General features: G+C 46.7%; 45 protein-coding genes and 1 pseudogene (1 of these 46 running past the window's edge). 16 read left to right on the plus strand and 30 right to left on the minus strand.

The genetic code is table 11. The features are described 5' to 3' along the window. Positions 1-818, plus strand: partial view of a sigma-54-dependent transcriptional regulator gene (locus tag FG11_RS12920; RefSeq protein ID WP_020183522.1) — the 3' portion only. Its footprint begins 445 nt before the window's first position; 818 of the gene's 1,263 nt are visible here — the last part of the coding sequence; the start codon falls outside the window, past its left edge; its stop codon occupies positions 816-818. A gap of 4 nt (positions 819-822) precedes the next feature. Here the strand turns inward: FG11_RS12920 and xth are convergent, their stop codons facing one another. Further along, on the minus strand, positions 823-1,590 hold the full coding sequence (xth, locus tag FG11_RS12925) for an exodeoxyribonuclease III (protein WP_025223583.1): 768 nt from the start codon (positions 1,588-1,590) through the stop codon (positions 823-825). Between the two features lie 135 nt (positions 1,591-1,725). Continuing rightward, positions 1,726-2,040: a hypothetical protein gene (locus FG11_RS12930; RefSeq protein WP_047535536.1), complete on the minus strand. Its 315-nt coding sequence runs from the start codon at positions 2,038-2,040 to the stop codon at positions 1,726-1,728. Positions 2,041-2,223: 183 nt separating this feature from the next. On the opposite strand from FG11_RS12930, the gene FG11_RS13340 reads away from it, so the two are divergent. After that, entirely contained in the window at positions 2,224-2,943 is a 720-nt protein-coding gene (locus FG11_RS13340; RefSeq protein ID WP_052185052.1) for a phosphatase PAP2 family protein, read from the plus strand. 82 nt (positions 2,944-3,025) lie between these two features. After that, positions 3,026-3,682, plus strand: a complete 657-nt coding sequence (locus FG11_RS12940; RefSeq protein WP_047535538.1) for an HAD family hydrolase — start codon at positions 3,026-3,028, stop codon at positions 3,680-3,682. Here FG11_RS12940 and tmpT read toward each other — a convergent pair. From tmpT to FG11_RS13015, 15 genes are all read right to left on the minus strand, one after another. After that, positions 3,679-4,323 carry a thiopurine S-methyltransferase gene (tmpT, locus tag FG11_RS12945; protein ID WP_047535540.1) on the minus strand — a complete coding sequence of 215 codons (645 nt, stop codon included), beginning with the start codon at positions 4,321-4,323 and terminating at the stop codon, positions 3,679-3,681. The genes FG11_RS12940 and tmpT overlap by 4 nt on opposite strands. A 94-nt stretch (positions 4,324-4,417) precedes the next feature. Further along, positions 4,418-6,451 (minus strand): M3 family metallopeptidase, encoded by a 2,034-nt coding sequence (locus FG11_RS12950; protein ID WP_047535543.1) that lies wholly within the window; start codon positions 6,449-6,451, stop codon positions 4,418-4,420. A 135-nt stretch (positions 6,452-6,586) separates the two neighbouring features. Then, a complete protein-coding gene (locus tag FG11_RS12955) occupies positions 6,587-6,925 on the minus strand; it encodes a DUF4870 domain-containing protein (protein WP_020183531.1) in 339 nt (112 codons plus the stop codon). Positions 6,926-6,973: 48 nt separating this feature from the next. Beyond that, positions 6,974-8,722, minus strand: a complete 1,749-nt coding sequence (ptsP, locus tag FG11_RS12960) for a phosphoenolpyruvate--protein phosphotransferase (RefSeq protein WP_047535545.1) — start codon at positions 8,720-8,722, stop codon at positions 6,974-6,976. Continuing rightward, the gene (locus tag FG11_RS12965) at positions 8,723-8,992 is read right to left on the minus strand and encodes an HPr family phosphocarrier protein (RefSeq protein ID WP_020183533.1); all 270 of its coding nucleotides are present in this window, start codon (positions 8,990-8,992) and stop codon (positions 8,723-8,725) included. An 18-nt stretch (positions 8,993-9,010) separates the two neighbouring features. Beyond that, positions 9,011-9,430: a PTS sugar transporter subunit IIA gene (locus FG11_RS12970; protein WP_047535547.1), complete on the minus strand. Its 420-nt coding sequence runs from the start codon at positions 9,428-9,430 to the stop codon at positions 9,011-9,013. A gap of 27 nt (positions 9,431-9,457) precedes the next feature. Beyond that, positions 9,458-10,321 carry an RNase adapter RapZ gene (gene rapZ, locus FG11_RS12975; protein WP_020183535.1) on the minus strand — a complete coding sequence of 288 codons (864 nt, stop codon included), beginning with the start codon at positions 10,319-10,321 and terminating at the stop codon, positions 9,458-9,460. Continuing rightward, entirely contained in the window at positions 10,322-11,272 is a 951-nt protein-coding gene (gene hprK / locus FG11_RS12980) for an HPr(Ser) kinase/phosphatase (protein ID WP_020183536.1), read from the minus strand. It lies immediately after the preceding gene. A gap of 14 nt (positions 11,273-11,286) precedes the next feature. Continuing rightward, the gene (gene hpf, locus FG11_RS12985) at positions 11,287-11,631 is read right to left on the minus strand and encodes a ribosome hibernation-promoting factor, HPF/YfiA family (protein ID WP_020183537.1); all 345 of its coding nucleotides are present in this window, start codon (positions 11,629-11,631) and stop codon (positions 11,287-11,289) included. Between the two features lie 172 nt (positions 11,632-11,803). Further along, entirely contained in the window at positions 11,804-13,348 is a 1,545-nt protein-coding gene (locus tag FG11_RS12990) for an RNA polymerase factor sigma-54 (RefSeq protein WP_047535549.1), read from the minus strand. Between the two features lie 14 nt (positions 13,349-13,362). Beyond that, positions 13,363-14,085, minus strand: coding sequence for an LPS export ABC transporter ATP-binding protein (lptB, locus tag FG11_RS12995; protein WP_020183539.1), 723 nt, complete (start codon positions 14,083-14,085; stop codon positions 13,363-13,365). Between the two features lie 12 nt (positions 14,086-14,097). Beyond that, positions 14,098-14,727 carry a lipopolysaccharide transport periplasmic protein LptA gene (gene lptA, locus FG11_RS13000; RefSeq protein ID WP_047535551.1) on the minus strand — a complete coding sequence of 210 codons (630 nt, stop codon included), beginning with the start codon at positions 14,725-14,727 and terminating at the stop codon, positions 14,098-14,100. 9 nt (positions 14,728-14,736) lie between these two features. Then, positions 14,737-15,441, minus strand: a complete 705-nt coding sequence (gene lptC, locus FG11_RS13005; protein ID WP_047535553.1) for an LPS export ABC transporter periplasmic protein LptC — start codon at positions 15,439-15,441, stop codon at positions 14,737-14,739. A 12-nt stretch (positions 15,442-15,453) separates the two neighbouring features. Further along, positions 15,454-15,984, minus strand: coding sequence for a 3-deoxy-manno-octulosonate-8-phosphatase KdsC (gene kdsC, locus FG11_RS13010; RefSeq protein WP_025223592.1), 531 nt, complete (start codon positions 15,982-15,984; stop codon positions 15,454-15,456). Beyond that, the gene (locus tag FG11_RS13015; protein WP_020183543.1) at positions 15,984-16,991 is read right to left on the minus strand and encodes a KpsF/GutQ family sugar-phosphate isomerase; all 1,008 of its coding nucleotides are present in this window, start codon (positions 16,989-16,991) and stop codon (positions 15,984-15,986) included. Before FG11_RS13015 ends, kdsC begins: the two co-directional genes overlap by 1 nt. A 185-nt stretch (positions 16,992-17,176) precedes the next feature. Between FG11_RS13015 and FG11_RS13020 the strand changes: the two genes are divergently transcribed. After that, complete coding sequence (locus tag FG11_RS13020) at positions 17,177-19,153, plus strand: monovalent cation:proton antiporter family protein (protein ID WP_047535554.1); 1,977 nt, start codon at positions 17,177-17,179, stop codon at positions 19,151-19,153. Between the two features lie 12 nt (positions 19,154-19,165). Beyond that, the gene (locus FG11_RS13025) at positions 19,166-20,188 is read left to right on the plus strand and encodes an NAD(P)/FAD-dependent oxidoreductase (RefSeq protein WP_047535556.1); all 1,023 of its coding nucleotides are present in this window, start codon (positions 19,166-19,168) and stop codon (positions 20,186-20,188) included. Positions 20,189-20,257: 69 nt separating this feature from the next. Here FG11_RS13025 and FG11_RS13030 read toward each other — a convergent pair whose 3' ends face one another. The 4 genes from FG11_RS13030 to moaC all read right to left on the minus strand — a co-directional run bounded on the left by FG11_RS13030 (position 20,258) and on the right by moaC (position 22,549). Further along, positions 20,258-20,668, minus strand: a complete 411-nt coding sequence (locus FG11_RS13030; RefSeq protein ID WP_025223596.1) for an iron chaperone — start codon at positions 20,666-20,668, stop codon at positions 20,258-20,260. Positions 20,669-20,777: 109 nt separating this feature from the next. Next, a complete protein-coding gene (locus FG11_RS13035; protein WP_047535558.1) occupies positions 20,778-21,161 on the minus strand; it encodes a hypothetical protein in 384 nt (127 codons plus the stop codon). Between the two features lie 65 nt (positions 21,162-21,226). Then, positions 21,227-21,547 carry a hypothetical protein gene (locus FG11_RS13040; RefSeq protein WP_047535560.1) on the minus strand — a complete coding sequence of 107 codons (321 nt, stop codon included), beginning with the start codon at positions 21,545-21,547 and terminating at the stop codon, positions 21,227-21,229. Positions 21,548-22,072: 525 nt separating this feature from the next. After that, positions 22,073-22,549, minus strand: a complete 477-nt coding sequence (moaC, locus tag FG11_RS13050) for a cyclic pyranopterin monophosphate synthase MoaC (protein ID WP_047535564.1) — start codon at positions 22,547-22,549, stop codon at positions 22,073-22,075. A 113-nt stretch (positions 22,550-22,662) separates the two neighbouring features. Here moaC and FG11_RS13055 point away from each other — a divergent pair, with 113 nt between their 5' ends. The 4 genes from FG11_RS13055 to ahpF all read left to right on the plus strand — a co-directional run bounded on the left by FG11_RS13055 (position 22,663) and on the right by ahpF (position 27,404). Continuing rightward, positions 22,663-24,162 carry a M48 family metalloprotease gene (locus tag FG11_RS13055; protein WP_020183563.1) on the plus strand — a complete coding sequence of 500 codons (1,500 nt, stop codon included), beginning with the start codon at positions 22,663-22,665 and terminating at the stop codon, positions 24,160-24,162. 2 nt (positions 24,163-24,164) lie between these two features. Next, positions 24,165-24,929, plus strand: coding sequence for a thiosulfate oxidation carrier complex protein SoxZ (soxZ, locus tag FG11_RS13790; RefSeq protein WP_047535566.1), 765 nt, complete (start codon positions 24,165-24,167; stop codon positions 24,927-24,929). Positions 24,930-25,114: 185 nt separating this feature from the next. After that, on the plus strand, positions 25,115-25,678 hold the full coding sequence (ahpC, locus tag FG11_RS13065; protein ID WP_020183565.1) for an alkyl hydroperoxide reductase subunit C: 564 nt from the start codon (positions 25,115-25,117) through the stop codon (positions 25,676-25,678). A 142-nt stretch (positions 25,679-25,820) separates the two neighbouring features. Continuing rightward, the gene (gene ahpF, locus FG11_RS13070; protein WP_020183566.1) at positions 25,821-27,404 is read left to right on the plus strand and encodes an alkyl hydroperoxide reductase subunit F; all 1,584 of its coding nucleotides are present in this window, start codon (positions 25,821-25,823) and stop codon (positions 27,402-27,404) included. A gap of 145 nt (positions 27,405-27,549) precedes the next feature. Here ahpF and FG11_RS13075 read toward each other — a convergent pair whose 3' ends face one another. From FG11_RS13075 to FG11_RS13085, 3 genes are all read right to left on the minus strand, one after another. After that, entirely contained in the window at positions 27,550-29,202 is a 1,653-nt protein-coding gene (locus tag FG11_RS13075) for an NAD(P)/FAD-dependent oxidoreductase (RefSeq protein WP_047535568.1), read from the minus strand. 63 nt (positions 29,203-29,265) lie between these two features. Further along, entirely contained in the window at positions 29,266-29,871 is a 606-nt protein-coding gene (locus FG11_RS13080) for an HdaA/DnaA family protein (protein ID WP_025223609.1), read from the minus strand. A 12-nt stretch (positions 29,872-29,883) separates the two neighbouring features. After that, positions 29,884-30,990: an AI-2E family transporter gene (locus tag FG11_RS13085; protein WP_025223610.1), complete on the minus strand. Its 1,107-nt coding sequence runs from the start codon at positions 30,988-30,990 to the stop codon at positions 29,884-29,886. 88 nt (positions 30,991-31,078) lie between these two features. On the opposite strand from FG11_RS13085, the gene purM reads away from it, so the two are divergent. The 6 genes from purM to FG11_RS13115 all read left to right on the plus strand — a co-directional run bounded on the left by purM (position 31,079) and on the right by FG11_RS13115 (position 37,180). Next, positions 31,079-32,128: a phosphoribosylformylglycinamidine cyclo-ligase gene (gene purM, locus FG11_RS13090; protein WP_025223611.1), complete on the plus strand. Its 1,050-nt coding sequence runs from the start codon at positions 31,079-31,081 to the stop codon at positions 32,126-32,128. Positions 32,129-32,210: 82 nt separating this feature from the next. After that, positions 32,211-32,927, plus strand: a complete 717-nt coding sequence (locus FG11_RS13095; protein ID WP_047535569.1) for a DUF3108 domain-containing protein — start codon at positions 32,211-32,213, stop codon at positions 32,925-32,927. After that, entirely contained in the window at positions 32,920-34,065 is a 1,146-nt protein-coding gene (locus tag FG11_RS13350) for a DUF3108 domain-containing protein (protein WP_152604075.1), read from the plus strand. Before FG11_RS13095 ends, FG11_RS13350 begins: the two co-directional genes overlap by 8 nt. Then, on the plus strand, positions 34,062-35,387 hold the full coding sequence (locus FG11_RS13105) for an RsmB/NOP family class I SAM-dependent RNA methyltransferase (protein WP_025223614.1): 1,326 nt from the start codon (positions 34,062-34,064) through the stop codon (positions 35,385-35,387). The genes FG11_RS13350 and FG11_RS13105 overlap by 4 nt, the downstream gene beginning before the upstream one ends. 3 nt (positions 35,388-35,390) lie before the next feature. Beyond that, positions 35,391-36,632 carry a dicarboxylate/amino acid:cation symporter gene (locus FG11_RS13110; protein ID WP_047535572.1) on the plus strand — a complete coding sequence of 414 codons (1,242 nt, stop codon included), beginning with the start codon at positions 35,391-35,393 and terminating at the stop codon, positions 36,630-36,632. Between the two features lie 11 nt (positions 36,633-36,643). Then, positions 36,644-37,180 carry a GNAT family N-acetyltransferase gene (locus FG11_RS13115; protein WP_020183576.1) on the plus strand — a complete coding sequence of 179 codons (537 nt, stop codon included), beginning with the start codon at positions 36,644-36,646 and terminating at the stop codon, positions 37,178-37,180. 19 nt (positions 37,181-37,199) lie between these two features. Here FG11_RS13115 and FG11_RS13120 read toward each other — a convergent pair whose 3' ends face one another. The 3 genes from FG11_RS13120 to ampD all read right to left on the minus strand — a co-directional run bounded on the left by FG11_RS13120 (position 37,200) and on the right by ampD (position 42,117). Next, the gene (locus tag FG11_RS13120; RefSeq protein WP_047535574.1) at positions 37,200-40,307 is read right to left on the minus strand and encodes an efflux RND transporter permease subunit; all 3,108 of its coding nucleotides are present in this window, start codon (positions 40,305-40,307) and stop codon (positions 37,200-37,202) included. Between the two features lie 151 nt (positions 40,308-40,458). After that, the gene (locus FG11_RS13125) at positions 40,459-41,544 is read right to left on the minus strand and encodes an efflux RND transporter periplasmic adaptor subunit (RefSeq protein WP_047535576.1); all 1,086 of its coding nucleotides are present in this window, start codon (positions 41,542-41,544) and stop codon (positions 40,459-40,461) included. Positions 41,545-41,553: 9 nt separating this feature from the next. Next, positions 41,554-42,117 carry a 1,6-anhydro-N-acetylmuramyl-L-alanine amidase AmpD gene (gene ampD, locus FG11_RS13130; protein ID WP_020183579.1) on the minus strand — a complete coding sequence of 188 codons (564 nt, stop codon included), beginning with the start codon at positions 42,115-42,117 and terminating at the stop codon, positions 41,554-41,556. A gap of 81 nt (positions 42,118-42,198) precedes the next feature. Here ampD and FG11_RS13135 point away from each other — a divergent pair, with 81 nt between their 5' ends. Next, positions 42,199-43,203, plus strand: coding sequence for a sodium:calcium antiporter (locus tag FG11_RS13135; protein WP_047535577.1), 1,005 nt, complete (start codon positions 42,199-42,201; stop codon positions 43,201-43,203). Positions 43,204-43,225: 22 nt separating this feature from the next. Here the strand turns inward: FG11_RS13135 and FG11_RS13140 are convergent, their stop codons facing one another. From FG11_RS13140 to FG11_RS13730, 3 genes and pseudogenes are all read right to left on the minus strand, one after another. Beyond that, a complete protein-coding gene (locus tag FG11_RS13140; RefSeq protein WP_020183581.1) occupies positions 43,226-44,623 on the minus strand; it encodes a sigma-54-dependent transcriptional regulator in 1,398 nt (465 codons plus the stop codon). Positions 44,624-44,631: 8 nt separating this feature from the next. Continuing rightward, positions 44,632-45,717, minus strand: coding sequence for a two-component system sensor histidine kinase NtrB (locus tag FG11_RS13145; RefSeq protein ID WP_052185054.1), 1,086 nt, complete (start codon positions 45,715-45,717; stop codon positions 44,632-44,634). Continuing rightward, positions 45,668-45,917, minus strand: a pseudogene (locus FG11_RS13730) (sensor histidine kinase); the annotation flags it as partial. The pseudogene FG11_RS13730 and the gene FG11_RS13145, both read right to left, overlap by 50 nt.

The raw sequence follows: 45,917 nt of genomic DNA on the forward strand, positions 1-45,917 counted from the left end.
TAGAGCAAATATCGCGCAGTAAAAACACTTTACTGTTGGTAGGCAAAAAAGGCGGTAGTGTTGAGCTATGTGCACAGTTTTTACGCGCACCTGGCACGCCGTGGATAGCGCTGAATGAATATGAAAAACTAGCCACCTCGCCACTGGAAGTGCTGGATCAAGTGCGTGATGGCGTATTGTTTATAGACGAGGTGACGGCGCTCAATAAGACAGAGCAAAAAGGGCTCAGTCTGATTATTGCCAAAGCCGAGAAATTGGGTACGCGCGTGGTCTGCGCCACCACGTTTGGTATTCCGCAACTGATTGAAAATGGTGCACTGGAGCAGGGCTTATTGCAAGTGCTCGCCAGCGGTGCCATTCGTGTGCCTTGCTTGAATGAGCATCGTGAAGACATTCCCGATTTGGTGAATGCCATGGCTACCCTGTTAGTCGAGACCATGAATCTAGGTTATAAATCGTTTGATATAGCCGCACTCAATGCACTGAGAAATGCCGAGTGGCATGGCGATTTATCTGAGTTGGAAGCCGTAGTGCAAAACCTGATGTTATCTACCTTGGGTGAGGTCATCACTTTGGAAGATGTGCAACGTGTGTTAGACCAGTTTAAGCAAGCGCCGCAACATGCAGCACTTGCACCGTTGCCGATAGACTTAACGCGTTCTTTGCGTGAGGCGCGGGATGATTTTGAGCGCTTTTATTTTCAGCATCATATGAAGCTGATTCACAACAATATGAGTAAACTCGCTGAGATTTCTGGCTTGGAACGTACGCACCTTTACCGTAAGCTGAAGCAGCTAGGTATTAAAATCAAGGGCTAGCAGTTTAGACGTTTAGCTCAAGCACGACTGGTGTATGGTCGCTTGGGCGCTCCAGTTTTCTCGGTGCTTTATCAATCACACATGTGGTGCACGCAGATGTTAACGGTGTGCTCACCAAAATATGATCTATCCGCATACCTAAGTTGCGCCTAAACCCGGCCATGCGGTAATCCCACCAAGTAAACTGTCCATCTTCATTATTCAATAACCTAAAGCTGTCGTGCAGGCCTAGCGAGAGCAATTGGTTAAATGCCTCTCGCTCGGGCGGGCTGACTAGTACTTGCCCTAGCCAAGCTGCCGGATCATGGCAATCCCGATCTTGCGGGGCAATGTTGTAGTCCCCCAGCACAGCTAGGTTAGCATGCTGTTTTAACTCATCGATCAACCATGCATGAAACGCTTGTAGCCAGCGTAGCTTGTATTGATATTTATCAGAATCTACGGCTTGCCCGTTGACCACATACGCACAAATCACGCGTACCCCTTGAATCGTGGCAGCAATCACACGTCTTTGTTCGTCTGCAAAGTTTGGCATATCACGCTGCACATTTTCCAACGCATGGGGGCTTAGAATCGCCACGCCGTTATAGGTTTTTTGCCCATTATGGATTGCGTTATAGCCGATTTCTTTTAAAGCCTCGTATGGAAATTTGCTGTCCTCTTGTTTGGTTTCTTGCAAACACAACGCATCTGGTTGGTTGGTATTAAGCCAATCCAGCACATGAGGCAACCGTACGTTTAAAGAGTTAACATTCCAAGTGGCGAGTTTCAAGGTGCGGTCTCGTAAAAAAATAAGGTTGATTTTAGCATGGTTGACTTCGTCAACCAGCCTGAGCCAAGCAGTGATGGGGTAGTAGAAGCTTTGTGTGATTAGGTCTTGTGCTGCTAAGTAAATGATTGCTATCGCTTACCAGCCTTTGCCACCACGCGAGCCGTGTTTGAGTGCCGGGTCATCGTTAGCAATGCAGCGGCCTATACCAAAAAAGCTTGCACGTGTGCCACGTGGGCAGCCTTCTTCACGTGCGATTTTCTCTACCTGGGTTTTGGCCACAGCTGCTTTTTGCGCATCTACAAATTCCCAATAGCCATTTGGATGCAAAATGACCTCATCACCGTTGGCCGTTTTGGCCACAATATCCTCCGCGCTGGTTTCCTCCGCCTGCGCAACGGCGCTGAAACTAATGCAAGTGAAGCAGAAAAGTAAGATGAAATATTGTCGCATGGCGGCCTCAAAAAATGGTTGCTAGAGAATACGTTTAGATTAAGCGAATGCATATAAAAAGTATAGGCTTAAGCGCGTGAATCGAACGGTTGCACGCTATGTATGCGGCAGATTGTCGGTGTGTGCACTATGTGCTTATAATGCCGATACTTAGAATGATATTATTTAATATGATAATGATATATGCGTAACTTTGTTGATAACCAGATTGCTTATTTCTTCAACCAATTTGTGCACCGCACGCCAGTGGTGGATGCCTTGGTTTTTCAAGTGTCGCACAACCATTTGTTTAAAGGGGCAGTGTTACTCAGCATCATTTGTTATGCTTGGTTCAAAAGCAATATTGAAGATTTAATCAGTAAGAAAAAAGGCTTTCTGCTGATTTTTATTGTGGCAGTATTTGCAGAGTTTATCGCGCGCGCGATTGCGCTACTGTCTCCCTTTAGGTACAGGCCGATTTATGACCCTGAGCTCCATTTACAAGCGCCGTATAGCGTCAATGAATGGATACTGAATGGGTGGAGTTCTTTTCCGAGTGATCACGCCTCTCTGTTTTTCGCAATTTCATTGTCCATCTACTTTTTACACAAACGCTCTGGAATGGCTGCGCTGGCATACACTATTCTGTTTATTGCTCTGCCTAGGTTATGGCTGGGCTTTCACTTTCTGACTGATGAGTTGGCGGGTGCGGCCATTGGCTGTTTCTCTGCTTGGGTGGGTTATACCTATCTCATTCATACGCAAGCCGTTGATAAATTGGTGGCTTTCTCTGAACGAAAACCAGAGTATTTTTACCCGCTATTGATGTTGTTTGCTGGTCAACTATATGAGATGTTTGAGAGTGCGCGCGACTTTTTCCCAATTTTCCGCTGGGCCATCAAAGTACTGCTATTTCAATCCTAGTTTCTAATGACATTAGCGTAGGCATATTGTAGATAAGCGCTCGCTACACCAAACACCTGCCTTTGCGAAAAAGATAATCAACGTGATAAAAGCTGCAATATTTGATATGGATGGCCTGCTGATTGATTCAGAGCGCATCATCATGCAAGCCTGCATCCAGGCTGCAGCGCAAGTGGGGATTACTTATACGCAAGCCGAATATGTGGAACTGATTGGCCGCGCAGGGCCTGATTCCAAACGCATTATGGTGGAGCAGTTAAATGGGGTGGAAAATTTTAACCTTGTGATGCAGGGGTTAGATGCGCTGTTGGCACAACGCAATCATATGTTTCCGCTCAAGCCAGGCGCACAGGCTTTGCTGGAGTACTATCAAGCCAATCAGATCATCTGCAGCGTAGCCTCTTCCTCACCCATGCATCACATTACACACCGTTTAAATCATGCGGGCGTGCTCAATCATTTTAGCCATCTTACCAGCGGGCAAGAGGTTGAACGCGGCAAGCCCAATCCTGATATTTACTTGTTGGCGCTAGAAAAACTGGGGCTAAGTCCACAAGCATGTATTGCGTTTGAGGATAGTGAGATGGGTGCGCGCGCTGCTATTGCAGCTGGGTTAAAGGTAGTGGTGGTGCCAGATTTATTGCAACCGAGCGATTACGTACGTGCACATTGCCATCAAGTGGTAGAGAGTCTGCAAGATTGGCTCAATGTGATTGCGCCGCTTAACACAATGGCCTAATGGCGCAGCGGTTTAAGCAGCCACACTTGTTCGGTGGCCGGGCATACGCCTTTTAAGCCACCATCCACTTGCTCGGTGGCTAAGAGCATTAAGTCGTAAAGGTTGTGGTAATGCAGCTTTGTTTCTTCAGTACTTACAGAAAACGGCGGGCCAGCTTGTAGGCTTTGATCATACACAAAGCAAATCAGCAACTGCGGTGCATGTTGCGTAATCGCGCCTATATGCGTGGTGTAATTGCCGCGTAGCTCATTCGGTAGCGCTACCAAAGCAGCCCGGTCATACACAGCATCTACTTTACCCAGCATCGCAGCGGTGACTTTAAATATATCGCCTACAAATACATCTATATTCGGCGCACTGTAATGTGTGATTTCACCGTGGGTGGTGATGGTGGGTGTCAAATGGAGATTGTTAAATAAATCCTCAATCGCAATTTGGCTTAGTTCTGCACCTGCTACGCAGTAACCTTGTGTTAGCAGCCAAGCAATATCCACGGTTTTGCCGCACAGCGGTATAAATACACGCGCACCTTGCTGCAAATTCAGGCTAGAGAAATATTTAACCAGTAGCGGATTAGCTTCGGCTAAGTGAAAGCCAATTTGGTTGTTTTGCCAACGTTCGTGCCAAAAGTCGTGTTGCATATTTTTTCATCTTAAGTAGCGTTTATGGATAGTGCAGTAAAAAAGCCAAGCTACAGCAACTTGGCTTTCCTCGTCAAATTAAAGTAACGATTCTTTATGAGGCCATGCCATTATGCCTCAGCAACGCATCCATACTTGGTTCTCTACCACGGAAAGCCACAAAAGATTCCATGGCTGGGCGACTACCACCTCTGGCTAACACTTCGTTTTTAAAGCGAGTGCCAGCTTCGGCAGATAACGTACCCATTTCTTCAAACAAGCTATAGGCATCAGCAGACAGTACTTCTGCCCATTTGTAGCTGTAATAACCCGCAGCGTAACCACCGGCAAAAATATGGCTAAAGCTATTGGGGAAGCGATTCCATTTAGGTGGGCGTACCACCGCGACTTCATCACGCACTTGTTCGATTAAATCGAGCGCTGTTTGTTTACCATTGGGGTCAAAGTCGCCATGCAAGCGCATATCAAATAGTGAGAACTCAATTTGACGCACGGTTTGCATGCCGGCTTGGAAGTTTTTGGCAGCGACCATTTTGTCGAATAACTCGCGTGGTAACTGCGCACCAATGTCTACGTGTGCAGTCATGTGGCGTAACACATCCCACTCCCAGCAGAAGTTTTCCATAAATTGGCTGGGCAACTCAACGGCATCCCATTCCACACCTTTAATGCCAGATACGCCATACTCGTCCACTTGCGTGAGCATATGATGCAAGCCATGACCAAACTCGTGGAACATGGTGATGACTTCATCGTGTGTGAACAGTGCTGGTTTGCCCCCAACTGGTGCGGAGAAGTTGCAGGTAAGGTAGGCCACTGGTAGTTCTACACCATTCGCTTTTTTGCGGCGGGTGATGCATTCGTCCATCCATGCCCCGCCACGTTTGTTATTGCGCGCATACAAGTCCAAATAAAAGTAGGCGATAGGTTTGTGTTGCTGATCGCTGATTTCATAAAAAGCAGCATCGGCATGCCAAAGTGGCGCTTCGGCTTTGCGTACTTGTACACCAAAAATAGTCTCCGTGACTTTAAACAAGCCAGCCAATACTTTGCTTTCGGGGAAGTATTGTTTCACCTCTTGGTCTGAGAACGCGTATTTTTCTTCACGTAATTTCTCGCTCACGTAAGCCACGTCCCAAGCTTGCATGTCATCAATGCCCAGCTTTTTAGCGTAGGCTAACAGTTCTTGCATGTCTTTTTCAGCATATGGCTTTGCGCGTTTAGCCAGCGTATCTAAAAAATCGGTGACTTGCTTGGGCGTATCTGCCATTTTTGTGGCAAGAGATAGCTCGGCATAATTGTTGAAGCCCAATGTCCGTGCTTCTTCTTGCTTGAGTTTTAAAATATCGCTAATCAGCTGTGTGTTATCCCACTCCGGCTTACTTAATTCCGATGCGCGCGTGGCATATGCACGGTACAAGGTCTCGCGTAAGGCGCGGTTGTTTGCGTATTGCAATACAGGCATATAGGATGGAAAGTGCAGGCTAAATTGAAAGCCTGTTTTACCGTCTGTTTTTGCAGCTTCAGCAGCAGCCTCAATCGCATCTTCCGGAATGCCCGCTAAATCAGCTACGTCTTCAACGATATGTTTGAAATCGTTGGTGTTGTCCATGATGTTTTCTTCAAACTTGCTGCCCAATCTAGACAACTCTTCGCTCACGATTTTAAAGCGTGCTTTTTGTTCTGCTGGGAGCTCGGCGCCGCCTAGTTTAAAGTCACGCACTTCGTGATTAATAATGGCCTGCTGAGTCGGGGTGAGTTTTGCAAAGTTTGCACCGGATTGGATGGTTTTAAATTTTGCATATAAGCGCTCATCTTGCGAGATATCGCTGCCATAATCGGTTAACTTCGCCAAATTGTCATTATACGCTTCGCGTAATTCAGGGCTGTTCACCACTGCATTCATGTGGCCTACTTGGCTCCAAGCACGGCCAAGCTTCTCGCTATGGTCTTCTAACTTTAGTGCAAAGTTTTCCCATGTTGGCGGTTCACTAGCAGTGGCGAGCTGCTCTACCAATGCACGACCTTCGGCAATCAGGCTTTCAATGGCCGGGCTAATGTGTTCAGGTTTCACTTCATTGAATTTAGGTAAACCAGAAAAATCGAGTAATGGGTTGGCAGTCGTCACGTTGTTTCCTTAAAACGCTATATGTATCAGTAGATGGTGATTATCGCCTAAACGTTCTGCGCGTTGGATTGAAGTTTTTAATCGCGCCAATCAATTTTTATTATCAGGGCGACTAAAAACGGATTGGGCTTGCGGCTAATTCATCAAACGTAAGCAGAATGGGTAGCGATAAGTTTCACCCTTACTACTAGAGATGGCGGCAACAATGCAAAAAACAATATTCAATAACCAGATAATGCCCATTAAGACAAAGCCAATCAGTATTATCGCCAATATGCCTGCTACAAACTGAGCAATCAAAACCGTAATTTGGAAATTCAGCGCTTCTTTGGCTTGATCTGCAATAAATGCGTTGTCATCTTTTTTGAGTGCCCATACCAGCAAGCCTGGGATAAACGAGAATACGGTGCCGCCTAGGTGCGTGATGGTGGCAATGTTTTTGTCGTCATTATTGGGGATAGTAATTTCTGCCATGGATGTCTCCTGTGCGATAAAAATAAAAGCGTGCTTAATTGACAGACGTTAGAACTCGGCGTGCAGTTCCATCACTTGTAACTCAATCTTTTCGATTTCTCTTAAATTCAGTAATTTTTTTACCTGCTTATTCAGGCGTTCAATTTGGCTATGCAGGATTTGCTGCTTCACACTCAAAATATTGGAAGGATGCATAGAAAGCTGGCGCATGCCCATGCCAATCAGTAGCCGAGTCAGTTTGATATCACCCGCCATTTCGCCACAAATTGAGAGGCCGATGTTGTATTTTTCGGCAGCTTGAATCGTCATTTGGATGAGTTTAAGCACAGCCGGATGCAATGGATTATATAAATGTGCCACGGCGTCATCGGTACGGTCGATGGCCAATGTGTACTGAATCAGGTCGTTGGTACCAATCGATAGAAAATCCAGTTCTCTGGCAAACGCATCGGCATTAATAGCAGCTGCAGGCACTTCAATCATGCCGCCGAGCGTGATTTTCTCATTAAACGGCGTGCCTTCTTTGCGCAGAGACTCTTTTGCACGTTCAAGCAATATTTTGCTTTGGCGTAGCTCAGTCAAGTTAGAGAGCATGGGAATCAGAATCTTAATATTGCCATAGTGCGAAGCGCGTAATAGCGCGCGGAACTGGGTATGAAACACTTGTGGCTCAGACAAACAGAAACGCACAGCACGCAAGCCAAGCGCAGGGTTTGCACAGTTGGAAACGGTGTCCGGGTTCATCTGTTTATCTGCACCCAGGTCCAGTGTACGGATCGTCACCGGCATGCCCTGCATGGCTTCTGCCACATGCTTGTAGGCGGTAAACTGCTCTTCCTCGTCCGGCATTTCGCGGCGGTTCATAAACAAAAACTCGGTACGGTATAAGCCAATGCCAGTAGCGCCAGATGCTTTGACTGTAATCACGTCCTCTGGTACTTCAATATTGGCATACAGATCAATACCAGTGCCGTCCATGGTCACCGCTTTGGTGGATTTGATGCGTTGTAATTTTTGTTGCTCAAGCTGCCACTGGTCTTGCTTGAGTTCGTATTCCGCCAGTATTTCTTTGCTCGGGCTGACGATGACAACACCTAAGGTGCCATCGACAATGATGATTTCACCATCGTTAATCAGATCACGTGCGCGTTGCAGCGCTACAATGGATGGGATATTCAGGCTACGTGCCAAAATGGCGGTATGCGAGGTAACGCCGCCTACATCGGTAATAAAAGCAGCAAATTGGTGTTGCTTAAATTGAATGGCATCTGCCGGTGAAATATCATGTGCTACTAAAATAGTCGCATTTTCCTGCTGTTGCTTTTCTTTGCTCTGGCTAGGTGATTGGCTAGGGTGACCCAACAATACCTTGATAATGCGCTCAACTACTTGCACCACATCGTGTTTGCGTTCGCGCAAGTACGCGTCTTCAATGGCATCAAATTGCTCAACAATGTCGTCCATCTGCTGTTTGATGGCCCATTCCGCGTTGCATTGCTCGTTACGGATAATGTCTTTGGGCGCTTCGGACAGGGATTTATCATTGAGCATGGCCAAGTGCGTGCTGATGAATGCGGCCAACTCTGCCGGTGCATTTTTGGGTAACTGCGCGCGCACCTGCTCTAAATCGTGCTTAACTGTTTGAATAGCTTCGCTAAAGCGTTTAATCTCATCGTCGATCAGATTGGGTGTGAGCTGATAGTGCACCACTTCCAGCAGTGCGTTGGAAACCAAATGAGCGCGACCAATCGCTATCCCACTGGAAACACCAACACCGTGTATGCTAAAGCTAGGCAATTACTCACCCTCTCCAAAGTAGTTGTTAATCAATGTTTTAATGGCGTTAATCGCTGCCACTTCATCCTCACCATTGGCTTCAATTTGAATAATAGTCCCTTTAGCCGCTGCAAGCATCATCACGCCCATGATGCTTTTTGCATTTACACGGCGGCCATTTTTTTCTACCCATACTTCGCTTTTAAATTGGCTGGCGGTTTGGGTAAATTTGGTAGAGGCGCGCGCATGCAGGCCAAGTTTGTTAATAATCTCTATGGATTCTTTGATCATAAATGCATATTTTCTTTGTTATGTTTTTGGTTGGGTAAGATGGTTACAGCCTTCTTTAGTAAAGTGCACAACGCCTTCTCGTCCGCCTGAAATGGCTTTGTCTATGCACACTTCTAAAGATTCTTGCCGGTAGTTCAGTACGCGCACCAGCATCGGTAGGTTAACCCCAGCTACGCCAGCCACGCCTTCTTGGTTGACCAATTTGGTGACCATATTGCAAGGTGTTGCGCCGTAAATATCAGACAATACCAATACGCCTTGGCCTTCATCCAGCTTGGTTACCATGGCTTGCGCCGTGAAAAATAATGAGGATGGGTCATCCTGTATGGAAACCGCAAGGTATTCAAGTTGTTGAGGGCGTTTGCCCATCACATGGCTTGCGCATTGAATCAAACTCTCACCCAGTGAGCCGTGCGCAATAATCAAAATTCCAATCATGTTGCAGCCTTCAAAAAAATATTTCCGTTAACTGAGCTCACGATGGCGCACGATGACTTTGTACTCTTGCTTAAAGTGTGCGCTGAGTTGCTCTACAAAATAGACCGAACGATGCTGACCACCGGTGCAACCAATACCAATCGTGAGATAGCTGCGATTGTCCTGATTAAAGCTAGGTAGCCATTTTTCTAAATATTGCTGAATATCGCCTAACATATCAACCACCATGCGTTCTTTTTCAAGAAATGCCTGAATTGGTTTATCTTTTCCAGTCAGTGGTCTTAATTCCGGATCGTAATGCGGATTGGGTAAGCTGCGTACATCAAACACAAAATCCGCATCCAGCGGAATGCCGTGCTTAAACCCAAATGAGACAAACAGCACCACCACACTATTGTTGATGTCGCTGTTGGGTTCGGCAATCCAATCACGGATATGGTTGCGTAGTGCATTGGCGCTTAAACTGCTGGTGTCGATATGGTGACCCAAGCTCGCGAGGCCCGCCAATAGCTCACGTTCTTCCAAAATGCTTTCTGCAAGCGTTGCTTTTTCATTGCTGAGAGGGTGTTTGCGTCTGGTTTCAGAAAAGCGCTTTACCAAGCTTTCTAAGGTGGAGTCTAAATACAAGACGCTGACGTCGATGCCCTCGGATTTCAACTGTGTAATGGCGTTGGGTAACGCTTTTAATGCGGCGCTGCGGCTATCAATGCTGATCGCCACTTTCACTTTCTTGTTGGCTTTGCGCAGGCTGTCAGTATCTAAATGTTGCGCGATTTGTGGCAGCAAGGTTGCAGGTAAATTATCAATGCAATAAAACCCGCTGTCTTCCAGTACGCGTAAAGCGATGGTTTTGCCGGAGCCAGATAGCCCAGTGACAATAATCAGTTGCATTTATGATTTCTTGCTTTCTTTTAGCATGATTTGCTTTTGACGCTTGGTAAATTGCTGCGTTGCATTAATACCGCGTAATAATAGCATGTGATTGCGCACGGCTACCTCCACCAAAACCGCAATGTTGCGGCCTGCCGCAATGGGAATCACCACTTTGCTGATATCTACTTCCAATACGCGCTCATACTGTGTTTTAGCATTTAGGCGGTCTAGCGCAAGTGGGTTAAGCGTATCAGCCAATTCCAATTGAATCATCAAATCTAAGGGCTTGGTAGGCTTGACCGCATTATCGCCAAATAATGCCCGAATATTGAGTATGCCTAAACCGCGCACTTCTAAAAAGTCTTGTAACAGTTCTGGGCAGCGACCTTCTACCCGCTCTGGGGAAATACGATAAAAATCTACAATGTCATCGGCCACTAAGCGATGCCCGCGCGAAATCAATTCGAGCGCTAACTCGCTCTTACCAATGGCAGCATTGCCTTTAATCAGTACACCAAAGCCTTGCACCTCCATAAACACGCCGTGCAAGCTGGTCGATTCTGCGGTCGCAATGGCCAAATAGTGGCCGAGCAATTCCATCAACTGTGGACTGGGCAGGGGGGAGGTGAACAGCGGAGTTTGTGAACGATCAGCCGCTTTTAATAATTCCTCTGGTGCTTTTTCGCCATTGGCCACTATCACGGCGGCAAGGTCAGTCGCAAATAAATTACTGACCGCCTGTTGCATGGCAATAATGCTGAGATTGTGTAAATAGTCCATCTCGGCACAGCCTAATACCTGTACCCGGTTAGGGTGCACAAAATTTAAGTGGCCAACAAGTGCTAGGGATGGTTTGGTAACAGTACCGGAGGTGAGTATTTTATTGCCGCCTTCAAGCCCTGCTACCCATTGTAGTTTGAGCTTGCGGCGGATTTGTGTGAATAGCTCGTCAACGTTAATTTGAGCCATAGATTAAAAAAAGATTAATTAGGAAGCTGGTGTTGGTCAACATTCTGATGTTTCACAGCACCATTGGTTTTGTGATGATCGCCATGTTTCTCTTTGTGTTTTACCACTTGACGGTCCAGTTTGTCCGTTAGCATATCAATGGCGCTATACATATTCTCATCGGCACAAGCAGCGTGTAGATCGTTGCCTGGCACATGCAGTGTAGCCTCAACCTTTTGGGCGAGCTTTTCTACAGACATCGTAACCTTTACATCAATCACATGATCGAAGTGATTGCTGATTCGCGTGAGTTTACTTTGCACGTACTCACGTAACGCAGGTGTAATTTCTAAGTGATGCCCAGTTAATTGTAAATTCATGACTTGCTCCTTTTTGAAATTGCTCCAAGAAGAAAAAGCATCTCGGAACAATTTCAGTTTACTACTTTGGCGTTGGCTTGCAACTATCCAATTGCACTATTCGGTAAGAAAATTTCCTGTATGGGAATTTAGTTGAGGGAAACTTGCGCTAAATCAAATCGTTAGCGTGACCCTACAGTGATTTCCTCAAATTTGCAGGCGGGATATTGAGCGATTCACGATATTTGGCAATGGTACGGCGTGCCACCACAATGCCTTGGTTGGCCAGCGTATCCGTAATTTGATTGTCGGAAAGCGGTTTTCTGGGGTTTTCTTCGGCCACCATTTGTTTAATCAACGCACGAATCGCAGTGGCAGAACACGTGCCGCCCACATCAGTCGCTACCGAGCTACCAAAGAAATATTTAAGCTCATATACACCACGTGGAGTGAGCATATACTTATGCGTAGTCACGCGTGAAATGGTGGATTCATGCAATTCTAACTCTTCTGCAATCTCGCGCAGCACCAATGGGCGCATGGCAATATCCCCATGCTCAAAAAAGTTACGTTGCCTATCTACAATGGCTTGCGAAACGCGCAAAATAGTAGAGAAGCGCTGCTGAATGTTTTTAATCATCCATTTGGCTTCTTGCATTTGGCTCTGTAAATATTGCCCGGAATTTTCGCGGTTGCGTTTTAAAATATCCGCATATAGTTGGTTAATACGTAATTTTGGAATAACGCCATCATTCAGTGTGGCGACCCAAATGCCTTTGATCTTCTTCACAATCACATCATGTTGAATGTAATGATCGTGCGACAAAGTGACAAATTGGCTACCCGGTTTTGGGTTTTGTTGTTTGATAAGCGTCTGCGCGCCTTTCAAGGTGGCTTCATCGCAGCTAAGCAGTTTGCGCAGCTTGCCAAAATCTTTGTTAGCCAATACCGGTAAATGGTCTTGAATAATGGCGATGGCTTGTTTCAGGTAGGGCGTGTCTGTATCTAGTGCATTGAGTTGCAAATACAGGCACTCTTGCAAGTTACGTGCGCCTACGCCAATTGGATCCAGATTTTGAATCAGCTTGAGTACAGTTTCAAGCTCAAGCATATCAATTTCAAGCTCGAGCGGCAGGCTATCTGCCAGCTCATCTAACGACTGCTCAAAGTAACCATCATCATTGATACAATCAATCATAATAGAGACCAGCGTTTGGTCACGTTCAGACAGCGGTACTAATTTCAGTTGACCCACAAGGTGATCGCGCAGGCTGATGCTAACGGTGTCTTGTCTGGTAAAGTCGCCGTCATCATCGTCCGAATTGTTTTGGCGTCCACCTTCATCCCAGTTGCTAGTGCTGCCGTACTCATCAAACTCATCTTCAAACTCAGGTGCTGAGAACTCTTCTGAAGTGGGCGCTAACTCATCGTCACGTTCAGCCGTGCTCTCAGCAGGCGCGCTAATTTCAGAGGTAGTGGCGTTATCAAATACATTGGCATCTGGCTCTTGCTCAGAAGCTTCGCTAGAGGCCTGGCTGTTATCAGTGCTGGGGGCTTCTGCACTGCCGCCACCATCGTCATCACCATCGACTAACTCCAACAATGGGTTGTCTTGTAAGATGGTTTCTAGCTCTTGGTTGAGCTCCAGTGTAGACAGCTGCAATAACCGGATGGATTGTTGCAACTGCGGGGTGAGCGCTAAGTTTTGAGAGATGCGGAGTTGTAAGTTTTGTTTCATAGCATTCAAAGTGGTTAAAGTCTAAAGTCCCGGCCTAAATACACTTCGCGTACGGCTTCATCTTTTACAATTTCATCTGGGCTACCTGAGGCAAATACAGTCCCATCGTTCACAATATAGGCACGATCACAAATGCCTAAAGTCTCACGCACATTGTGGTCTGTAATGAGAATGCCAATATTTTTACTGCTTAAAAAGCGGATAATTTTCTGAATATCCAGTACCGCAATCGGGTCAATCCCGGCAAATGGTTCATCTAACAAAATAAAGCTTGGGTTGGTGGCTAGGCAACGTGCAATTTCTACACGTCTGCGTTCACCGCCAGACAAGCTGACGGCCATACTGTTGCGAATATGCACAATATGCAGTTCTTGCAATAGAGATTCTAATTGTGCCTCGCGCTCTTCTTCCGTCAGGTCTTGCAACTCAAGCACCGCCATGATGTTCTCAGTGACGGTCATTTTTCTGAAAATAGAAGGTTCTTGCGGCAAATAAGACAGCCCCATGCGCGCACGGCTATGGATAGGTAGGCGGCTTAAATCTTTGTTGTTCAGCAAAATCCGGCCAGCATCCAATGGTACTAATCCTACCATCATATAAAAGCTGGTGGTTTTGCCGGCGCCATTGGGGCCAAGTAAGCCGATGATTTCACCGCTTTGGATGTTTAACGAAATATCTTGCACTACGGTACGCGTGCTATACGATTTTCTTAAATTTTCGACGATTAATTCACTCATAAATACTCAATACTATTGATTCTCTTCTTTAGGTTGCAACCCAAGCTGAAGTGTCTTGTTGAGTCTTAAGTTATTCACCGGTACTGTGTTCGTGCTATTTTTTGCAGGGGCCGTGGCCGCTGGTTGCTTGTTTTTGGGTTGAATAATGGCTTTAACACGTCCAGTATTGCCGCCTTCGGTGCTGGATTTTACCCCGCCAATCACTTCTGCATATTCGGCATTGGCGTCATAGCTAATAAAATCACCATGCACAATGTCTTCGCCACGCTTGACCCAGGCTTTGGTATAAAGCTGTACTTTGTCCATACGGCCATCGTACTCAATACGTTGCGCGCTGCCTTCCATGTATTCATCTTTGCCCTCACGTTTTTGTTTAAACGTGGTGGGGTTACCGGTGGATGTGCTGTGCTGAAAGCCCTCTTTGTCTTCGCGTACCACTAGTTTATCGGCATGGATGACTAATGTACCTTGGGTTAAAATCACATTGCCGGTATAGGTGCTGGTTTTTTTTGCATCATTCACAGTGACCGTGTCCGCTTCCAACTCAATGGGCTTATCGCGGTCTGCCGCCTCTGACCAAGCCTGTAAAGGCAGGCACAGTAAGCCAAGTAAATATGCGCTGGTGTAAATGCGTTTCAACATTGAATCTCCCTACGGTTTCTTATTCACACCCGCTGGTTTGGTACGTGCGGTGCTGGTTTTACTATTCGTTTTGCTGTTAATACGTTTGTCGATATTCGGCTTAACTGCTTGGTTTGGCTTTGCCAAGGGGTTGTTTTTTGGCACAGGCCGTTCATAGTGCACGCGTACTTTATTCAGTAAAGTCATGGTTTGGTTTTTTTTATCAAACACCATGCCTACTGCAGTGACTTTGGTTTTAGGCGCCTGCGTAATCACGACCGGACTTTGCGTGGTGGCTAAATCCTTGTCCGGTTCTATGGTTAATTTTTCTGTGGTGAGTTGCATTTCGCCTTTGTCTGCTGTGGCTTGGCGCACTACTTTTACATTGTCTACAAACTCTACAGTTTCACCGTTACTGGAGACATACCCGCGCAAGCCCTGAATTTGCGTGTAAGGCTTATTCACGGAAAATTGTGTAAAGCGCGGGCGCTGTAACACGGTGGTGTCGTCATCCGGAAAGTGGGACATCTCTGCCGCCGCCAATACATAGCGTAATTTACCGCCAACGTCGGTTTGCGTTGTAACAAAGTTATGTAGTTTATAGTCAGGATCATGTCGATTGCTGCCATCAATGCTCGGGCCTTGTTCTTGCACGGTCTGGTTAATCCAAAACGTAATCACCGCTAGCATGAATGCAAGCGTGAGAGGGAACAAAATAGCATGGCGGTTGTACATGAATCCGTGGCTTTAGCATTGAAAAAAAGGCGCCATTTGTGCCTCTAATGTATTTTGGGCCTGCATAATCAACTCACACACTTCGCGCACTGCGCCACGACCGCCTTCTTTTGTGGTGACATAGTGCGCGCGTGCCTGTACTGATTTTGGTGCGGCGGGGACGGTAATGCTGAGGCCACAACGCAACATAGGCGGCATGTCGACCACATCGTCACCCATAAAAGCAGTTTCCTCTGGGCGTAAGTTAAGTTTGGCAATCAGCTCGTTAAATGCCACTAATTTGTCTTCTACCCCTTGGTAGAAATGTGCAACGCCCGTGCTTTCTGCGCGCTGTGTCACCACTTTAGAAGTGCGCCCGGTAATGATGGCCATTTGCACGCCGCTGTTTTTGAGCAGTTTCATGCCCAAGCCATCTTGGGAGTTGAATGTTTTGTATTCTAGGCCATCGTCACCAATGGTAAGGCCGCCATCCGTCATGACGCCATCTACATCAAAAATCACCAATTTAATTTGCTTGGCACGTTGGAGTACGTCTTGATTCATTAAACAACTTTCGCTTTGAGTAAATCGTGCATATTAAATGCGCCGACTAGTTCGCCCTGACGATTTATGACCATCAGTGCATTGATTTTAAAATTTTCCATCAGCTCGACTGCTTCAACCGCCATCTGATCCAAGTAGATGGTTTTGGGTGCCGTGTGCATGACTTGTGCGATGGTGGTATCGCTAGGTGACACGTTATTGCAGAAGGCACGGCGCAAATCCCCATCGGTAAATATGCCAACAGGGTGTTGCTGCGCATTGGTAATTGCAGTAAACCCTAGGCCTTTTTTGGTGATTTCCAATAGCGCATCGGTCAACATGGCGTTGTCTTTTACACTGGGGATAGCATCGCCCGTGCGCATCACGTCTTTTACGCGTGTGAGTAGTTTTCTACCCAAATTACCGCCAGGGTGGGAGCGGGCAAAATCTTCTGCGGTAAATTCACGCAAATCTAATACGCATAGCGCAAGGGCGTCACCCAAAGCCAATGCCGCTGTGGTGCTGGCCGTAGGCGATAAGCCCAATGGGCAAGCCTCTTGAGATACTTTTGCGCTTAAATGCACATGAGATTCTTTGGCTAGCGTAGACGTATCGGTGCCGGTAATGCTGATGATTTTGGCGCCCAAACGTTTGATGGTGGGCAAAATGGTGAGGATTTCTTCGCTTTCACCAGAGTTAGAGAGTGTAATCACCACATCTTCACCGGTAATCATGCCTAAATCGCCATGGCTAGCCTCGGCCGGATGCATAAAAAAAGCGGGTGTGCCGGTACTGGCAAGTGTTGCCGCAATTTTTCGGCCGATGTGCCCGGATTTTCCCATGCCGCTCACCACAACACGACCATGGCATTGTAGAATGAGGCTAACAGCGCGCTCAAACTCTGCATCTAGGCGCCCTGCAAGCATTTCAATTTCATTCGCCTCGAGCAGCAGCACTTTTTTAGCCAAGGCTAAAGAAGGTAACTTCTCGCTGATGGCTGGCTGAATGTGTAGGTTGGGTGTTGACATAGAAGTTAGTATAACAAGGTAGTCTGCTCTGAATAAAGTAAAAAACGTAGATTCAGGGTAAAATTTTAAAAGTAGGCACATTTTTTGCCTTGCTTGCGTTTTAATCAAGGCAATTTCTAAAAATAAAAAGAAAGCGTTGTACCAGCAAAATTTGCTAGTACACCATATTGAATGTAGAGAGGCCAATGTTTAACTCACTTACCACCGTCTTGCTATTACTCATCGGCTCGGTGTTTGCCGTTGGTATCTTTCGTGCGTTGCGATTACCCGCAATGCTGGCCTATTTTTTTGTGGGTGTATTACTGGGGCCTTCTGCCTTTGGTTTGATTCAGAATACGGAGTCTAGCCGTCACTTTGCCGAGTTTGGTATTGTGTTTTTAATGTTTAGTATCGGCCTGGAATTTAGCTTGCCCAAGTTATACGGCATGCGTAAAACCTTGTTTGGCTTGGGCGGTTCACAAGTAGCCATTAGCATGGCTGCTGCAATGTTGATTGGGTGGCTATTTGGTTTATCGCCTGCCAGCGCATTTGTGATTGGTGGCGCACTGACCATGTCTTCTACTGCGATTGTGTCCAAAATTCTGATGGAGCGGGTGGATTTAAATTCCAGACATGGTCGGTTGAGTATCGGGATTTTGCTATTTCAAGATTTGGCGGTCATCCCTATTTTGGTGTTGATTCCTACGTTGGGCTCACATACCGAAAACTGGCAAACCGTACTTGGCTTGTCGTTAATCAAGTCTGCAGTGCTGCTGTTTATACTATTTAAGTTTGGCAAAAATTTGCTTAACCATTGGTTTGATTTAGTCGCCAAACAACGCTCTCGCGAGTTGTTTGTAATGAATGTGTTGATGGTGACATTGTTGTTGGCATACGCCACCAGCACTGCCGGGCTATCCTATGCGTTAGGTGCCTTTATTGCAGGCATGCTGATTTCCGAAACGCGCTACCGTTATCAGGTGGAATCTGACATTGCGCCGTTCCGTGACATTTTGCTGGGCTTGTTTTTTATCAGTATCGGCATGTTGCTCAATATTGCACAACTGTTCGACCGTATCTGGCTGGTGTTATTGTTGTTGGTTGGCTTTGTGTTATTTAAAGCGCTTGTCATTGCCGGGCTAACCCGTTATTTTAAATTTGAGACTGGCGTAGGTATTCGTACGGGCGTGATTCTGGCGCAAGCGGGTGAGTTTAGCTTTGTGATTTTAGCGTTGGGTTTAAAAAACGGCCTGATTAATAATGCTGATTTGCAGTTGGCACTCGGTGTGTCATTGCTATCGATGATTGTGGCACCGTTCATTATTCAATATAACGGCAAAATTGCACGCGGCTTGGTCAAAAGTTATACCCGTAACAGTAGCCAAGTGGTGGAGTCTATTGGCAATGTAGGTAAAGAGCTTTCAGAGCACGTGATCATTTGTGGTTACGGGCGTAGTGGCCAATATTTAGGCCGCTTTTTAAAAGAAGAAAGTATCCCGTTCATTGCGCTGGATAACGACTCCGCCCGTGTCAATGAAGCCGCAGTAGCAGGTGAGCATGTGATGTATGGCGATGCTGGTCGTAGTGTGGTGCTAGAAGCCGCTGGTGCAGCACGCGCAAAGGCACTGATTGTTAGTTATTCCGATACGCGTGCATCAATGAAAGTGCTACATATTGTGCATGAGCGCTACCCTAATTTGCCAGTGATTGTGCGCACCTATGACGATATCGATATGGATGCGTTTAGAGAAGCCGGCGCGACCGAAGTGGTGCCGGAAGTGCTGGAAGGCAGTTTAATGCTGGCCTCACATGCTTTGGTGTTGTTGGGCGTGCCGTTGAATCGGGTAGTTAAACGGATTCGTTTGTTCCGCGAAGAGCGCTATAAAATGTTTAAAGGTTTTTTCCGCGGTATTTCCGACTCGGATGCTGAAACCACCGTATCTCGTCAGCAACGTTTACATTCGATTGAAATCAGCTCTAATTCGTTTGCGCATGGCATGCGCTTGGATACGATTCCATTTGAAAAACTGAAGGTAGAACTGAAAAAAATACGTCGCCCGAATATGTTGGAAGCCATTACACCAAGGCCGGATATTGTGATTGGCGAAGGGGATGTACTGGTGTTGTTAGGCAATAACGAGAGCCTAGTAGCAACTGAAGTATTTTTGGTTTCTGGCAAATAGAAGGGCACACGTTTGTCTGGCAATCATGTCGTTGTTGTTGGCGGTGGCATTGTGGGCTGCACCACTGCCATGCTGCTTAGGCAACAGGGGTGGCAAGTCACAGTGGTGGAGCGTAACGTCATTGCCGCCCAAACCTCCGGTGAGGCTTCTTGGGCCGGTGCCGGTATTATCTTTCCGTTATTGCCTTGGTTTTATCAAGATGCTGTTAACGCACTTGCTATGGAAGGCGCCAGCCTGTATCCAGCATTGGCCGATCAGTTGCACCGTGAAACCGGCATAGACCCAGAATGTATACGTAGTGGCATGATGATTCAACCGCCGTTTGATTTAGAGGCCGCACTGGCATGGTGTAGCGCCAATCACGTGCAAGCTGATCTCAATGGCGAAAATCTATGGTTGCCAGAGGTGCTGCAAGTGCGCAACCCTAGATTGCTGCAAGCACTCAAAGCATGGCTAATACAGCATCAAGTTAGCCTTAAAGAACAAACGCAATTAATGCCGTTGCCAGAGCCCGAATTTGGCGAGCAGGGCGTGCTTAAACGTTGGCAAACCACAAGCGGGGAAACGCTAGAAGCCGATATTTTTATTGTCACCTCTGGCGCGTGGAGTTTCGATTTACTCAAACAGACTGCGCTGAGCCTAGAAATCAAACCCATGCGCGGACAAATGCTGCTCTATCAACTTAGCCAGCCTGTTTTAGATCATATTATTTACCGGGATGGTTTTTATATGGTGCCACGCAAAGATGGCTACTTGCTGGCGGGCAGTACGCTGGAAGATGTAGGCTTTGATACGGGCGTGACTGAAGCCATGCGTGTGGAAATGCAGGCCAAAGCAGAAGCGATATTGCCGCAACTCAAAGATGCGCCAGTGGTTAAACACTGGAGCGGCTTGCGGCCGGGTACACCGCACAATATCCCCACCATTGGGCAACACCCGCATATCAGTAATTTATATCTGAATACTGGCCATTTTCGTTATGGCGTCACCATGGCACCGGCAAGTGCGAAAAGGCTGGTAGCGTTAGTTTCTTAGTTCGTTCAATAGATCTTCCAGCGCCTGAATTAAGCCGCGCCGCGAAGCGGCGTCGGCTTGAATGAATTGTTATGCGGATTCATTTTTCTGTTTCATTGCCTTAATGCTTGCTTTCACCAGCTTCTTAACTAATATCTTTGGTATCGCCCTGTCCACTGGAAAGCTGACAATGGCTTTTGTAGAAGCGTAGCCTCCAAGGTCTTCCTTATTGTCCTCCAGCACTGGAGGTCGAACATGCAAGCGCACATGGGGTTTCTTAAAACTAAACCACGCGAACATTCCGTTGTAATCGTATCCTTCATAGAAATATCCAGGCATCTGAAAATAGCTGACTGTTTCAGTGGAACCAGGAGCCGCCGCCTGTATCGCAATCCGAATGTCCGTCAATCGGACCTGTACGTCCTTCGGGCATTTTTCTATGTATTCGTCAACACCACCGGGTAGGACGTCATTGGATTTGCTGTTCGCATTTCGTAGCATGTTCATCTCCAAAATCTAAGATTGGCTTCAAGCAGCATAACGTTTGAATTAAGAGGCGCACGTCAGCGCGTCCTGCTTGAATGATGGGTTAGAGCTTACAATGTAACATTTATTTTTTAAAGTTTTTATCATGCCACTCACGGTCTTTAATTGATTTTATCCGTTGAAATTCACTGTATTTTTTCCAACAACCACCATCTACCCATTTAACCGGTGGGCAAATACATGACTGCCCTTTTTTTGGTACAGCGCATTCAGACATCATTCCGTATGTGCATATAAGATTTTTAGAATTAAGATCAAAGAAAAGCCCTGTGCGGTCAAGTGCCATACCATTATCAATAAGATATATGCCTTCACATGTAAATGGATATTTGAGCTCAATATCTGTTTTTGATTTAGCGTCGATAGTATTTTCAGTCGCTAATGTTGAATCTCCGTATGCATACTGGATAAAGTTAAAAAACAAAAAATAAATAAAAAGACTCTTCATTTTATTCTTAGCTCTAACGTTTGAGTTAAGGGGCCAGCTTTAGCTGGTCCCGCTTGAATGATGGGTTAGGTACCATAAGTGTCGCCTTGCAGTTGCTCATTGATTTGATCAATTTTTTCAAATGCACCACCGCTCCCGTGGTAGGTTTCGGCGTGCAAGTGAAACAGTTGGCTACACGAAGGACATGAAAAATAATTGCTTACAAAATCACTCCAATGGGCACCTATTGCAAGAGTTGCAAATGGGTCGCCAGAGATACCTGCACCTTCATATTTTAGTACGCCTAGCTTTACAGCCTCGGAGGCTTTTTTAATGGAGCGCTTAAGATCACTTGGCGATTTAATATGTGTTCCGGATGTCAGCCTAGTACAGGTATCACAACTCATGGATTTATGGCACCTAACGTTTGAATTAAGGGGCGCCGTTAGGCGTCCCGCTTGAATGATGGGTTAGGCTGCTTAAAATATACAACAGCAAATGCAATAATGCTTAGAACAGAAATAATTAGTAGAAAAAGACATAATAAGACGTAAAACCAGAAGAAAAGTGGACTTTCGTTGATAGGGTGAGTGTGGCTATTGCGCCCAACAATAGAACCCATTGTTATTGCGAAATATAGTTTGTACGCAGAGAAAAGCCCCATAAATAGAATGCCTAGAACACTAAGAGCAATTTTTAGTTTAGTCATAAATTAGCTTTTATTCGAACTCTAAAGCCTAACGTAAAGTAGACACCAAATCCGTCCCTAAAAATTTAGTTGGACAGGTGCCTAATCTGTTGTGAAGTAATAAATTTATCATTAAATCAATGCGCTATTCATTTTTATTACACCTTAATAATCGGTTGTTGCAATCACAAACACACCTTGCATTTAGCGCAGGTTTTGTTGAATTATCTTGGCATGGTTGTGATTACTTGGCAACCCAGTCCCCACTCTTGCCGCCATGCTTTTCTAGCAATTTGATATCGTGCATCACCATGCCTCTATCCACCGCTTTGCACATATCGTAAATCGTTAGCAACGCCACTTGTACTGCAGTCAGTGCTTCTATTTCTACGCCAGTGGGCCCCACCGTTTCACAGGTCACCTGGCAGCGGATGCTGGATTCGGCTTGCAATACATCAAAATGTACTTTGACGCTGGTGAGGGCAATGGGGTGGCACAGTGGAATTAAGTCAGATGTTTTTTTACTGGCTTGAATCGCGGCAATGCGGGCAATGCCTAGTACATCGCCTTTTTTGGCATCGCCTTGGGTAATGAGTTGTAGCGTGGCCGGTAGCATGGAGATGTCTCCGCTCGCCACCGCAATACGTTTGGTAGAAGCTTTGTCGCCAATATCTACCATATGGGCTTGCCCCTGTGCATTCAGGTGCGTTAACTTGCTCATGGATTACTTTCTATTTTGAAATGTGCGTGAACTTGCTGATTAAAGTCATTATCATAATAACAATGAGTAGATATATTTCAAATACAAGATTACGCCACACGGCTTGGGTATGCATGTTAGCGGCGGGGTTGACCGCCCCAGCAGTACAGGCGGCAGAGCAAAGCAAGCAACCGACCCTTACAGGCAAGCCTTATCAGCCGCCTAGTACGCTGGATACCAACTTGCCACGTGATTACACTAGCGACCTGCCGGATTTGGGTGATGTTTCGCAAACTGTGCTTTCGCCGCAAGATGAGCAGCGGATTGCTGATCAAATCATGCGCGAGGTATATGTGAGTGATGAGGTACTGCAAGATTCTGAAATCACCGACTACTTGCAGGCCTTAGGCAATAAACTGGCCGCAGCCAGCCCAGATAAAAGACAAGTATTTAACTTTTTTGTGGTGAATGACAACAGCATTAATGCGTTTGCGATGCCGGGCGGTGTGATTGGTGTGCACACTGGTTTGTTTATCGCTGCCAATAACGAATCGGAACTGGCCAGTGTGCTTGGGCATGAGATTGGGCATGTGACGCAGCGTCATCTGGCACGTATGCTGGCCTCGCAAAAGTACGATACCTTTAAAAATATTGCAGCCACTGCGCTGGCTTTACTGGTAGCGAGATCAAATCCGCAATTGGCGACGGGTGCCATGGTCACTGCGTCTGCGTCTACGATGCAACGTCAATTGGACTATACACGCGAACATGAGCGTGAAGCTGATAGGGTGGGCTTAGCCATTTTGGATGGCGCTGGGTTTGATGTGCGTGCGATGCCGGCTTTTTTTACCACCATGCAACGTGGTACACGCTTTGTAGAGGGTAGTGCGCCTAGCTTTTTACGTACGCACCCGTTAACCGCTGAACGTATTGCCGATGTCTCGAATCGTGTACAGAACTTGTCTTACAAGCAAGCAAAAGATAGTCTGGATTTTTATCTGGCGCGTGCAAAAATTCGTGCAGGCTTGGGGTTTCCCCAATCCGCGATTGACGAGTTTGAAGAGAATATTCGTGAGCGGCGCTTTAATAGCGAGGTAGCCGAGCACTATGGTTTAGCCTATGCCTATCTGCGCAAAAACGATGGCGTGAACAGCGCGCGCGAAATGCAATGGTTAAAAACCAATGCGCCAGCGCACCCCAATTTTGAAACCTTAGCCGCAGCCATTGAGATAAACAATAAGCAGCTGGCAAAAGCACAAGCTATTTATGCACAAGCACTCATAAAGTATCCGCAGCATCGTGCGTTGGTGTATGGTTATGCAGATAGCTATTTGGAGAGCAGGCAGCCCGATAAAGCAGTAAAGTTGATTAACGAAAAGCTGCGTTTATTTCCGAATGATGCGCATTTTTACGATATGCTGGCCAAAGCCTACACCATGAAAGGCCAAGTGCTGTTAAAGCATCAGGCTCAAGCCGAGGCGTATTATCGTCAATATGATGTGAACCGCGCCGTGGAGCAAATGGAGCTTGCCGCTAAAGCAAAAGATGGCAATTTTTATGAACGCTCTATTGTGGAAGCAAGGCTCAAAGAGCTGCGCCGTCAACAAAATATTGAAAAAGAGGCAAAAGGATAACCATGCAACGTCGTACGTTTCTGCAATCACTGTTTGGTTTAATGCTCTTGCCCGTGAATGCCATAGCCGCAGCTTGGAATAAGGCTGCTTTTGAAGCGAGCACGTTACAGCAAGCCACAGCAGGGCTCTCTATTCAGACGGAAGTACCCAGTGACCAGATATCACTGCTTGCGCCCGATAAAGCTGAAAATGGTGCCGTGGTGCAAATCGAAATGGTAAGTCGTATTCCTAACACCGAAGCAATGGCATTGTTTGTGGCTGACAACCCCACCCCGCTGATTGCCAATGTGATGTTTGCCGCTGGTACGCAGCCCAAGTTGGTCACACGGATTAAAATGGCGCAAACTTCACAAGTAAAAGTGGTGGCCAAAGTAGGTGATCGCTATTTCACGACAAGCAAGCAAGTAATTGTGCTAGAAGATGGCTGTGGCGGAACGGACACCGATGCAAAGTTTGAACCTAGCATGAAAATGCGCGCTAGGCTGGTGGGGGAGGTGACAGAAGTGAAGCTGATTATTGTGCACCCCATGACCACCGGGCGCAGTAAGAATGCCGCAGGAGAAATCATCCCAGCGCATTTTATGCAAACCATCACGGCCACCTTACATGACAAAGTGGTGCTTGAAGCGCATTGCAGTACGGCGATATCTAAAAATCCTTATTTTACGTTTTATGTGACGGGTGCCAAGCTAGGTGACCAAATCATGGTGAAATGGCAGGATAATATGGGATATGCAGGTCAGGGGCAGATAGCGGTCGCTGTTTAACTCACTAGCCGAGCTTGGGCAGTTCGAGCTTCGAGGTTATAAAACTGCCATGTCGAGCAGCGTACATTTGTTATGCATAAATTAAATTTATCACACCAATTAATACAATCAATTTTACTTAACTATCACGCATCATTACAATGCGTACATAGATTTTATAAACCACTAGAAAAAAGGAAATAACCATGTCACTGATCAACACACAAGTACAACCATTTAAAGCGCAAGCGTTTCATAACGGTAAATTTATTGAAGTGACGGAAGCTAGCCTAAAAGGCAAATGGTCTGTGATTATTTTTATGCCTGCAGCGTTTACATTTAACTGCCCTACAGAAGTAGAAGATGCAGCGGACAACTATGCTGAATTCCAAAAAGCGGGTGCAGAAGTATACATTGTTACAACCGATACACACTTCTCACACAAAGTGTGGCATGAGACTTCACCAGCTGTGGGTAAAGCAAAATTCCCACTGGTAGGTGACCCTACACACCAATTAACACGTGCATTTGACGTGCATATTGAAGAAGAGGGTTTGGCACTACGTGGTACGTTTGTGATTAACCCAGAAGGCGTGATTAAAACACTGGAAATCCATAGCAATGAAATCGCACGTGATGTAAAAGAAACATTACGTAAATTAAAAGCAGCGCAATTTACAGCTAGCCATCCTGGTCAAGTATGCCCGGCTAAATGGCAAGAAGGCGCGCAAACATTAACGCCATCATTAGATTTGGTTGGTAAGATTTAAGCGACTGCCTGTAAGTGAGTAATCACGGCCACTTTAAGACACAATCTTAGAGCGGCGGCAAAAGAGAAGGGCATTATTCAAAAGATAATGCCTTTTATTTTCCACGCACCTTTTACGGTGTTATTGATTGAAGAGAGTCATCATGGCATTAGAAAACAATATTAAAACGCAATTACAAGGTTATTTGCAGATGCTACGCGAGCCAATTGAATTGGTCGCATCATTAGACGATAGCGCTGGCGCAAAAGAAATGCAGGAGCTGTTGGAAGAGATTGCCAGCATGTCTGACAAAATTACGCTAGTGCATGAAGCAGATGCGCGCAAGCCCTCATTTGCCGTACGTCGTGCTGCCAACCACAAAGATGCGGCGAAAGCGGTAGGCGTTCGTTTTGCCGGTATCCCGATGGGGCACGAATTTACCTCGCTAGTGTTGGCGTTGTTGCATACTGGCGGGCACCCGATGAAACTGGAGCAAGAAAAAATTGACCAGATTGCAGCGATTGAAGGCGAGTTCCATTTTGAGACTTATATCTCATTAAGCTGCCATAACTGTCCGGATGTGGTGCAAGCGTTGAATATGATGTCTGTGATTAACCCGCATATCACCCATGTGATGATTGATGGCGCTTTGTATCAGGATGAAGTCAAAGCAAAAGACATTATGTCTGTACCCACCATCTTTTTAAATGGTGAGGTATTTGGTGCTGGCCGTATGGAGCTTGAGGAGATTTTGGCCAAAGTTGACACTGGCGCGGTAGCACGTGCGGCGAAAAAGTTGGATGCAAAAGCCCCTTATGATGTATTGGTCGTGGGTGGTGGTCCAGCCGGTTCGTCAGCAGCGATTTACTCTGCGCGTAAAGGCTTTAGAACTGCCATAGTGGCAGAACGCTTTGGTGGACAAGTGATGGATACGCTTGGCATTGAAAACTTTATCTCTGTCAAAGAGACCGAGGGGCCAAAACTGGTGGCTGCGTTGGAAGAGCATGTGAAATCGTATGATATTGAGATTATTAACTTGCAACGTGCCAATGCCCTGAGCGAGCCAGGTAAAGACGGTAATAAAAATCACGATTTGATTGAGCTGAAATTAGACAGCGGTGCTACGCTCAAAAGTAAATCGGTGATCTTGGCAACTGGCGCACGCTGGCGCGAGCTGAATGTGCCAGGTGAAAAAGAGTACCGTGGTAAAGGTGTAGCGTACTGCCCGCACTGTGATGGACCGTTGTTTAAAGGTAAGCCTGTAGCTGTGGTGGGTGGGGGTAACTCTGGTGTAGAAGCGGCGATTGATTTGGCTAATTTTGTCGGCCACGTTACGTTATTGCAGTTTGATACGACATTGAAGGCCGATGCGGTATTACAGAAAAAATTGCATACACTCCCTAATGTCACTGTGATTACCAGCGCCCAAACCACAGAAGTGACGGGCGACGGCACTAAAATGAATGGCTTGACCTATACCGACCGCGTCACGGGTGAATCCAAACATTTAGCGTTGGATGGCGTGTTTGTGCAAATTGGTTTAGTGCCCAATACCGATTGGTTAAAAGGCACAATCAATTTAAGCAAGTTTGGTGAGATTGAAGTTAATCACCATAATGCAACCTCATTGCCGGGCGTATTTGCTGCGGGCGATGTGACAACCACACCATATAAACAAATCATCATTGCCATGGGCGAAGGCTCTAAAGCGGCACTTGGTGCGTTTGATTATATGATTAGGCAGTAGTTAAGAAGTAGTTGAGAAGTAGTAAAGCAGTAGTGAAGCAAGCGTAAGCGTTAAGTTCCAAAGAAAAAGGGTGGCGTGATGCCACCCTTTTTTTGTTCACGGTTATCTAATTTACATAAACGTGAATAGTCGTATTGATAATACACTAAGGTTGCGTATTCATGCTTAGTGCAACGGCCTCAGCCACTTTAATCCCGTCCACCCCAGCCGATAGAATGCCCCCAGCGTAGCCTGCGCCCTCACCACATGGGAAAAGGCCCTTGGTGTTGATGCTTTGCAGCGTGTCGTCATCACGCTTAATACGAATAGGTGACGAAGTGCGCGTTTCCACACCAGTGAGTACAGCATCGGGAAAGTCAAAGTCTTTGATCTGTTTGGCAAACGCTGGAATGGCTTCGCGCATGGCGGTAATTGCAAACTCTGGCAGCGCGGTATCTAAATTGGTCAGGTGCACGCCAGGGGTGTAAGACGGCATCACTTCGCCCAATTGAGTGGATGGACGGTTGGCCAAGAAGTCACCAATCAACTGTCCTGGCGCTTTGTAGTTGCTGCCTCCCATCACATAGGCATGGCTTTCTAGTTGACGTTGCAAAGCCATGCCAGCTAATGGGCCATAGGGGCTAGATTCTGGCGGGAAATCTATCTCTGGTGTAATACCCACGACAATACCAGCGTTAGCATTACGCTCGTTGCGGCTGTACTGGCTCATGCCATTGGTAACCACACGTTCTGGCTCTGAGGCTGCCGCAACCACGGTGCCACCGGGACACATGCAGAAACTATAGACGCTACGTCCATTTTTGGCATGATGCACTAGCTTATAATCGGCTGCGCCCACCTTGCTGAGTAAGTCGGAACTCAAGCTCTTGCCATAGCGTGCTTTATCAATAAGTGATTGCGGATGCTCCATGCGAAAGCCAATAGAGAACGGCTTGGCTTCAATATAAATACCACGCTTGTATAGCATCTCAAACGTATCACGGGCGCTATGCCCAACTGCCAATACGACGTGTTGGGTACTAATGGTTTCGCCACTATGGAGTGTCAGTCCCTGCACTTGTCCGCGTTCAATATGAATATCGTCCACGCGGCTTTCAAAACGAATCTCCCCACCCAGCGCAATAATGCTGCGACGCATTTCTTCTACCATTCCTACTAAACGAAAGGTACCGATATGCGGATGGCTCACATATAAAATCTCTTCCGGCGCCCCAGCTTTGACAAACTCTTGAATGACCTTGCGCCCATAGTGCTTAGGGTCTTTGATTTGGCTATAGAGCTTGCCGTCAGAGAATGTACCAGCGCCACCTTCACCAAATTGCACGTTAGATTCAGGATTTAGCACACTTTTGCGCCACAAACCCCAAGTGTCTTGCGTGCGTTTGCGTACCTCTTTGCCGCGCTCCAATACAATAGGCTTAAACCCGGCTTGTGCAAGAATGAGGGCAGCAAAGATACCGGCAGGGCCAAAGCCAATCACCACGGGGCGGGGCGTGTTGACATGGCTGTCTTTGGTAATCGCTTTGTATTCTGTATCTGGCGCAGGTTTGATGTGCGGGTCTTTTTTAAACTTAGCCAGAATTTTGGCTTCGTTTTTAACTTGTACATCTAAGTTATACACATACAAAATCGCATGCGATTTACGTGCATCTACGCCGCGTTTGAAAATAGAAAATTGGATTAAATCAGAAGCCGGGATATCCAAGCGTTTAAGCAGCGCAGCTTTGATTTGATCGTCTTGGTGTTTGAGCGTATCGGCTTGCTCAATAGGGAGTTTAATTTCTGTAATACGTAGCATGGTTAACCTTGTGGATAGTAGTTATCTATCAAAACGACATTTTACTACAGGGCATGTAATCAGCTAAATACCTAAATCCAGTTGTAATAGTTTTTTAAGCATGGGGATGGTCACCGGTTTTTTTTCAGTCAATGACCATTCATCTAAAGCGTCTAGCACTGTCATCAGTGTGGGTAAATCACGTCTTAAATAGCGTAGGCAGTAATCGACTACTTCATCCGGTAGCCGCATGCCACGTTCTTGCGCATGCGATTTCAGTGCTTGCGCTTTTTCTTCATCGGTGAGGGGGTGTAATTGGTACACCAGTCCCCACGCCAATCGGGTGGCTAAGTCATCGCGCAATCCCATTTGTGTGGGTGCGTATAGCCCAGCCGTAATCAAGGTTTCGCCTTGCTCTTTAAGTTGATTGTAGCGGTTAAATAGTGCGATCTGCGCTGTCTCGCTTAACAAGTGCACATCGTCCGCAATATGCGCGCCAAGCGCTTGTGCTGCTGCAAGTAAATGTGATTTACCGCTACCGGGTTCGCCCCAGATATACACAAATCGACTCGGTGCCGTGCCTTGAATGGCTGCATATACATTGCTGATGGCTTCTTGATTATTGCCCGCCACAAAGTTGTGCAGGCTAGGCGGCGCTGGGGGTTGAATATCCAGTAATAGTTGCTTCATGGTCGTTGCAACTTATTTTAGATAGGCATCGCTATTCAGGTAATTGTCTTTGGTGTGACGCAAACCGACAGCAATCGCTGCGCTGACAGGTAGCGCCAACAATACACCGGCAAAGCCAAACAGCTGACCACCGGCCAATAAAGCCAAAATCACAATCACCGGATGCAGACCGATACGCTCACCCACCAGCAGCGGTGTTAGGAAAAAGCTCTCAATAAACTGGCCTAATCCAAACACAATCAATACCGGTACAACTTCTGCAAAAGAGCTGAACTGCAAAATGGCCAATAGCACGGCCAAAATAAATGCAAGTGCAAACCCTAAATAAGGCACAAAACTGAGTAAGCCAGCAATCAAGCCAATGGAAAGTGCCATGTCTAAGCCGACCAGCCATAAACTGATGCTATAAAATACGCAAAGCGCCAACATGACAGACAGTTGCCCACGCAAAAATTCGGCCACCACTTGGTCGACCTCTTTAGCAATGGTGGTGACGCCATCAATCCAATCGCGCGGAATCAATTCACCTACATGGGAGACCAGTTCATCCCAATCGCGTAATAAATAAAAGAACACGATAGGGAATAAAAATAAATTAGCCAGCAAGCCAATAAAAGCCAAGCCTTGCGTGCCTGCCGTTTTTAATATTTCGCTAACGATATCCCCAGTGGTCTTCCAGTTTTTGGTGATGATATCTTGCAAATGGGAGCTGTCTATCGCCATGCTAATACCGAGTTTAGACTGTAGCCAAGGCTCTACAGAATGACGTAGGTTATCCACCATCACGGGTAAGCGTTCTACAATGAGTAACGATTGTTTTTGCAATAGAGGGACTAAAATTAAAAACAAGATAACGATCGCAAGCAAGAATCCCAATAACACTAAGGTGGTAGCGATGGTACGCCCCATGGAATAGTTGCCCACTTTTGTGTCACTTAGCCAGTCCACCAGCGGGTCGCAAATATAGGCCAAGACAGCTGCAATCAGGAATGGCGTCAGAATCGGGCTAAGCAAATAAATCACAAAAGCGATGAGCCCCATAAACACTAACCAACGGTAGTCACGTTTGTGTGGCGCGTTTTTGCTATTTTCTGCGTTGTTTTTTGGTTGATTAGCCATAGTGAGTTAAAATTACGTTTTTAAAATTATACTGACATTAACTTAGTTTAATTCAAAGTTCCCGCAATAAATTGAATCGAGACGCATTTTGAGCACACCATCAGACCAAAACACCTCTATTACCTACCGCGATGCCGGCGTGGATATTGAAGCAGGCGATGCTTTAGTAGAGCAAATCAAGCCCTTTGCCAAGCGCACCATGCGCCCGGAAGTATTGGGCGGTATTGGCGGGTTTGGCTCTTTATTTGCAGTACCTAAAAAATTCAAAGAACCGATTTTGGTGTCTGGCACAGACGGCGTGGGTACTAAACTTAAATTGGCATTTGAGTTAAATAAGCACGATACAGTTGGTATTGATTTGGTTGCCATGAGTGTCAACGATATTTTGGTACAAGGGGCTGAGCCATTATTTTTCCTCGATTACTTTGCTTGCGGCAAACTAGAAGTCGGCACAGCAGCTTCTGTGATTAAAGGTATTGCACAAGGCTGTGAGCAAGCAGGTTGTGCTTTGGTGGGTGGTGAGACTGCAGAAATGCCTGGTATGTACCCGGCCGGTGAGTATGACTTAGCCGGTTTTGCCGTAGGTTGTGTGGATAAAGCCAATTTAATCGATGGCAGCACGATTGCCGAAGGGGACGTGGTGTTGGGCTTAGCTTCAAGCGGCGCGCACTCCAATGGTTATTCATTGATTCGTAAACTGATTGAAAAATCCGGCATTGATTTTGCGTCGGATTTTCATGGCAAACCATTTAAAGATGTGGTGATGGCCCCGACTAAGATCTATGTGAAATCCTTGCTAGCCTTGCTGGAAGCGATGCCGGTGAAGGGCATGGCGCATATCACCGGTGGTGGTATTACGGAGAACGTGCCGCGCGTATTACCAGAAGGTTTAACGGCAGAAATTCAAGCCAGTAGCTGGACGCTGCCACCATTATTCCAATGGTTAAAAGCGCAAGGCAATATTGCAGATATTGAAATGTATAAAACCTTTAACTGCGGCATTGGCATGGTAGTAGTGCTTGCACCTGCTGATGCAGAAAAAGCTACGGAAATTCTGACTAAGGCTGGCGAGACTGTGTATTCGATAGGCCGCATTCGCGCGCAGCACGTGGGTGAAGCACCGACAGTAGTAGTTTAATCGGATGGTGGTGTAGCTTGTTGTCTAAATCGCTGACCATGCGTTATCCATGTTCATCATGCTAAGAGTTGAGAGTGATTAAATGAATAATGGAAATTTAAATATCGCAAAACAAATGCGTATCTGGGTGTGGGTCATGGCGGTGTTAGTTGGCACGGTGCAAGCTGCGTATGCGGCGCCCAAATCGGTCAAGCTTGTTTACGAAGTAAAACGTGATGGGCAGAGTTTTGGTCATGTGACAGAAACCTATACCCAAAGCGGCAAGCAATACAAACTGGAATCCATCACCAAAGGTAACGGCGTCTATGCCTTACTGGGCGAGCGCAAGTTGCTAAGCCAAGGTGATGTGACCAAAGAGGGGTTGCGTCCCAAACACTTTGAATCGCTACAAAGTACCAATGCCAAGAAAACGCTGATCAATGATTTTGACTGGCAAGCACGTATGTTAAGCATGCAAGTTAAAGGTAACAAAGAGCAGGTCGCATTGGTGCCTGGCACACAAGATTTGCTAAGCGTGATGTATCAGTTTATGTTTAAGCCGCCAGCAGTGGGTCAGCTGAAGCTGCCAGTTACCACTGGTAAGCGTTTAAGAACGCATCAATATCAGGTGAGTGCGCAGAGCGCAAAACTGGTCACGCCCGCTGGGGAATTTAAAGTATTGGAGCTGACTGAAATAGATGATGCCGATGCGAAGAAGATTTATCTAGCCACAGAGAAATACGCGTTGCCCGTCAAAATTGTGGTGCAGGACGATGGTGCGACTATTGAGCAACTGTTGACGAAAATGACTATTGAGTAAATTGAACTGGCATAGCATCAAGGCTTGGTGGTTTGATCCAACGACAAAGCGACTTGGGTATGCTGTTCTGCTCTCTACGCTACTACATTTTTTATTCATAGAGCAGTCTGGCTGGGTAACGCTATCTAAATTTCCCAGCCCATTTCAGTCGATAGATGCCGAGCTAGTGGCGTTGCCTCCTCACCCAGTTGCTGCGCAGCAACAGTCGGAAACTGCACTCAATGAGCAGGCGCAGGCTGAACCAGCAGTGAAAGAGCTGCCAGAAACCGTGACAGAAAATGTAGCAGAACCTGTGCCGGAATCTACCACTTATGCGCCAGCATCTTCTGAACCGCTGGTGGATGAAGCTGTGGTTGAAGTAGCGTCGTCAGAAGTAATAGCGCCGGAGGCAGCAGGTGCTGAAGCAGAGCAAGCGCTCACTTTGCCGGATACGACTGCTGATGTGAAGAAGCCTCAGCCTTTTACCATGGTTGAAACAGATTTTGATGTGTTGGTGAATCACAGTCCAGAGCGGGTGGGGACGGCTAAAATTCGCTACGCTAAAAGCAATGATCAACGCTATGAACTGACTTGGAGTGTCAGTCTGACAGGGTTAATTAGTCTGGTCTATCCGGATTTATTGCAAACCAGCCAAGGTAAAGTGACCGAGGCTGGATTATTGCCAGATTATTACCTATACAAATTTGGTGCGCGTGAAGAAAAATCCTATCAGGCCAGTTTTAATTGGGTAGATAAAGAGGTGGCGCTACAAAGCACCAAAGGTACCAAAAAAGTACCTATTACCGACAACGTAAAAGCTGGGCATATACAAGATTTTTTGAGTTTTATGTACCAATTTATGTTTGCACCGCCATTGGAGGATATGCAAATGTATTTAACCAATGGCAGAAAATTAAGTCTGTACGACTATGGATTTGAAGGCGAGGAATTACTGGAACTGAAATTTGGTACGGTAAACACTTACCATATTCAGCATGCCAAAGCAGATTCCGAAGATAAAACAGAATTATGGCTGGCCATGGATTATCAATATGTGCCGGTAAAAATTAGAAAAACCGAAAAAGATGGTACTGTGATTGAGCAGATTGCGACCAGATTGAAATTTGAAACGATAGAAAACGAAACCCCTTTACCATGACCCCGAATTTATTGCGCCAAGCGGCGATGTTACTCACCAATTTGCTGGATTTTAACAGCCCGGCCGATGCCAAGTTAGGCGAATTTTTTCGCAACCACCGTGAGTTAGGCACGAAAGAGCGCGCCTTTGTCGCCGAGAGTGTGTATGGCGTCTTGCGCCGCCTGCGTTATTTGAGTGTGGTTGCGGCTAACGAGGAAAATGACCCCGATGATGCACGTAAATTGATTTTGGCGTGGTTGTTGCGCGTACAAGGCAAAAGCCTGCGCGAGTTGGACGACATATTGACCGAACAGCAAAAAGAGTGGGCAATTGCGATTAAAGCGAAATCTACCGACAATTTGCCACTTGCCGTACAGGCCGATGTGCGCGATTGGTTCTGGGATAAATTGGTCGCACAATATGGCGAGACTGAAGCTTTGACCATTTGTCGTAGCATGTTTGAGCAAGCCAGCTTGGATTTGCGCGTGAATACCATTAAGGCGACACGTGAAGAGGTGCTGGCAAAAATGCAGGCCGAAAATACCGTGAAAGATAATGTGATTGCGACGACGCCATACTCTCCCATTGGTATTCGTATGGGTGCCAAATTGAATATCAGCCGCCATGTCTTGTTTACTGAGGGCAAGATTGAAGTGCAGGATGAAGGTAGCCAATTACTGAGTTATTTGGTCTCGCCTAAGCGCGGCATGATGGTGGCCGATTTTTGCGCGGGTGCTGGTGGTAAAACCTTAGCCATCGGCGCATTGATGAAAAATACAGGGCGTTTATATGCGTTCGATGTGTCAGAAAAGCGTTTGCATAACTTGGGCCAACGCCTAAAACGTTCAGGCTTGTCTAATTTGCATGCCCAAGTCATTAGTAGTGAGCAGGATCCTAAGCTCAAACGCTTGAATGGTAAGTTTGATCGCGTGCTGGTGGATGCACCGTGTAGTGGGTTGGGTACATTGCGTCGTAATCCAGATTTGAAATGGCGCCAAACCGAGCAAGATGTGCTGGAGCTGACGCAAAAGCAATCGGCTATTTTGGCCCGTGCCGCTAAGTTAACTAAGGCGGGTGGACGTTTGATCTACGCCACTTGTAGCCTATTGCGTGATGAGAATGAAGCGATTGTGGAAGCGTTTATAGAGGCGAACCCAGAGTTTAGCTTGATACCCGCTAACGAGGTGTTAGCGCATCACCATATTGCGCTGGATACTGGCCAATATTTGAAATTACTGCCACACCTTCATCAAACCGATGGCTTTTTTGCCGCCGTGTTTGAAAAACGTGCCGCCAATCCAGAAACAAAAGCCGATACTCAAGCAGATAAGGCGAGTGACTAAGCCATGCGATTCCCCAGCCTCAATATGCAAATTCTGTTGGGTGCATTATTGGGTGTTGGGGTAGGGGTCTATTTTCATGGCTTGGGTGCGCAGCACCCTACTGTGAGCACAGGCTTATATTTGTCTAATTTGGTTGGTACGCTGTTTATCGACTTACTCAAAATGGTATTGGTGCCGTTGGTGTTCTGTAGTATTGCGGTGGGTATTGCTAATTTACGTAAGCATCAGCAAATTCATAAGGTGTGGGTCAGCACACTGCTGTTTTTTACGTTCACTATGATGATTGCCATTACGTTGGGCATGGCAGCTAGTCTGTATTTCAAACCAGGTGCCGGCTTGCATATCGATATGTTTGCCAATGCGATGCAAAGCTTCGAGGCGAAGCAGATGCCTTTGTCCGAGTTCTTTACCCAATTTTTGCATGGCTTATTTGTCAATCCGTTTAAAGCGCTGGCCGATGCAAATGTGCTGGCAGTAGTGATGTTTGCGCTGATGCTAGGGGTTGCATTGATAATGGGTGGCGAGCGCTATCAACATCTGCTCAAATTGCTGGAAGAAGCGCTAGAAATCACCATGCACATTGTTGGTTGGATCATGCGCCTTGCGCCGTTTGGTATAGCTGCTTTATTAATCAAACTGGTCAGCACGCAAGATTTTGCCATACTCTCTACATTACTCACTTTTGTGTTGGTGGTAGTTAGTACCACCTTACTGCATGGCGTGGTGATTTTGCCCGGCATCATGTATGCAGTGACAAGAAAATCGCCCTTATGGTTTTGGCGCGGTGCGCGTGAGGCATTGATTACTGCATTTGCGACCAGTTCCAGCTCTGCCACCTTGCCGGTAACCATGCGCTGCACCACGCAGCATTTGCATGTGAAGCCTGAAATTGCTGGATTTGTAGTGCCACTGGGTGCGACCATAAATATGGATGGCACCGCATTATATGAAGCAGCAGCAGCGTTATTTATTGCCAATTTGGTGGGGGTGGAATTAACGTTTGCACAGCAACTGGTCGTGTTTTTCACCGCTATGCTGGCTTCCGTGGGGGCGCCTGGCATTCCCAGTGCAGGCATGGTCACCATGGTTATGGTATTGCAGTCGGTCGGTTTGCCTGCGGAAGCCATCGCCATCCTGCTACCCATTGATCGTTTACTCGATACATTGCGCACAACGGTGAATGTAGAAGGCGATATGATTACCAGTGTGGTGGTGCAAAAAATGACAGCAGAAAAAATCACATAGTAGGCATCGTTATGTTAGAAATAAGACGTGCGCAGCTGGCAGATGCAGAGGCTGTTGCCCAATTAATTAATAGTGCTTATCGAGGAGAGTCCAGCCGCGCGGGGTGGACTACCGAAGCAGATTTAGTGGATGGATTACGGACGACTGCGCAAGAAATCGTGCATCTCATTCAGCAGCCCGATTTATTTATATTGGTGGGAGAGTTGGACCAACAGCTAGTTGCGACTATTTGTTGTGAGTGTATCCAAGATGCCGGCCAACAAAAAGCCAAATTAGGCATGATCGCAGTTAAACCCAACATACAGAATCAAGGCATAGGCAAGCAAATCATTCAGGCTGCAGAAGCGCATGCGTCTGCGCAATGGTCAATCCAAGCTTATTGTATGACGGTAGTGACTGTGCGAGATGCACTCATTGCATTCTATAGGCGGCAAGGGTATCAGCCTACGGGTATAGTGCACCCGTTTCCTGAGGCCCCGGACTTGTGGCAACCAAGAGTTCACGGGCTTCAGTTTGAGTATTTTGAAAAATCTATCTTACCAACCTAAGGCATTGCGCTAGTACGTTTTATGCAAAACGCTTGAATTTGGCCAAGCCACCCATCATCAGTGAGTAAGCGGCGGGCACCACAACTAAGGTCAATAATGTGGATGAAATCATCCCACCAATAATGGCGATCGAAAGCGGTTTGTTGGTTTCTGAGCCAGCCCCCAAGCCAATCGCTGCCGGTAATAATGCCAAAATAATAGTCAGTGATGTCATCAATACTGGGCGTAAACGCACTGGGCAGGCCGTACTTAACGCTTCTTGCACACTGGCACCTTCTGCACGTAATTGGTTGGTAAGGTCTACCAATAAAATAGAGTTTTTAGCTACCAAACCAATCAGCAATACCAAACCAATCATAGAGAAAATATTGAGCGAATTGCCTGTTACTAGTAAGGCAATCAGCCCGCCAATAATGGCTAGCGGTTGCGCCAGCATGATAATGAGCGGCTGCAGAAATGAGTTGAACTGACTGGCCAATACCATGTACAACAACACAAATGCCAACACGAAGACAAATTGGAGATTTTGCATGGTTTTGCCTAGCTCTTCGGCTTGGCCGGTATATTTGAGATGGTAGCTGACCGGTATTAACTTACGCGCCGTGTCATTGACAATAGTGACCGCATCACCCAGCGATACATTGGGGTTGGCGTAAAAATTCACCGCATATTGCAAATCATAGCGCCCAATCACAGCAGCGCCCAAGGTTGGCTTAAAGCGCGCCACTGCATCAATTCGCACCAGTTCACCATTGGCGCTGCGCAAGTAAATTTTGCTTAAATCTGCGGTCTGCTGTAACTCGCCATCAGTCGTTTTTAGACGTATATCATAGCGTTGACCATCGCTGATTTTGTCGTTGTATTTGGCTACGTTAATGCCACCCACATATAAACTCACGGCGGTGGCAATTTCGTTGGCATCCAAGCCCAGTGTGGCTGCGCGTACGCGGTCAATGTCAATTTCTACCTGCGGTAAATCCAGCTGTACATCCACATCTACTTTGCCAATACTGCCATTGGCACTTAGCGTACGTTGCAGGTTTTCAGAGAGTTTGCCTAACTCTTGTAGATTGGTGCCCGTCAGGTTGAATTGCAATTTCTCAGAGCGCTGGCCACGTACAATCCCACTGGCACCGGGAATCGCACGTACGCCAGGAATCTCATCCATCTCAGCTTTAATTTCACGCGTGAGCTGTTGTTGGCTTTTGCTACGTAATTCCTTGGGTTTTAGGCGCACATTGATATTGCCTTGATTGACCTGGCCGCGTGAGCCAGCGCCAATGGTAGAGAAGTAACTATCAATCTGGTCGGTATGGCGTGCTAGCACGTCTTCCAGTAACTTCATGCGTGAGTCGGTGTAATCCAAACTAGAACCCAGCGGTGTTTTTACAGTAACGGTAAAGCTGCCTTCATCGGTTTCCGGCACAAAGTCTTTTTTAACGTACTTGAGGGTATAAAAGCCGGAAGCGCATACAAATATTACAGTCACAATCATCACCAGACCACGGTGCAATAAGGTGTAATGCAGAATCTTCTTGTACGCTTCATCCAGACTGCTCAATACACGCCCAAAGAATCGATACAGCGCATTTTCTTTGTGCGTCACGCTTAAATAACGTGAGCACAGCATGGGTGTAAGTGTGAGCGACACAAATAAAGAGACCAGCACGCCAAATGTGACCACCACGGCAAAAGATTTAAAGAACATACCCATGATGCCGTCCATAAAAATCACAGGGGCAAAAATACACACTAGCGAGAACGAGGACGCAAGCACCGCAAAAATCACTTCATTGGTACCAGCAAGCGTGGTTTGCCTGCGATAAGCATCGACCGCACGCGGGTCATTCAAGTTGAGGCCTTGCTGGCCTGTGCCTGCTTCGCCGGACATGTGGCGCAGAATACTTTCACGCACCACAATCGCGTCATCCACCACCACGCCAATCAACAGCAATAGTGCCAGTAGGGTCATGCTATTAAAGGTATAGCCAGAAAAATACATTACGGCAATCGCGCCTAGCAATGACACTGGAATTTCTAAACAAATCATCACGGTAGAACTAAAAGAACGCATAAAAATCAGCACAATCAGCGCAGCAAACAGCGTGCCTTCCACTAAGTGTTCTTTGAGCGAGGCCACCAGTTGATTAATGAAAATCGAGTCATTGGTAGAAATTTCCAGTGACAGACCTGGCGGTAGATTCGGGCGTACCTCAGTCTCTAATTTCTTAATCACATCATTGATAATTTCCACGGTGTTGGCGTTAGCAATTTTCACCATGCCCACACCTACTGTAGGCTTGCCGTTGTAGCGTGCAACTTGGCGGTTGTCGGTAATGCCGTCTTCAATTTCGGCAATGTCTTTCAGGTAAATAGGGATGCTGTTTTTTGTAGTGACGACCAGGTTGGCCAGCTCTTTGGTGGTGTGAAACTCCAAGTCTAACTTCAGCAACTGCTCGGCCTGTTGGCTGACCAAAAATCCACCAGGTAATTGCACGTGCTCACGCTTAAACGCATCGACCAAATCTGTGGCGGTCAGCTTGTAGGCAGCCATGCGCTCGGGGGAGACGTTGACGCGAATCACACGATCACGACGACCACCCAAACGCACCTCACCCACGCCATTGATGGTTTCAAATTTTTTCTTCAGCACGTTATTGGCATACAGATTCAGCTGCTGAATGGTGCGGTCGCCACTCAATGCCAGCCATATCACTGGTGAAGCGTTCGTGTCTACTTTCTGCACCACCGGTGGGTCGGTATCAGTGGGCAAGTTTTTGAGTACCTGATTGACCTTGGCTTGTACTTCGTTGTACGCCACGTCCACATTTTTTTCGATATTAAACGTAATGCTGATACTGGAAACGCCAGGTGATGAGGCCGATTGAATATGCTCGATGCCAGGCGTGGTGTTGATGGATGATTCAATGACGCTGGTAATGGAAGTATCTACCACATCCGGATCGGCACCACGTAAGGTAGTCGTGATCATAATGACCGGAAAATCAATCGAAGGGATGCGGTCTACGCCGATGCGGTTGTATGCGATGATGCCAAATAGCACAATGACGCCGGATAGCATCCAGGCAAGTACGTGTCGTTTAATCGATAGTTCAGGCAAGCTCATTTAAAAATCCAAATGTCGTCATCATGCTGGGTTCATCACAAAAAAACTGCGCCTTACCTCATTAAACATAGGCGTTGGCGCAATTGTTTGATTGCGCCTTGCTTGATATAAGGCTTTGAATTTTTAGTGGTTATTATTTGTTAAAAAAACGTTATTTGCTAATCGTTACTGGTGTTTTATCGGTTAAAAAGCCAGCACCATCAACCACAATCGTTGCATCGGGTTGCAAGCCATCAATCAATTCAATCTGACCATTTTTTTTGTACCCCGTTTTAACCACGGCTTGGTAAGCAATACCATCGCGTACCACATAGACCACTTCGCCTGCTGGGCGCAGCACTAAGCTTTGTTCGGGGATCATCAGCGCGGCGGATTCCTCACCAAGCACCACGCTTCCATTGACGGTTGCGCCAGGTTGCCAGCCCGGTTCGTTCACAACATCAGCAATCACATCTATAGTGCGGCTACCTTCTGCAATCAAAGGTTTTAGTTCATGGATAACCGTTTCTACCGTTTTGCTACTGCTAGGCGTGGTTAAGCGTACTTTTAACCCTGGTTTGAGCTTGGCACCGATATGCTCCGGAAAAGGCAAATGGGCGCGCAATTTTTGTCTGGAGATAATTTGCATGATGGGGTCGCCCACGCGCAAATAATCACCATCACTCACCACTCTGGTTTCTACTGTACCGTTCACCGGGGAGACAACTCGTGTTTTACTGCTATTGTGGTTGATGCTGCCCACTCTGGCTTTGGCGGCTTCCAGCTGTTGCTTCAATACATTTTGCTGTGCTTTGTCATTATCCACCGCTGTTTGCGCAATAAAATTTTTATCTACCAACGCTTGGTTACGCGCCACAATTTTGGCTTGATTTTCCAGCAATGCTTGAATGCGATTAATTTCTGCTTGCGCCTCATTGCGCTGCATGGCGAAGTCGGCCGCATCTATCGTCGCCAGCAATTGACCTTGTGTCACATGCTCGCCCGGGCCAACGTGTACTTTGACGACGCGTCCTGCTACTTCTGCAGCCACGGTGGGATCAATCAAACCTTCTAGCGTACCAACGGTATCTTCTGTAAGTTCGACAGCCTGCTTTTTGATGGTAGTGACCGTCACCAAGGTCGGTTTCATGCCGTTTTTATCAGCTGCTTTTTCTTGCTGGGTGCTGTCCTGATTGCTGCATGCGCTAGACAGAATGACGATGGAGGCCAGTATCAGGCGCGAATAAAATGTGTGCATATGGATGATTTAAATTTTTATTAAAGTATTCACTTTGTCCCAGTCAAAATAAGGGCCGGGGTCTGTTTTACGTCCCGGCGCAATATCTGCATGGCCTACCACATGTTGAATGGGATAACGTGCTATCAGTGCTTGGATCAATTGTACCAGTGTTGCGTATTGTTCCGCCTCAAATGGTGTAATGTCGCTGCCTTCAAGCTCTATTCCGACAGAGAAATCATTACAACGTTCCCTGTTCTGCCAAGTAGATGCACCAGCATGCCACGCCCGTGCCAAACAAGAGACGAACTGCATCAGGCTTCCATCGCGGCGAATAAAGAAATGAGAAGAGACTTTGAGTGCCTGAATCTCAGCGTAGTAGGGGTGTTCATCAGGGTTTAGTTGGTTGGTAAACAGCTCAATCACACCGGTACCGCCGTATTCAAACGGCGGTAGGCTGATGTTATGAATGACAATCATGTCAATCGCACACTCTGGACGCGCATCAAAATTGGGAGAGAGAATGTGCTGTATGCCATCATCGTCATCTTCACGAACGATCCAACCCGCTTGGTCAATTTCCAGTGCTTTCATGCAGCTCACTTTATTGAAATGTTATGACATCCGTTTAATACGTTAAAATACAGCACAATTTAAAATTTAAGGTCAATTGCCATGGTTTTTTTACAGTTATTTCTCATGCTCATTGTCATTTTAATCGCTGCCGAGGTGTTTACCAATGCGCTTGAACATTTAGGCGAGAAGTTGGGCATTTCCGAAGGGGTGACCGGTTCCATTTTTGCTGCCGTAGGCACCGCATTGCCGGAGACCAGTGTGCCTTTGTTGGCTATCTTTGCCGGCACATCCAATATGGAAACCAATCATGAGATTGGTGTGGGGGCGATTTTGGGCGCACCTTTAATGTTGGCCACACTCTCTTTGTTTTTAATGGGGATGTCTGTATATAAAAGCAGGACCGCGACCGGCCATTTGCGTCCGGAACGTACGGGTTTGGTACGTGATTTAAACTATTTTATCGTTGCCTTTTTACTGGCAGCGGTTGCGCTTTATATTCCACATGAGAAAGATCTGTTCCGCTACATGCTAGGCTTTGGCATGGTGATGATTTATGTGGTGTATGTATGGCAAACCATTCGCGCCTCTAAGGGCTTGGTAGCAGAAGGGCACGCCACCGAGGCCGAGAGCGATATGTTTTTATGCAAAATTGGATTACCTAACAACATGGTGGTGATCGTCCTGCAATTATTGTTAGGTCTGTTATTACTACTAGCTGGTGCAAAAGGCTTTATCAACGGGGTAGAGTCTGCGGCCGAGATTCTTGGTATTTCTGCATTATTGCTGTCTTTGTTGATTATCCCAATTGCGACTGAGTTGCCGGAAAAAGTGAACAGTATTTTATGGATACGCAAGGGTAAAGATACGCTGGCATTTGGCAACATTACCGGTGCCATGGTGTTTCAGGGCACATTGCTACCGGCCATTGGTATTATGCTCACGCCATGGGTGCCGCGTAAAGAAGTGCTGATTGGGATTGTACTAACGCTATTGGCGGCCGTTTGGTTGCGTATCATGGCAAGCCGCAAAGGTGGCTTACGTGTTTGGCATTTGATGCTCAATGGCGCTTTGTACGTGACGTATTTATTTATTGTATTGAGCTAACCTGTAGCGTAGTGTGAGGCAGTTAAGACAATTCGTCTTCTGCCTCGCCGTCTTCCTCTTCTCCATCTTTGGCTAAGCCCAGTTTAGACAAACGGTAACGTAACGTACGGAAACTGATCCCCAATAGTTTGGCGGCAGCCGTTTTGTTGTTGTTGGATTTTTCCAACGCTTTCAAAATAGCATTCTTTTCAATGTCTTCCAGATAATCTGACAGGCTGATGTCGAGTGATTTTCCAGGCTCAAACCCTACTTTTTCGGTAGCGCGCATTTTCAATTCGTTGCCCATAGATAAATCATCCACGGTAATCTTTTCGCCGTCACATAAAGCCAAGGCACGCTCCAGCATGTTTTCCAGCTCGCGCACATTACCGGCATAGTGCAGATTTTGAATGAAGGTATTAGCGCCCGCATCCACAGCTGGTACGTCTGCCCCTTGTGCGGCGCATAGCTTATGCAATAGCTTGTGCATCAATTCAGGGATGTCTTCTGGTCGATCACGCAAGGCAGGCATTTTGAGCTGGATGACATTAAGGCGGTAATACAAGTCTTGTCTAAACTCACCTTTTTCCATCATCTCATTCAGGTTTTTGTGCGTGGCTGAGATAATGCGAACATCGACCGACTCCTCGGCAGTGCCGCCTACCGTACGTACTTTTTTTTCTTGAATGGCGCGTAGCAATTTTACTTGCATGGCCAATGGTAAATCGGCAACTTCATCCAGAAATAGTGTGCCGCCGTTAGCCGCTTGGAACAGACCTATGGTGTCTTGTGCGGCACCGGTAAATGCGCCTTTTTTGTAACCAAAAAATTCGCTTTCCATCAGATTTTCCGGAATCGCGCCGCAGTTGACGGCAATAAACGATTTGTCTCGGCGGGAACTGTTGCTGTGAATCAGGCGTGCTGCTAACTCTTTGCCGCTACCGGATTCACCACTGATATAGACCGGTGCTTGGCTTCTGGCCAGTTTGCTAATCATTGTCCGTACATACTGCATCGCGGGCGATACGCCAATGAGATCGACAGTATTGGTGGTTTCCGATTTAGTCGAGCTGGATAATTTAAGCGCAGACTCCACTAAGGGCCGGAGTTGGCTGAGTGAGATAGGTTTGGTTAAATAGTCAAACGCGCCTGCTTTTAATGCCGACACTGCATTTTCTGCGCTGCCGTAGGCGGTAATCACAGCCACTGGTAGCCCGGTGTGGTTGCTGGCAATGTACTCGACCAGCTCTAATCCCAGCCCGTCTGGTAAGCGCATGTCCGTCAGGCACAAGTCATATTCTTTTTGGCCAAGCATATGCTTGGCATCGGTGATGTTGCTAGCACTGTCTGCTTGGATATTCATGCGTTCCAGCGTGAGTACCACCAATTCACGGATATCGGTTTCGTCATCTACAACTAAGCAACTATGAGGTTGTGCCATGATGTTTATTACACCTTATTAATATTGAGCGTAAACACAGTGCCTGTATTCGCTGTAGTAAAGTCAAGTTTAGCGCCATTGGCTTCGGCAAGCTCTCTGGCAATATACAATCCTAATCCTGTACCGCTTTTTTCTGTCGTCATAAATGGCTCAAATAAATGCGATTGTATGCTCGGCGCAATGCCTTCACCATCATCAATGATTTGAATATTGACAAATTGCGATTGTCGACCGGATTTAATGGCTAATACTAAGCTCCCTTTGTTTTTTTGGCAGTGCCGCCAACCATTCTTACATAAATTCCACAAAATTTGATTGATATGGCGGCGGTCAAAGAAAATGGCAGGGTCATCTTTGCCAAGTTTCAGTGTAAATGTCGCCGGATCAATTTTCTCCACGGCGCAGAATTGCTGGTAAAACTCGGTGATGAAGTGCTGCAGCTGAATGCTCTCTTGGTTGGTGCGGTCGCGTCGGTTGAGTTCCAGTACATCCTTGATGATTTGATCCAAACGCTGCACATTGTCGCTGATGATTTGCAACATTCTCAATGTGGTTGGATCAGAATTGTCTTCTTGCAGTAATTGATTGGCATGGCTAATTGCGCTGAGTGGATTACGAATTTCATGTGCGATATTGGCAGTGAGCCGGCCAAGTGCTGCCAGCTTCACTTGGTGTGCTTGTGTTTGTACCTGCGACCAGTCCTCTACAAAAATAATCGCACCACTGGCCCTTGATTGCGAGGTTGGTAAAAAACGTATGCCTAAATCCCGATGTGGCAGAGAAAACTTGATCGCATCGACTTGTTTGTTTTCTTGGCCCTTGTTCTCTTGTTCTGCGGCAGCCCATTCGGTCAGAAGTATGGACAGCGCAGGGGTGAGTGCAGAGAGTGGTTTTTTCTGCGCAATCGCATCAGACAAATCTGCATCTGAAAGACCGGTAAGCGCAGTGAACTGTTGATTGTAATGGTTTAGCTGTTGTGCCTCTCCCACTACCAGCACGCCATTCGGCATTTCTTGGGTAATTAGAGCGTTGATTTTAGCTAAGTTAGCAATGTCCACGCCGCGCTCTGAGGCCAAGCGTTCGCTGGTTTGCATGCGTCTGGCCCAGTGTATGCGCCAACCAAGCGGTAGCAAAACACGCTACTGAGAGTAACACCGCATTGGTGTAATTGCCATTGAGTGATTCATCGAGATTTAAATTGTAGGTTTGCTCCAATAACACCCCAATACTGGCGATGGACGCGTAAAACAAGGCATAACGCCCTTCACTAATCAAACTGGCAAACACAATGGTG

Origin of the sequence: Methylotenera sp. N17, from assembly GCF_000799155.1 — a bacterium.
In the GTDB taxonomy this organism is placed as follows: Bacteria; Pseudomonadota; Gammaproteobacteria; order Burkholderiales; family Methylophilaceae; genus Methylophilus.

Bases quoted from the DNA above. Each gene is read 5' to 3' on its own strand.
- lptA (WP_047535551.1), bottom strand. From the start codon at position 14,727: ATGTTGAAACGCATTTACACCAGCGCATATTTACTTGGCTTACTGTGC.
- FG11_RS13055 (WP_020183563.1), top strand. From the start codon at position 22,663: ATGTTAGCGGCGGGGTTGACCGCCCCAGCAGTACAGGCGGCAGAGCAA.
- hprK (WP_020183536.1), bottom strand. From the start codon at position 11,272: ATGGCTCAAATTAACGTTGACGAGCTATTCACACAAATCCGCCGCAAG.
- FG11_RS13020 (WP_047535554.1), top strand. From the start codon at position 17,177: ATGTTTAACTCACTTACCACCGTCTTGCTATTACTCATCGGCTCGGTG.
- FG11_RS13030 (WP_025223596.1), bottom strand. From the start codon at position 20,668: ATGCTACGAAATGCGAACAGCAAATCCAATGACGTCCTACCCGGTGGT.
- FG11_RS13140 (WP_020183581.1), bottom strand. From the start codon at position 44,623: ATGGCACAACCTCATAGTTGCTTAGTTGTAGATGACGAAACCGATATC.
- FG11_RS12955 (WP_020183531.1), bottom strand. From the start codon at position 6,925: ATGGCAGAAATTACTATCCCCAATAATGACGACAAAAACATTGCCACC.
- FG11_RS13120 (WP_047535574.1), bottom strand. From the start codon at position 40,307: ATGAGCTTGCCTGAACTATCGATTAAACGACACGTACTTGCCTGGATG.
- lptC (WP_047535553.1), bottom strand. From the start codon at position 15,441: ATGTACAACCGCCATGCTATTTTGTTCCCTCTCACGCTTGCATTCATG.
- FG11_RS13080 (WP_025223609.1), bottom strand. From the start codon at position 29,871: ATGAAGCAACTATTACTGGATATTCAACCCCCAGCGCCGCCTAGCCTG.
- tmpT (WP_047535540.1), bottom strand. From the start codon at position 4,323: ATGCAACACGACTTTTGGCACGAACGTTGGCAAAACAACCAAATTGGC.
- lptB (WP_020183539.1), bottom strand. From the start codon at position 14,085: ATGAGTGAATTAATCGTCGAAAATTTAAGAAAATCGTATAGCACGCGT.
- soxZ (WP_047535566.1), top strand. From the start codon at position 24,165: ATGCAACGTCGTACGTTTCTGCAATCACTGTTTGGTTTAATGCTCTTG.
- FG11_RS13075 (WP_047535568.1), bottom strand. From the start codon at position 29,202: ATGCTACGTATTACAGAAATTAAACTCCCTATTGAGCAAGCCGATACG.
- FG11_RS13105 (WP_025223614.1), top strand. From the start codon at position 34,062: ATGACCCCGAATTTATTGCGCCAAGCGGCGATGTTACTCACCAATTTG.
- rapZ (WP_020183535.1), bottom strand. From the start codon at position 10,321: ATGCAACTGATTATTGTCACTGGGCTATCTGGCTCCGGCAAAACCATC.
- FG11_RS13040 (WP_047535560.1), bottom strand. From the start codon at position 21,547: ATGAGTTGTGATACCTGTACTAGGCTGACATCCGGAACACATATTAAA.
- FG11_RS12990 (WP_047535549.1), bottom strand. From the start codon at position 13,348: ATGAAACAAAACTTACAACTCCGCATCTCTCAAAACTTAGCGCTCACC.
- FG11_RS13135 (WP_047535577.1), top strand. From the start codon at position 42,199: ATGGTTTTTTTACAGTTATTTCTCATGCTCATTGTCATTTTAATCGCT.
- FG11_RS13085 (WP_025223610.1), bottom strand. From the start codon at position 30,990: ATGGCTAATCAACCAAAAAACAACGCAGAAAATAGCAAAAACGCGCCA.
- hpf (WP_020183537.1), bottom strand. From the start codon at position 11,631: ATGAATTTACAATTAACTGGGCATCACTTAGAAATTACACCTGCGTTA.
- FG11_RS13015 (WP_020183543.1), bottom strand. From the start codon at position 16,991: ATGTCAACACCCAACCTACACATTCAGCCAGCCATCAGCGAGAAGTTA.
- FG11_RS13115 (WP_020183576.1), top strand. From the start codon at position 36,644: ATGTTAGAAATAAGACGTGCGCAGCTGGCAGATGCAGAGGCTGTTGCC.
- FG11_RS12970 (WP_047535547.1), bottom strand. From the start codon at position 9,430: ATGATTGGAATTTTGATTATTGCGCACGGCTCACTGGGTGAGAGTTTG.
- FG11_RS13145 (WP_052185054.1), bottom strand. From the start codon at position 45,717: ATGCAAACCAGCGAACGCTTGGCCTCAGAGCGCGGCGTGGACATTGCT.
- FG11_RS13095 (WP_047535569.1), top strand. From the start codon at position 32,211: ATGAATAATGGAAATTTAAATATCGCAAAACAAATGCGTATCTGGGTG.
- FG11_RS13110 (WP_047535572.1), top strand. From the start codon at position 35,391: ATGCGATTCCCCAGCCTCAATATGCAAATTCTGTTGGGTGCATTATTG.
- ahpC (WP_020183565.1), top strand. From the start codon at position 25,115: ATGTCACTGATCAACACACAAGTACAACCATTTAAAGCGCAAGCGTTT.
- moaC (WP_047535564.1), bottom strand. From the start codon at position 22,549: ATGAGCAAGTTAACGCACCTGAATGCACAGGGGCAAGCCCATATGGTA.
- FG11_RS12965 (WP_020183533.1), bottom strand. From the start codon at position 8,992: ATGATCAAAGAATCCATAGAGATTATTAACAAACTTGGCCTGCATGCG.
- FG11_RS13035 (WP_047535558.1), bottom strand. From the start codon at position 21,161: ATGAAGAGTCTTTTTATTTATTTTTTGTTTTTTAACTTTATCCAGTAT.
- FG11_RS12930 (WP_047535536.1), bottom strand. From the start codon at position 2,040: ATGCGACAATATTTCATCTTACTTTTCTGCTTCACTTGCATTAGTTTC.
- ahpF (WP_020183566.1), top strand. From the start codon at position 25,821: ATGGCATTAGAAAACAATATTAAAACGCAATTACAAGGTTATTTGCAG.
- ampD (WP_020183579.1), bottom strand. From the start codon at position 42,117: ATGAAAGCACTGGAAATTGACCAAGCGGGTTGGATCGTTCGTGAAGAT.
- FG11_RS13125 (WP_047535576.1), bottom strand. From the start codon at position 41,544: ATGCACACATTTTATTCGCGCCTGATACTGGCCTCCATCGTCATTCTG.
- FG11_RS13340 (WP_052185052.1), top strand. From the start codon at position 2,224: ATGCGTAACTTTGTTGATAACCAGATTGCTTATTTCTTCAACCAATTT.
- kdsC (WP_025223592.1), bottom strand. From the start codon at position 15,984: ATGAATCAAGACGTACTCCAACGTGCCAAGCAAATTAAATTGGTGATT.